General features: G+C 63.9%; 48 protein-coding genes (2 of these 48 cut by a window edge). 34 read left to right on the top strand and 14 right to left on the bottom strand.

Going from position 1 to position 57,671, the window contains the following annotated elements:
• From CSC74_RS12970 to CSC74_RS12950, 5 genes are all read left to right on the top strand, one after another.
• Nucleotides 1-1,642, top strand: partial view of an OmpA family protein gene (locus CSC74_RS12970; RefSeq protein WP_162314901.1) — the 3' portion only. It extends 3,632 nt beyond the left edge of the window; 1,642 of the gene's 5,274 nt are visible here — the last part of the coding sequence; the start codon falls outside the window, past its left edge; its stop codon occupies nucleotides 1,640-1,642.
• 20 nt (nucleotides 1,643-1,662) lie between these two features.
• Complete coding sequence (locus tag CSC74_RS12965) at nucleotides 1,663-5,370, top strand: TonB-dependent receptor (protein ID WP_162314900.1); 3,708 nt, start codon at nucleotides 1,663-1,665, stop codon at nucleotides 5,368-5,370.
• 22 nt (nucleotides 5,371-5,392) lie between these two features.
• Nucleotides 5,393-7,378 carry a DUF11 domain-containing protein gene (locus CSC74_RS12960; protein ID WP_162314899.1) on the top strand — a complete coding sequence of 662 codons (1,986 nt, stop codon included), beginning with the start codon at nucleotides 5,393-5,395 and terminating at the stop codon, nucleotides 7,376-7,378.
• 326 nt (nucleotides 7,379-7,704) lie between these two features.
• On the top strand, nucleotides 7,705-10,029 hold the full coding sequence (locus tag CSC74_RS12955; protein WP_162314898.1) for a ligand-binding sensor domain-containing protein: 2,325 nt from the start codon (nucleotides 7,705-7,707) through the stop codon (nucleotides 10,027-10,029).
• A 44-nt stretch (nucleotides 10,030-10,073) separates the two neighbouring features.
• Complete coding sequence (locus CSC74_RS12950; RefSeq protein WP_162314897.1) at nucleotides 10,074-10,313, top strand: hypothetical protein; 240 nt, start codon at nucleotides 10,074-10,076, stop codon at nucleotides 10,311-10,313.
• A 124-nt stretch (nucleotides 10,314-10,437) separates the two neighbouring features.
• Here the strand turns inward: CSC74_RS12950 and CSC74_RS12945 are convergent, their stop codons facing one another.
• Nucleotides 10,438-12,153: a hybrid sensor histidine kinase/response regulator gene (locus tag CSC74_RS12945; RefSeq protein WP_162314896.1), complete on the bottom strand. Its 1,716-nt coding sequence runs from the start codon at nucleotides 12,151-12,153 to the stop codon at nucleotides 10,438-10,440.
• A 373-nt stretch (nucleotides 12,154-12,526) separates the two neighbouring features.
• Here CSC74_RS12945 and CSC74_RS12940 point away from each other — a divergent pair, with 373 nt between their 5' ends.
• On the top strand, nucleotides 12,527-12,829 hold the full coding sequence (locus CSC74_RS12940; protein WP_162314895.1) for a sensor histidine kinase: 303 nt from the start codon (nucleotides 12,527-12,529) through the stop codon (nucleotides 12,827-12,829).
• Between the two features lie 325 nt (nucleotides 12,830-13,154).
• Here the strand turns inward: CSC74_RS12940 and CSC74_RS12935 are convergent, their stop codons facing one another.
• From CSC74_RS12935 to CSC74_RS12910, 6 genes are all read right to left on the bottom strand, one after another.
• On the bottom strand, nucleotides 13,155-13,910 hold the full coding sequence (locus CSC74_RS12935; RefSeq protein WP_162314894.1) for an AraC family transcriptional regulator: 756 nt from the start codon (nucleotides 13,908-13,910) through the stop codon (nucleotides 13,155-13,157).
• Between the two features lie 2 nt (nucleotides 13,911-13,912).
• Nucleotides 13,913-15,538: an alpha/beta hydrolase fold domain-containing protein gene (locus CSC74_RS12930; RefSeq protein ID WP_162314893.1), complete on the bottom strand. Its 1,626-nt coding sequence runs from the start codon at nucleotides 15,536-15,538 to the stop codon at nucleotides 13,913-13,915.
• Nucleotides 15,539-15,581: 43 nt separating this feature from the next.
• Nucleotides 15,582-17,030, bottom strand: coding sequence for an amidase (locus CSC74_RS12925; RefSeq protein WP_162314892.1), 1,449 nt, complete (start codon nucleotides 17,028-17,030; stop codon nucleotides 15,582-15,584).
• A 46-nt stretch (nucleotides 17,031-17,076) separates the two neighbouring features.
• On the bottom strand, nucleotides 17,077-18,549 hold the full coding sequence (locus CSC74_RS12920; RefSeq protein WP_162314891.1) for an APC family permease: 1,473 nt from the start codon (nucleotides 18,547-18,549) through the stop codon (nucleotides 17,077-17,079).
• Nucleotides 18,550-18,844: 295 nt separating this feature from the next.
• Nucleotides 18,845-19,750 carry an alpha/beta hydrolase gene (locus tag CSC74_RS12915; RefSeq protein WP_162314890.1) on the bottom strand — a complete coding sequence of 302 codons (906 nt, stop codon included), beginning with the start codon at nucleotides 19,748-19,750 and terminating at the stop codon, nucleotides 18,845-18,847.
• A gap of 66 nt (nucleotides 19,751-19,816) precedes the next feature.
• Complete coding sequence (locus tag CSC74_RS12910; protein ID WP_162314889.1) at nucleotides 19,817-20,542, bottom strand: TorF family putative porin; 726 nt, start codon at nucleotides 20,540-20,542, stop codon at nucleotides 19,817-19,819.
• A gap of 232 nt (nucleotides 20,543-20,774) precedes the next feature.
• On the opposite strand from CSC74_RS12910, the gene argE reads away from it, so the two are divergent.
• From argE to CSC74_RS12890, 4 genes are all read left to right on the top strand, one after another.
• Nucleotides 20,775-21,947 carry an acetylornithine deacetylase gene (gene argE, locus CSC74_RS12905; protein WP_211369637.1) on the top strand — a complete coding sequence of 391 codons (1,173 nt, stop codon included), beginning with the start codon at nucleotides 20,775-20,777 and terminating at the stop codon, nucleotides 21,945-21,947.
• Entirely contained in the window at nucleotides 21,944-23,263 is a 1,320-nt protein-coding gene (locus tag CSC74_RS12900) for a spinster family MFS transporter (RefSeq protein ID WP_162314887.1), read from the top strand. The genes argE and CSC74_RS12900 overlap by 4 nt, the downstream gene beginning before the upstream one ends.
• A gap of 402 nt (nucleotides 23,264-23,665) precedes the next feature.
• Entirely contained in the window at nucleotides 23,666-25,714 is a 2,049-nt protein-coding gene (locus tag CSC74_RS12895) for a TonB-dependent siderophore receptor (protein WP_246193225.1), read from the top strand.
• Between the two features lies 1 nt (nucleotide 25,715).
• Nucleotides 25,716-26,291, top strand: coding sequence for a nuclear transport factor 2 family protein (locus CSC74_RS12890; protein ID WP_162314885.1), 576 nt, complete (start codon nucleotides 25,716-25,718; stop codon nucleotides 26,289-26,291).
• A 120-nt stretch (nucleotides 26,292-26,411) separates the two neighbouring features.
• Here CSC74_RS12890 and CSC74_RS12885 read toward each other — a convergent pair whose 3' ends face one another.
• The 3 genes from CSC74_RS12885 to CSC74_RS12875 form a co-directional block, all read right to left on the bottom strand.
• The gene (locus CSC74_RS12885; RefSeq protein ID WP_162314884.1) at nucleotides 26,412-27,077 is read right to left on the bottom strand and encodes a DUF2490 domain-containing protein; all 666 of its coding nucleotides are present in this window, start codon (nucleotides 27,075-27,077) and stop codon (nucleotides 26,412-26,414) included.
• A gap of 326 nt (nucleotides 27,078-27,403) precedes the next feature.
• Nucleotides 27,404-28,735, bottom strand: coding sequence for an alpha/beta hydrolase (locus tag CSC74_RS12880; RefSeq protein WP_162314883.1), 1,332 nt, complete (start codon nucleotides 28,733-28,735; stop codon nucleotides 27,404-27,406).
• 90 nt (nucleotides 28,736-28,825) lie between these two features.
• Nucleotides 28,826-29,926 carry a helix-turn-helix transcriptional regulator gene (locus tag CSC74_RS12875; protein ID WP_162314882.1) on the bottom strand — a complete coding sequence of 367 codons (1,101 nt, stop codon included), beginning with the start codon at nucleotides 29,924-29,926 and terminating at the stop codon, nucleotides 28,826-28,828.
• A 551-nt stretch (nucleotides 29,927-30,477) separates the two neighbouring features.
• Here CSC74_RS12875 and CSC74_RS12870 point away from each other — a divergent pair.
• The 7 genes from CSC74_RS12870 (at nucleotide 30,478) to CSC74_RS12840 (ending at nucleotide 37,748) form a co-directional block, all read left to right on the top strand.
• Nucleotides 30,478-30,969 carry an Lrp/AsnC family transcriptional regulator gene (locus CSC74_RS12870; protein WP_162314881.1) on the top strand — a complete coding sequence of 164 codons (492 nt, stop codon included), beginning with the start codon at nucleotides 30,478-30,480 and terminating at the stop codon, nucleotides 30,967-30,969.
• Nucleotides 30,970-31,144: 175 nt separating this feature from the next.
• Complete coding sequence (locus CSC74_RS12865) at nucleotides 31,145-32,389, top strand: CaiB/BaiF CoA transferase family protein (RefSeq protein ID WP_162314880.1); 1,245 nt, start codon at nucleotides 31,145-31,147, stop codon at nucleotides 32,387-32,389.
• Complete coding sequence (locus CSC74_RS12860) at nucleotides 32,389-33,156, top strand: enoyl-CoA hydratase/isomerase family protein (RefSeq protein WP_162314879.1); 768 nt, start codon at nucleotides 32,389-32,391, stop codon at nucleotides 33,154-33,156. The genes CSC74_RS12865 and CSC74_RS12860 overlap by 1 nt, the downstream gene beginning before the upstream one ends.
• A gap of 24 nt (nucleotides 33,157-33,180) precedes the next feature.
• Nucleotides 33,181-34,467 (top strand): hydroxymethylglutaryl-CoA reductase, degradative, encoded by a 1,287-nt coding sequence (locus CSC74_RS12855; RefSeq protein ID WP_162314878.1) that lies wholly within the window; start codon nucleotides 33,181-33,183, stop codon nucleotides 34,465-34,467.
• A 126-nt stretch (nucleotides 34,468-34,593) separates the two neighbouring features.
• Nucleotides 34,594-35,646 (top strand): YncE family protein, encoded by a 1,053-nt coding sequence (locus CSC74_RS12850; RefSeq protein WP_162314877.1) that lies wholly within the window; start codon nucleotides 34,594-34,596, stop codon nucleotides 35,644-35,646.
• A gap of 61 nt (nucleotides 35,647-35,707) precedes the next feature.
• Entirely contained in the window at nucleotides 35,708-36,187 is a 480-nt protein-coding gene (locus CSC74_RS12845; protein ID WP_211369636.1) for an Lrp/AsnC ligand binding domain-containing protein, read from the top strand.
• Nucleotides 36,188-36,485: 298 nt separating this feature from the next.
• Nucleotides 36,486-37,748 (top strand): putative porin, encoded by a 1,263-nt coding sequence (locus CSC74_RS12840; RefSeq protein WP_162314876.1) that lies wholly within the window; start codon nucleotides 36,486-36,488, stop codon nucleotides 37,746-37,748.
• A 261-nt stretch (nucleotides 37,749-38,009) separates the two neighbouring features.
• Here the strand turns inward: CSC74_RS12840 and CSC74_RS12835 are convergent, their stop codons facing one another.
• Nucleotides 38,010-38,318 (bottom strand): PepSY domain-containing protein, encoded by a 309-nt coding sequence (locus CSC74_RS12835; protein WP_162314875.1) that lies wholly within the window; start codon nucleotides 38,316-38,318, stop codon nucleotides 38,010-38,012.
• 122 nt (nucleotides 38,319-38,440) lie between these two features.
• Between CSC74_RS12835 and CSC74_RS12830 the strand changes: the two genes are divergently transcribed.
• From CSC74_RS12830 to CSC74_RS12820, 3 genes are read left to right on the top strand one after another with little or no spacing between them, the layout of a single operon-like run.
• Nucleotides 38,441-38,779 (top strand): PepSY domain-containing protein, encoded by a 339-nt coding sequence (locus CSC74_RS12830; RefSeq protein ID WP_162314874.1) that lies wholly within the window; start codon nucleotides 38,441-38,443, stop codon nucleotides 38,777-38,779.
• Complete coding sequence (locus tag CSC74_RS12825; RefSeq protein ID WP_162314873.1) at nucleotides 38,779-39,447, top strand: response regulator transcription factor; 669 nt, start codon at nucleotides 38,779-38,781, stop codon at nucleotides 39,445-39,447. The genes CSC74_RS12830 and CSC74_RS12825 overlap by 1 nt, the downstream gene beginning before the upstream one ends.
• Before the next feature lie 6 nt (nucleotides 39,448-39,453).
• Nucleotides 39,454-40,803 (top strand): sensor histidine kinase, encoded by a 1,350-nt coding sequence (locus CSC74_RS12820; RefSeq protein WP_162314872.1) that lies wholly within the window; start codon nucleotides 39,454-39,456, stop codon nucleotides 40,801-40,803.
• A gap of 81 nt (nucleotides 40,804-40,884) precedes the next feature.
• Here CSC74_RS12820 and CSC74_RS12815 read toward each other — a convergent pair whose 3' ends face one another.
• The 3 genes from CSC74_RS12815 to CSC74_RS12805 form a co-directional block, all read right to left on the bottom strand.
• Nucleotides 40,885-41,442 (bottom strand): cytochrome b, encoded by a 558-nt coding sequence (locus tag CSC74_RS12815; RefSeq protein ID WP_162314871.1) that lies wholly within the window; start codon nucleotides 41,440-41,442, stop codon nucleotides 40,885-40,887.
• A gap of 49 nt (nucleotides 41,443-41,491) precedes the next feature.
• On the bottom strand, nucleotides 41,492-42,217 hold the full coding sequence (locus CSC74_RS12810) for a hypothetical protein (RefSeq protein ID WP_162314870.1): 726 nt from the start codon (nucleotides 42,215-42,217) through the stop codon (nucleotides 41,492-41,494).
• Nucleotides 42,218-42,534: 317 nt separating this feature from the next.
• On the bottom strand, nucleotides 42,535-43,011 hold the full coding sequence (locus tag CSC74_RS12805; protein ID WP_162314869.1) for a hypothetical protein: 477 nt from the start codon (nucleotides 43,009-43,011) through the stop codon (nucleotides 42,535-42,537).
• 312 nt (nucleotides 43,012-43,323) lie between these two features.
• On the opposite strand from CSC74_RS12805, the gene CSC74_RS12800 reads away from it, so the two are divergent.
• The 14 genes from CSC74_RS12800 to CSC74_RS12735 all read left to right on the top strand — a co-directional run.
• Complete coding sequence (locus tag CSC74_RS12800; protein ID WP_162314868.1) at nucleotides 43,324-45,354, top strand: TonB-dependent receptor plug domain-containing protein; 2,031 nt, start codon at nucleotides 43,324-43,326, stop codon at nucleotides 45,352-45,354.
• 641 nt (nucleotides 45,355-45,995) lie between these two features.
• The gene (gene dusA / locus CSC74_RS12795; protein WP_162314867.1) at nucleotides 45,996-46,964 is read left to right on the top strand and encodes a tRNA dihydrouridine(20/20a) synthase DusA; all 969 of its coding nucleotides are present in this window, start codon (nucleotides 45,996-45,998) and stop codon (nucleotides 46,962-46,964) included.
• A 90-nt stretch (nucleotides 46,965-47,054) separates the two neighbouring features.
• Complete coding sequence (locus CSC74_RS12790; RefSeq protein WP_162314866.1) at nucleotides 47,055-47,300, top strand: hypothetical protein; 246 nt, start codon at nucleotides 47,055-47,057, stop codon at nucleotides 47,298-47,300.
• A 45-nt stretch (nucleotides 47,301-47,345) separates the two neighbouring features.
• The gene (locus CSC74_RS12785) at nucleotides 47,346-49,034 is read left to right on the top strand and encodes a type IV secretory system conjugative DNA transfer family protein (RefSeq protein ID WP_162314865.1); all 1,689 of its coding nucleotides are present in this window, start codon (nucleotides 47,346-47,348) and stop codon (nucleotides 49,032-49,034) included.
• Nucleotides 49,035-49,983: 949 nt separating this feature from the next.
• Entirely contained in the window at nucleotides 49,984-50,388 is a 405-nt protein-coding gene (locus tag CSC74_RS12780) for a TcpQ domain-containing protein (protein ID WP_162314864.1), read from the top strand.
• 64 nt (nucleotides 50,389-50,452) lie between these two features.
• Nucleotides 50,453-51,397, top strand: a complete 945-nt coding sequence (locus CSC74_RS12775; protein WP_162314863.1) for a VirB8 family type IV secretion system protein — start codon at nucleotides 50,453-50,455, stop codon at nucleotides 51,395-51,397.
• A complete protein-coding gene (locus CSC74_RS12770) occupies nucleotides 51,394-52,149 on the top strand; it encodes a TrbG/VirB9 family P-type conjugative transfer protein (RefSeq protein ID WP_162314862.1) in 756 nt (251 codons plus the stop codon). The genes CSC74_RS12775 and CSC74_RS12770 overlap by 4 nt, the downstream gene beginning before the upstream one ends.
• Nucleotides 52,146-53,423: a TraB/TrbI/VirB10 family type IV secretion system protein gene (locus CSC74_RS12765; RefSeq protein WP_162314861.1), complete on the top strand. Its 1,278-nt coding sequence runs from the start codon at nucleotides 52,146-52,148 to the stop codon at nucleotides 53,421-53,423. Before CSC74_RS12770 ends, CSC74_RS12765 begins: the two co-directional genes overlap by 4 nt.
• 15 nt (nucleotides 53,424-53,438) lie before the next feature.
• A complete protein-coding gene (gene virB11 / locus CSC74_RS12760; protein WP_162314860.1) occupies nucleotides 53,439-54,476 on the top strand; it encodes a P-type DNA transfer ATPase VirB11 in 1,038 nt (345 codons plus the stop codon).
• Entirely contained in the window at nucleotides 54,473-54,670 is a 198-nt protein-coding gene (locus CSC74_RS12755; RefSeq protein ID WP_162314859.1) for a hypothetical protein, read from the top strand. The genes virB11 and CSC74_RS12755 overlap by 4 nt, the downstream gene beginning before the upstream one ends.
• Nucleotides 54,671-54,853: 183 nt before the next feature.
• Entirely contained in the window at nucleotides 54,854-55,600 is a 747-nt protein-coding gene (locus CSC74_RS17755; protein ID WP_211369635.1) for a lytic transglycosylase domain-containing protein, read from the top strand.
• Nucleotides 55,601-55,661: 61 nt separating this feature from the next.
• Nucleotides 55,662-56,021, top strand: coding sequence for a TrbC/VirB2 family protein (locus CSC74_RS12745; protein WP_425501461.1), 360 nt, complete (start codon nucleotides 55,662-55,664; stop codon nucleotides 56,019-56,021).
• Between the two features lie 22 nt (nucleotides 56,022-56,043).
• Nucleotides 56,044-56,349, top strand: a complete 306-nt coding sequence (locus tag CSC74_RS12740) for a VirB3 family type IV secretion system protein (RefSeq protein ID WP_162314858.1) — start codon at nucleotides 56,044-56,046, stop codon at nucleotides 56,347-56,349.
• 109 nt (nucleotides 56,350-56,458) lie between these two features.
• Nucleotides 56,459-57,671 carry the beginning of a VirB4 family type IV secretion/conjugal transfer ATPase gene (locus CSC74_RS12735; protein WP_162314857.1) on the top strand. It continues 1,244 nt past the right edge of the window, so 1,213 of the gene's 2,457 nt are visible here — the first part of the coding sequence; its start codon is at nucleotides 56,459-56,461; the stop codon falls past the right edge of the window.

Below are 57,671 nucleotides of genomic sequence, written 5' to 3'. Positions count from 1 at the left end.
CACGCGCAACCTCGCCAATGGCACGGTGCTCGACACCCCGCCGGCAGGCTTCAGCTACGTCGAAGGCTCGATGTCGGTGGCCGATGGCGACGGCGCCTTCAACCTCGGCGCAAGCCAGTCGCCGTTGCGCGTCGAGGGCCTGGACATCGCCGTGGGCGAACAGGCCACCGTGGTCTACCTGCTGCGCGTGGGCGCCGGCGTGCGTCCGGGCGTCTACATCAACGAAGCGGTGGCGGTCGGCATCGATGGGGAACCGGTGTCCAACGTCGCGACCGCGCAGGTGATCGTCGATTCCGATCCGCTGCTCGACGACAGCCTGGTGTTCGGCACCGTCTTCGACGACCGCGATGGCGACGGCTGGCAGGACAGTGCGGAGCTGGATGGCGTGCGCGTGCAAGGGGGCTTCGCCGCGGACGTATACATCGCCGGTTCGACCACGATCGACCGTGGCCAGGGCCCGGTGCCGCAGGCCGATGCGAGCGCGCCGCTGCTGCACGGCCTCGAGGTCGGCAAGATCGAAGGTCGCGGGTCCATCGCGGACAAGAGCGTCCGCCAGGTGGTGATCCGCCAGCGGCTGCGCGAGCTGACGTTCGACGGCGACTTCGTCCTGACCAGCGCACAGGGGCTCACCCTGCGCATGGACGCCGCCGGCGACACCACGATCGTGCGCAGCGGCGACGCCATCAAGGGGATCGGTGCCGGCGAGCCGACGGTCGAACGTCGTGTGGCGCGCGTCGAAGGCGGCTACGAGGTCAGCTATGCCATCGGCAACGCCGGCATCGACGAACGCGGTATTCCGGGCGTGCGCGTCGCATCGGTGGAAGGCCTGTTGATCGAGACCGACCAGTACGGCCGCTTCCACCTGATCGACGTGCAGGGCGGTGAGGGTGCGCATGGTCGCAACTTCATCCTCAAGGTCGACCCGGCGACACTACCGCCGCAAACCGTGTTCACCACCGAAAATCCGCTGGTGCGCCGGATCACGCCCGGGGTACCGGTACGCTTCGGCTTCGGCGTGAAGCTGCCGGTACAGGAAATCCCGGGTTCGACGCAACGGCTGGAACTGCAACTGGGCGAAGTCATCTTCGCGGCGGACAGCGCGGAGGTCCGGGCCAAGTACATGCCCGCGATCGCGAAGATGGCCGAGCAGGTCGATGCCCATGGCGGCGGCGAGGTGATCATCACCGCCGAAGCCGGCAACGAGGCGCTGGCTTTCGCCCGGGCCGAAGCGGTGCGCGATGCGCTGGTCGCCAAGACCAGCGAGGCCGCGGCCAAGGCATTGAGCGTCGTCCTGCGCACCAAGGTGGACGACCCGCACTCGCTGGTCGCGATGCTGGGCGGCAGCGAAACGCTGTTGGGCACGGTGCTGTTCGATACCGACCGTTCCACGATCAGGCCGGAGTTCGAGGGCCTGCTCGACAGCGTCGCCAAGCGTCTTGAGGAAATGGGGGGAGGCGCGGTCGGGATCGTGGGGCATACCGACGTGCGCGCGTCACACGCATACAACACGGCACTCGGGCTCAGGCGCGCGCAATCGGTCTTCGATGCGCTCGTGAAGCGGCTGAGCCCGGCGGCGCGTGCGCACCTGCGCGTGCAATCCAGCAACGATCCGAACGCCCCCCTCGGGACGGAACAAAAGTGAGGGCCGGCGTGAACATTAAGATGAAACTGCTCGACTACACCCTGATCGGCCTGCTGGCCGGCATGGCGCCCCAGGCCTTGGCCCAGGACGCCGCGGATGCCGCGCAAGAAGAGGCCGCCACTCCGGTGCCCGAGCTGATCGACGAGGCCCAGGCGGCCGGGATCGACTGCGGCGACGACGGCTGCAACACCGACGAAGGGCTGTTGTTCCAACTGCGGACCCGGAGCTACGACGAGCCGGTGACCAGCGGGACCAGCGCAGCGTCCTCGTCCGAGGCCTTGCAGCCGGACCGCCGCGTCAGCATCGGCCTGGAACGCCCAGGCCGCGCCGAAGCGGTCGGCAATTTCCTGGTGCACCTGCCCGGTGGCGGGGTGATCTGGGCGACCGAAGACCCGGCCCTGGGCGAGCCAGAGCTGTCGGTCTCGGCGCCTTCGATGGCCGGCTTCGACGGCAAGGCGATCACCGAACCGGTGCGCTTCTTCGTGCGCGGCAACTACCCGGCCTTCATCGATCGCATGGAGATCGCGGTATTCCGCGCGACCGATGCCGACCTGATCAAGCCGATCGCGCAGCTGCCGATCGACGTCGCCGCCGTGTCCGAGACCGAGTGGAACGGCGAGTTGCCGGCCAACGGGCGGTTCCGCGCCGGCGATGAACTGATCTACGTGCTGCGCGCCTGGGATGCCGAAGGCAACTTCGACGAAACCCAGCCGCGCAAGCTGCAACTGGTGCGCCCGGACGAGGCCGAGCGCGGCACGCTGCAATTGCGCGACAACGTGGAGAAGTCCCTGGGAACCTCGCTCGGGGTCGACCAGGCGCTGGGCCAGAGTCTGGTCGACGATGCCTTCTCCAGCAACGGGCTGCGTCAGCAGAACATCCCGATCTACGGTTCGCGGGTGCGCGTGCAGGGCCGGAACCTGCCGGAAGGACGCGCGCTCCTGATCAACGGCGAGAACTACCCCGTCGACCTGGAACGCAAGTTCGTCGCCGAATACCTGGAACCGATCGGCAAGCACGATTACAAGATCGAACTGGCCGGGCGCGACGACGCGCCGGCGGCCAGCCACATGCTGGAGGTCGAGGTCACCGGCCGCTACTTCTTCGGCGTCGGCATCGCCGACGTGACGGCCTACGAGAACAGCGCCAGCGGCCCCGGCAAGGACCTGGCGAGAGCAGGGCGCGAAGACGACATCCTCAGCGACGGTCGGCTGGCCTTCTATGGCAAGGCCAAGCTCGGCGGCAAGTACCTGGTGACCGCGCAGGCGGATACCCAGGAACGTCCGCTCGAAGACCTGTTCGACGGTTTCACCAAAGCCGATCCGCAGGACATCTTCCGTCGCGTCGATCCGGACCTGTACTACCCGACCTACGGCGACGACTCCAGCACGTTCCGCGACGTCGACACCATGGGCCGCTTCTACGTGCGCATGGACTGGGACAAGAACGAGGCGCTGTGGGGCAACTTCGCCACCGGCATCACCGGCACCGAGTTCGGCCAGTACTCGCGCTCGCTGTATGGCGCGGCGCTGAACTGGCGTTCGCGCGGTGCGAACGCCTGGGGCGCGCCGAACACCGAACTGCGCGCATTCGCGTCCGAGGCGCAGACCGCGCCGGGACACAGCGAGTTCATCGGTACCGGCGGCAGCCTGTACTACCTGCGCCACACCGACGTGCTGCCCGGTTCCGACCATGTGGTGCTCGAGATCCGCGACGCGGCCACCGGCCGGGTCGAACGGCGGGTCGAGATGTTGCGCGGCGCGGATTACGAGATCGACGAGTTGCAGGGCCGGATCCTGCTGACCCGGCCGCTCGCGCAGCTGACCCGCGAGAACATGCCGACGATCACCCGCGACGCGCCGCTCGATGGACTGGAACAGCGCCTGATCGCGGATTACGAATGGGTGCCGACCGACTTCGACGCCGATGAAATCGCCATGGGCGTACGCGCCAAGCACTGGTTCGGCGACCATGTCGGCATCGGCCTGACCCGTGTCGACGAGAACCGCGCCGGCGAGGACTACACCCTGACCGCCGCCGACCTGACCCTGCAGGCCGGCAAGGGCACCTACGTTAAGCTGGAACACGCGCAGACCGAGTCGACCAGCGCACCGGTGTTCTTCTCCGACAACGGTGGCCTGAGCTTCACCCGGCTCAATCCCACTGGCGCGCGCGAAGGCGAGGCCAGCTCGCTCGAGGCAAGGGCCAACTTCCGCGAGCTCGGCTGGACCGAACGCGACATGAGCGCGGGCGCGTGGTGGCGCAAGGTAGGCCACGGTTACTCGATCTCGCGCTACGACACCGGCCAGGACATCGAGGAGTACGGCGCCGAGCTGCTCGGGCAGCTGAGCGACGACCTGGGCATGTACGCGCGCTACAGCCGCGCCGAACGCGGGGGCGAGACGCTGACCCAGGCGCAGGCGACGCTGGAATGGCGGTTCGCCGAGTACAACGCGCTGACCGCCGAAGCCCGCCGTGTGGAGGAGAAGCGGGCGTCCTCGCAATCGGCCGGCATCCTCGGCGCATTGCGCTATACCCATCGCATCGGCACCGCGCTGGATGTCTACGGCACCGCGCAGTTCACGCTGGACGATGATGGCGGCGCCTACGCCGACAACGATGCCTACACGCTGGGCGGGCGCTACAACTTCGCCAACCTGTCGACGGTCGGTGCCGAACTGACGGACGGCGACCGCGGCCACGCGGCGCAGGTGAACGCCGAGTACCGGGTGTCGCCGCAGCACAGCTTCTACGGCAACTACACCTACTCGACCGACACCACCGCGTACGACCCGCTGTTCAACCCCTCCGCGAACAACGGCTGGACCCTGGGCCAGCGCTGGCGGTTGTCCGACCAGGTCAACGTGTTCAATGAAAGCCAGTTCCTGAAGGAGCGCAACGAAACCGGCCTGGCCCACACCTTCGGCATGGATTTCTATCCGGCGGTGGGCTGGAACGCGGGCTTCACCCTCAGCGAAGGCGAACTCGACAACCGCGACGGCGGCCAGGTGGAGCGCCAGGCGATCAGCATCAGCGGCGGGCGCACCTCGCCGACGACCGCCTGGAACAGCAAGCTGGAATGGCGTCGCGACAGCGGTGCCGAACGCAGGACCCAGTGGGTGTCGACGAACCGGCTGACGCACAAGCTCAACGAAAGCTGGCGCATCGCCGCGCGCTTCAACTATGCCGATACCGACGACGAGATCAATCCGGCGGCCGGCGCGAAGTTCATCGAAGGCAATGTCGGTTTCGCGTACCGTCCGTGGAACGGGGACAGGTGGGGCGTGTTCGGTCGTTACAGCTATCTGTACGACCTGGCCACGCTGGGCCAGGTCGGCGGTGCGAGCTACGACCAGAAGACCCAGGTGCTTTCGCTCGAAGGCGTCTACCGCCTCGATCATTCCTGGGAAGTGGCCGGCAAGCTGGCGCGGCGCGAGGGCGAAGTGCGCTACGGACGCGGCAATGGGGCATGGTTCGATTCCACCACCACTTTCGCCGCCGCGCAGCTGCGCTACGACCTGCCGCGGCAGTGGCATGCGCTGGCCGAGTATCGCTGGCTGGATGTCGCCGACGGCGGCACCCGTACCGGCTGGCTGTTGGGGGTCGATCGCGACATCACCAAGAACCTGCGCCTGGGCGTCGGCTACAACTTCACCGAGTTCAGCGACGACCTGACCGACTTCGATTACGACCACCGCGGGTGGTTCATCAACTTCGTTGGAAGCTACTGACATGGGAACGGCACAAGCAAGCATGAAAGCCACGGCGCGATTCGAACCACTCGAGCCATGGGCGGCGACGCGCAGGCGCAAGGGCGCCGGCCTGTTCGCGGCGCGCGCGATCATCGCGCTGGTGTTGTTCGGCTCGGTGCTGCTGGCCGCCTGGCCGGCGCATGCGCAGCGGGCGTTCGAGCCGCGCTTCACGACCAACGCACCGGGCGACATCGCCCTTATCGGTAACGTCACGATGAACTGTGACACCTATGGCCAGACGCCCGGCCTCGCGGCGTGCGGCGACAGCCGGGGGGATACCCGCGTCGGCGGCCTCACCACCCACTCCAACAACCAGTTCACGATGCGCCACATCAAGATCGAGAATGATCCCAACGTGCTTCTCAGCTCCAGCCAGGCCAGGTTGGAACTGCCGCCGGGTGCCACGGTACTGTTCGCGGGCCTGTACTGGAGCGGTTCGCTGGCGGGCAGCACTGGCAGTGACTTCGATGCAAGGCGCGTGAAGTTGCGTCTGCCCGGCGCCGGGAACTACATCGAGCTTGTGGCCGAACAGCTCGACATCATGTCGGCGCCGGGCAGCGGACGCCGACAGTACCAAGCCTTCGAAGAAGTGACCGACATCCTCAGTGCCGACCCCAATGGCGACTATGTCGTGGCGGATGTGGCCAGCCTCAATTTCTCGGCCGATACCTGGGGTGGCTGGAGCCTGGTGGTCGCGTACCGCGACCAGACACAGCCGTTGCGCAACCTGACCGTGTTCGACGGTTGGCAGCGTGCCAACAGTTCGTCCCAACCGCTGGACGTGCAGGTGAGCGGTTTCCAGACGCCACTGTCCGGCCCGGTGGCCTCGCGCCTGGGTGTGCTGGCCTGGGACGGCGACCGCAACGAGGAAGACGGCTTCGTCGGCCTGCAGTTCGGTCCCGACGCCGGTAGCCTGAGCAATGTGTTCAACCCCGCCAACTCGACCAACAACTACTGGAACAGCACCATCAGCCGCGACGGCGCCATGGTCACCGGCGTCACCAGCGGCATGGTTCCCAATTATCTCAATACACTCGGCATGGATCTCGATATCCAGACGCCGAACGTGCCGCTGCCCAACGGCGCGACTTCGGCGCTCGCGCGGCTGCGTGGCACGACCAACGAGACCATCTACATCGGCATGGTCAGCCTGGCCAACGACATCTACGTGCCGGTCCTGGTCGATCGGGTGAAGACGTCCGTGTCGTCCGATCCTTCCGGAGACGTCTATCCGGGGGACGAGCTGACCTACACCGTCGGCGCCCGCAACGATGGCAGCGACAATGCCAGCAACGTCGTGTTCACCGATGCCATTCCCGAGCACACCGAGTATGTACCGGGCAGCCTGGCGATCGTCGCAGGCACCAACGCCGGATCCAAAAGCGATGAGGCCGACGGCGACCAGGCCGAGTTCGACGCGGTCAACAACCAGGTGGTGTTCCGGCTTGGTGTCGGTGCGAATGGGACGCAGGGTGGAGTGCTGGCGCAGAACGAAAGCTTCCAGATCCGCTTCCGGGTGCGGGTGAAGACCGATACACCGGTGGGCACCATCATCAACAACCAGGGGCGCTACGACTATTTCGGTGAACTGCTGGGCGCCGACCTGGAGGACTTCAGCGATGCCGATGCCGGGGTGCCCGGCAACCAGCCCACGGTGGACGAGGTGCTGGGGCGCGACGTGGATCTGGCGATCACCAAGACCGCCTCCTCGCCCACCGTTGTAGACGGCGGTTCGGTGACCTATACCATCGTCGTGTCCAACAACGGCCCCGAGGGGGCGGGTGACGGGGCGGTCGTCAAGGATCCGGCGGTGGCGGGCATCGACTGCGCCAGCGCGACGCTGACCTGCGACGCCGCCGGTGGTGCGGTGTGTCCGGCTTCCCCGACCGTCGCCCAGTTGCAGGCGGCGACGGGTCTGGTCATCCCGACGTTGCCGGTGGATGGCACGGTGACCCTGCGCATGACCTGCACGTTGAGCGTTCCGTAAAGTCGTCGACGACCTGGCGTTACGCCGGGTCGTCGTCCTTGATGGGGCGTCGAGCGGATGGCTGCTGCCGGCTGACGGCATCGGCCACGCCGGTTCGGGAATCCTTCGCAGAGGCTTGTGTTGCGACATATGCCGCATTGTCCCGGCCACGAACCCCGGTGGAGCCACGTGATCGATACGCTGCCTGCGTGACAGGTTTCTTGCGCCAGAGTGTTTTGTGACACGCATCACATCACGCTTCAGGAATGAGTAACCGGTCTTACGTTGATGGACTGCCTCACGTCACAATGACGCAGGGCAGATTTCTGCTGGGGGCAGTCATTTCGATGCGGCTGATTTTCCTGATCGTCGGGCTGCTGGTGGCGTGCGGCCCCGTACTGGCATCGAACACAGTGCAACCCGGCCACACGACGGTGCCGACCGTATTCACCAGCGACGATGGCCTTCCCCAGGCGGGTGTGACTTCCATCCTGCAGACCCGCGACGGGTATCTGTGGGTTGGCACCTTCGGTGGGCTGGCCCGCTTCGACGGGCGGACATTCAGCGCCTTCAGGAATGTCACGGCCACCGATTCGCCTGATCCGAAAGGCGGGCCCTCCAGCGACCGGATCCTGGCTCTCTATGAGGACGACCGCGCGCGGCTATGGATCGGGACGGAAAATGCCGGCTTGAGCGTACTCGAGCAGGGAGTGTTCCGGCACCTCCCGATGTGCGGCGGCACCTGCCAGGTCAGCGGCATATTGCAGGCGGCGGATCGGACGATATGGATCGCAAGCAGCGCGGGCATCCATTACCTGCCGCCTGACGGACAACAGGCGGTCCTGTTCGAACCGCCTGGCCCACTCGGCTACGATTATCTGGCCGAGGGCAGCGATGGCCACGTCTATATCGGGGGGCACGGGGGCTTCCGCGTCGTGGTCGGACGTCAGCTTCGTGCCATTCGCCTCCCCGATGGCGACAAGCTGGTGCGCATCTTGAAGCGCGACGGCAAAATGTTGCTGGTGGGGACCGAACGCAGGTTGTACCGGTACCACCCTGTGGATGGGAAATGGATATCGCTGGATGTGGAGCGGCCCGGCTACGCCACGCGCGATGCGGATGGCCGGTGGTGGGTTTCCGAAGGCACTTGGACGCTCAAGCGTGAGAACGAGGCGGGCGCATGGCACGAGATGCCGGAGTTGTCCGGCATCGGCATCACCAGTCTGTCGTACGACGATGAAGGGAATCTCTGGATCGGCACCGCCAGCAAGGGACTGTTGCGACTGCGCAAATCGCTGTTCGGGCGACTATCGGCACCGCAACTGGGAACGAACGAAGCCGGCCGGGCAGTGATAGCCGACGGTCAGGACGGCTTGTGGTTCGGGTTGTCCTGCGGGGACCTGCGCCATTGGCGAAAAGACGGCAGCGTGCAGACGCTGCCGATCCGGCTGGGGGTGAGAAACGACTGCGTTTCCAGCCTGCTGCTCGACCACGCCGGCGCGCTCTGGATCGGGACGGCGGCGGGCACCCTGGCCCGGATCGAAAACGGCGAGCTCAGCCGTGTCGCTGCCTGGCCCGGCGCGCAATCGGTCAACATCTGGCAGGACGAGGACGGGCGTTATCTCGCCAGCGTGCACCGTTCGACGTATGTGCTGGACATCGATGCCGAAGGGCGCATCGCCCGGCGTCGCCGCATCGAAGCGCTGCAAGGCATGCGCATCAATCGCGTGGTCGCGGCCGCGCGCGGAGGGCATTGGTTCGTCGGCGACCAGGGCGTACTGCGACTGGTCGGCGACAAGGTCGTCGAGCGGTGGACGCAGCGGGAGGGGCTGTCCTCCCGCTTCGCCCGGGCCCTGTACGAGGATGCCGCCACCAATGTGCTCTGGGTGGGAACCTACGGCGGCGGCCTCAATCGCATACAGGACGGGCGGGTGCGGCGCTATACCAGCAGCAATGGCCTGTCGGACGACACGGTGTCGTGCATCCTGCCCGATAACCACGGGCGCTTGTGGCTGGGAGGCAACCAGGGCGTGGCCTTGCTGACGGCACCGGAGGCTGCGGCAGCCGAAATCGAATCCGTGGGGTATGCCGCGAACGATGGATTGGTACCGTCTGAAATCAATGGTGGGACCTCGTCCCCCTGTCACCGCGATGCGCAGGGCCGGTTATGGTTCTCCATGGTGGAAGGTTTTGCCGTCGTCGACCCGGCTGATGTGCCGGACACCCGGCCCGCGCTGCTCCGGCCGTACATCGAACAGGTGGCAGTCGCCGGCAATGCGCAAGAGATCGCCGGATCGGCCCTGACGCTGCAGCCCTTTGCGCGGAACCTGGAGATCCACTACACGGCGATCAACTTGAGCCGGCCCCGGGAAACCCGTTTCCGTTTCCGTCTTTCCGGATTCGATCGCGACTGGGTCGAGGCCGAACAGAACCGCAGCATTCTTTACCCTTCGATTCCCTGGGGAAAGCACCTGTTCGAAGTCCAGGCGCGCACCGCGGGCGGCTCCTGGTCGCCGGTTCCGGCGCAACTGACGATCATCCAGCCGCAGCCGTGGTACCTGCGCCCCTGGATCTGGACGCTGGCGACATTGATGGGCCTGCTGGTGCTGGTCGGGAGCACCCGGCTGGATGAGAAACAGGAGCGGTCGAAGGGAGCGATTGCGTTGCGTTAGGCGTTAGGGATAGTTTCTCATTCATTCATTCATTCGGTTCTGCCATGTCGACCCTGCACAAATACCTTCCTTGCCTTTTCCTTTTTGCTGGCAGCGTCTTTCTGCTCCGCGGGATGAAGTCTTTGGTATCCGACGCTTCGGCTGTGTTGCCGGATACGCTGGGCGCGGCCTATGAGCATGGCTATGCTCTTGGGCAAGCGGTCGCCTCCATTTCTTTCATGGTTTCTGCCGCTGGCTTTTTTCTCCTCGGCTGGCGCAGACTGCTCGCCCAGCGCAACCAGTAGCTTATTGGGCGGGACGCAGATGCCGCCCGACAATTCACTCAAGCCGAATCGATACGCGGATCCGCTTGATTCAGGCGATAGGCCCCGGTAGACGGTCCGGTCAATCCTTCCACGCGCGTCTGGATCATCCTGCGGCGCGCGGCGGATCGCGGTCCGCCTCGGCAGTCCGCAATATCTCCAGGAGTTGCTCGCCCGCGAGCGGATTGCGTAGTCGCTGGATGCGGGGCGGGTCCGGGTCATCACCGGAGGGATGCTCGGAGACCAGCACCAGACGTGCCTTCGGAAGCATCCTGCCCAACTCGCGAAGCAGCCTCGCCGCGTCGGCATCGGCCATGGCGTGGCCTGTGATCGCAACGTCGAAGGCGGCCGATTGAAACGCATGGGAGATGGCTTCATCGGCGTCGGCGGCCTGGACCAGGCGGTAGCCTTGCGCCGCAGTCAGCTGCGCCGCCAATTGTGAAAGCTCCGGATCGCCGCCGACCAGGAGGATCCGCAATGCTGGCATGCCTGTCTCGTGCGGAGCCGCGTCCCGGGTCGCCAACGGCAACCGGATCCGGATGCGTGTTCCTTGGCCAGGCGCGCTGTCCATATCCATTCTGCCGCCGCTGTCGGCGACAAAGCGGTGCACGATGGCCATGCCGATACCGGTTCCTTTTTCCTTCGGTTTGGTCGTGAAGAACGGTTCGAACACGCGGGCCAGCACATCCGGCGCCATGCCGACGCCGGTGTCCTCGATGCTGATCAAGGCGTGGTCGTCGCCGGATTCTATGGACAGGTCGAATCGACCGCCCTTGGGCATCGCGTCGCAGGCATTGCTTACGATGTTCAACAGGCTCAACTCCAGCTCATCGCGGTCGGCCCTGATCAGCGGACCGGGATGGGGAATATCCAGTCGTACCTCGATATCGTGGCCGAACATCGGCAGGATCAGCGTACGCGCTTCGTCGACAGCGGCAGCGAGGTCGAATGTCGACACCTGGCGAACCTGGGTGCGACTGAAACTCAGCAGGCGGCGGGTGATCATCGCGCCGCGCCGCGCCGCCTGGCGGATGCCGGGTAGGATGGTGTCGACAGAGCCACGATGCCTGCTCGACGTGGCAAGGCCCAGGATCACGCTGAGGATGTTGTTGAAATCATGGGCGACGCCGGTCGAAAGCCTGCCGATGGCTTCCATCCTCTGCGTCTGCAGCAGGCGTGCGTAGGCAAGCTCCTTCTGCTCGATCTCGATCTCCAGTTCCACGCTGCGCTGGATCGCGCGCTGCGACGACAGGATCAGGCGGTCCAGAATCACCGCCAGGACAAGGAAGTTCATCGCGGACAAGAACAGGTTGGGAAGAACGGCGGATGCGGCGGCGGCGTTCGTCGCGTGCGCCATGTCGACCCAGGCGCCGATCACCAGCGCGATGGCGTTGGCCAGGGCCGTCCACCAGACCGCGGCCCTTCCCAGCAGCAGTCCGGCGAACAACAGCGGCATCAGGTGCGTCATCTGCAGGCTGGACTGAGCCTGCAAGCCGTAGGTCGCATAGCTGAGCCAGATAAGCGTCATTCCGCCGACGACGGTGAGGCTCGCCGAGAGCCGGAAGTACCCCCGGCGCGACAACAGGACCCCGGACCACGCGAAGACGGCGATCGCCAAGGCGCCCAAAGTTGCGGCGCGGCCCGCCGCTCCTGCCGTGACATGGGACACCAGCGCCATCGACAATGCGGCGGCACCGGCGATGAAGAGCACGGTCTCAAGCATCAACGCATTGCGCTTGTCCTGCGGTGCATCAACGGGTATCCGCCGCATCCAGTCGATGCTGCGTTGCCAGGGCCCGCGTAGCGCTTCATCGGCGATCATGCGCGTGTGCAGCGGTCGCGGCGGCCAGGTGGAGTCCCGACGGCATGGCAGGTATCGAGCCCCGGCCTTGCCTGGGTGCGGCGTGCAGGCAGGCTTGGCGGGACCTGCCGGAGATGTTCCGTCACTTGATATTCCTTCATGTGTTTCCGAAGGTCACCGCGTGGACAATCGCCACCGTGCAGATGCAATTACTGGAACCCGGTACATTCAAAGTTAGCTATCCGTCACCGTTGCGGCCACTCGATATGAGGGGCATCACGTTGGCATATAGTGGCTCGTCACGATAATAATGGTCACACGTTCATTGCATCGAAGGCGCGAACAGAATTTCCGCACCGATATTCTCACGCCTGGTGATCATAAGTGAAAATTGGTGCATCTGTATCCTTCGGCACTGCCGCTGGAACCGGGCGAGCGCCTGCAGGCCGAAATTTCCGAACGCGAACGGATGCAGGAACAGCTGATCCATTCGCAGAAAGTGGAAGCCGTCGTACGCCTGGCCAGTGGCGTGGCCCATGATTTCAACCACCTGCTCGGGTCGGTGCTGGGCTATACCGCGCGCGGCAAGCGCGCCGATACGGACGACGAAGTGCGGAAAGCCCTGACCGGGGTGGAATCGGCGACGCGTCGCGCGATCGCGGTCGCCCAGAAGCTGCTCAGCTTCAGCCGCCAGTGAGGTCACCCGTACCGGGACCTTCGATGTCGGCACCGCGTTGCGCGAAATGCGGATGATGCTGCGCCAGTTGTTCGGCCTCGCCTCTTGCCGGTGGAGCCAGCGCTGTGGAATATCTCGCCTAGGCCTGCTGCTTTCGACCGTGGATTCAACCGAGCGAGGCCACCCGCATGAAGGTCATGCAGGCAGGAGTGTCGCAGATGAGATGCAGGACCAGGGCCTATTGCATGGAAGGCGAGAAGTCCCGGCGATGGGATGGATGGCAGCGGGGCGATCCGCTGTGAAGACCGGCTGTTCCATGGCGAATCCGGCCTGATGTAGCGTTTTCTCAGTCGGGACGGGCGAATCGGCTGGGATGCACGCCCAGCATGCGACGGAAGGTGCGGCTGAAGTTGCCGACGCTGTTGTAGCCGACGTGGTTGGCCGTGCGCGAGACCGGGACGCCGCGAGCCAGGTGTACGGCCGCGGCTTTCACTCTGACCTGCTGCCGCCACGCGGCCAGCCCTTCGCCCAGTTCGCTGCGGCACAGCCGGGTCAGTGTCCGACGGCTCAGGCCGACCGCGCACGCCCAATCGTCTATCTGCCGGTCGTTCGCCGGATCTTCGAGGATGGCCTGGCAGATCCGGCGCAATCGGGGATCGCGCGGCAACCGCGTGATCGTCTGGAAACAGCGCAGGCGTGCGATCTCGTCCAACAGCAGTGCGACGACAGCTTCGTGCCGTCCGTCCTCCGGCGCGCGAGCATCGTCCGCACCCAAGTCCTCCAGCAAGGCCAGTAGCAATGTGGTCGGCTCGACGCCGCGCAGGTCCGCAGACATGCCGGGTGGAGCCGGTTCGAAGCGCAGTTCCCGCAAGACGGTGTTCTTACTGCATTCCAGGCGATAGGCGGCGCCTGCCGGCAGCCAGGCCGCGCGTTGTGGAGAGAGCGCCAACTGGACATCGCCCGTTTCCAGTGCGACCGCGCCTGAAAGCAGGACAAGCAGCCGCGCGCATTCGTCGCCGTGCAGCACCAGCGCCTGTCGTGGGCGCAGGACGAGGCCGCATATTCGAACTGCCGGTGCAGGCAACATGCTCGTGGACAGCACGCTCAGTCGCCTACTGCCGACAGCGTGCGACCAAGATTGAACGTCCGGCGCAGGAAGGCGGCGCCATCCTCCAGCGCTTGCCGGGCAGTGGAAGACACCGCGACCGCCTCGATGAAGCTGTGTGGCGCGCCCGGATAAAGCTTCACTTCGACGCCAACGCCGGAGGCGAGCAGCTTGCCCGCCATCGCCAGATTCTGTTCGGCCAATATGTCGCATTCGCCGACGCCGATGAAGAAGGGGGGCAGTCCTTCCACGTCGGCCAACAGTCCATGGGTGTAGGGATCGTTGCGGTCGGCGGGCCGGGAGATGTACTGGTTCCAGAACGTATCGACTTCGACGGCGGTCAGCATGTCCGCGTCGCTGCCATAGCGGCGGCGCGAATGCGGCGAGCAATCGGGCGAATAACCGGCATAGTAGTTCAGCGCCGCGGCGACGCGGCGACCCTCGCCGGCGTCGCGCAATTTAAGCAGTGCGCCGGTGGTCAGGTTGCCGCCGGCGGAGTCTCCGCCCAGCGCCAGCCGATCCGCATCGAGACCGTGCCGTGCGCCGTTCACCTGCAGCCAGCGCACGACATCGACGACCTGTTCCAATGCGACTGGATAGCGAGCCTCGGGCGACAGTGCATAGTCGATGCCGACCACGGCGACACCGGCGCGTGCGGCCAGTTCGCGCATCACCCGGTCATGGGTGTCCAGGCTGAACATCGCCCAGCCTCCGCCATGCAGGAAGCCGAGCGTCGGCTTCGCCGTGCCGGGCGCGGGATCGTAGATACGCAGGCGTACCGGTCCGTGGCGGGTGTCGGCAAAGATCTCTTCGGTGCGCGCGAGCACTGGGCCCCCCTCGCACCAGGGGCGGCGAACCTGCTCCACGATCTCGCGGCGGGCCGGCCAGTCCAGCGTGCGGCCGGCGGTGATGCGGCGGCCTTCGGCGATCACGCTGTCGATGAACCCGGCGATCTCCGGATCCAGCGGCTTGGCCGTCGGTGTGATCGCGTCGATCGCGCCAGCGCCGCGGCCGCCATCGAAACGACGCATCCATTTGCCCAGCGCATGCTGCCGTGTATTCCAGAGTCCGCGCAGGATGTCGTCGAAGACGTCGTCGCGTTCGTCCTGGCCGAGTTTGAACGTGGCTTTGACGTCGCGGACATGCGCATGGAAGCCGACGATGCCCTTGCGCAAGTTGAAATAGCGTTCGCCCATTTCTTCGGAGCGCCATGGGCCCGGACGTTCGTGTTCCATATCATCGACCAGGTGCTGCAGCAGGCGCTCGGCGTCCTCCTGCGTGTCGCGCAGTTCGATGTCGACTTCGAATACCGCGGTCGCGTAGTTCCAGGTCGGCGCGCGGGTGCGATCGGCGAACCAGGACGGCGAGACGTAGCCGTGCGGGCCAACCAGCAGCACGGTCGCGCGCGGATCTTCGGCGAATGCGCGCCACTGCGGGTTGCTGCGGGCGAAGTGCCCGAGCAGGCGCAGCGGTTCGCCCTCCGCATCGCATTCAAGCTGAACCGGCAGCGGTGTGGACGACAGTGCGCCGGCCGCACCGGAGACGATCCAGGCGAGCGGCTGTTCGGCGACGAGATCGGCAACGTCGCGTGGGGAAAGAGGCTGGAACAAGGAAGGATTGGCCATGGTCTGTTTGCGAGGGGAAGGGGCGGCGTTCAATGGGTAGCGCTCAATGGGCGAGACCGGCCACCGAATGGGCCGGCCAGCGATCGGCCCAGGGGGCCGCCGCTTCGAGTTCGTAGGACAGTGCGAGCAGCGTGTCTTCCTGTCCGCGGTCGGCCGCGAACATGCTGCCGATGGGCAGGCCGCGAGAGTCGCTGGACAGCGGCAGCGAGATCGCTGGCGTACCGGCCATGTTCTGCAGCGGCGTGTAGTCGATCCACTCGAACATCGTCTTCATCAACGCGTCGAACGGAACATCCGGTGCGAAAGTCCCCAGCAACGGAGGCGGCGCACTGATCACCGGGGTCAAGACGACGTCGAGCGTGCCGAAGAATGCCGACAGTTGTCGCGGCAGTTGTGCGATCTGCTGATAGGCCGCCTCCAGAGCATGGGTGGGCAGGTTGCGCGCGCGAGTGGCAAGCCCCAACGTCCATGGCTCCACCGCGTCTTCCAGGCGGCGCCCACCGATCAGCGCGGTGGCGGCGTCGACCGCATCGGCGGCCAGGTGCGACCACAGATCCTCGAATGCGTTGAGGAATCCGTGACCGTTCAGCGGCCACTGGACGCGTTCCACGCGATGTCCAAGTCGCGCGCACAAATCCGCTGTGCGCGCGATGGCATCCCTCACTTCAGGGTGAGGCGCAGCTCCGCGCAGGCCATGCTCGATCACCGCGATCCGCAGGCGCCGGGGAGAGGGTTCCCGGATCATCGCGCGACCCGCTTGCACATGGGTCGCGGCGAAAGCCCAGGCGGTATCGCGCACGCTGCGCGAGTGCAGGCTGTCGGCCACCAGCAGGTCTTCGACCAGATGACGGCCGCGCACGCGCACCGTGCTGTCGCGACCGGGCTTGAGGCCGACCACGCCGCAGCATGAGGAAGGCAAGCGGATCGATCCGCCACCGTCACTGCCGTGCGCGAAGGGAACCAGGCCGGCAGCCACTGCGGCGGCGGCACCTCCGCTGGAGCCTCCCGGCGAATGCGCCAGCGACCAGGGATTGCGGGTCACCGGCCCCTGCAGCGGCTCGGTCGAGGCGAGCAGTCCGAACTCCGGCATCGATGATTTGCCGACCGCGACCAGGCCTTGTGCGATGAGTCGCTCGACATACGGATATCCGCGTTCCACCAGCACGCCGCTGCGACTGCGCGAGCACGACCGCGTCGGCATGCCCGGATAATCCAGCGAGTCTTTCGGCAACCACGGTACGCCTGCCATCGGGCCGGAAGTCGCCGTTCTGGCGTCCGCGCGATCCAGCGCCGCCGCCTCGCGGCGTCCGGATTCGAATGCCTGGTGACTCAACGCCTGCAGTTGTGGATCAAGCGCTTCGATCCGGAGGATGGCTGCCTCGACCAGATCAGCGGCTTGCAGGCTTCCCGAGCGCAACAGCGCGGCCTGGTCATGCGCGTCCAGGCGGCCGATCGCGAAGGCATCCGAGCGCGTAAGCGTGTTGCGGGACATGCAAAGATTCCGTCTTGTGGCGGGAGTGGGTGAGGGAAGGGCGGTGTCAGGCGTTGCGTTGCAAAGCGCGGGCGCGACCATAGAACCGGTACAGCAGGCCCCCGATCACGGCATAGACGGTCAGCAGCACGACCGGGAGCAGGTCGCCGTTACGTGCCTGCCGCACGATGTCCAGCGCCACCGGCAGGGTCATGGCGAAACTCATCAGTATCGCCAGCACCGGGACTACGCCGAACCAGAGGCCGCCGATGCGTACGCCACCCAGCGGAACGCGGAAGCGGCCCAGCCGTTCGGGTTGCGAGCTGCGGATCCGGATCAGGCTGATCGCCACCATCGCGAACATGAGCGCAACGCCGAACGTGACCAGGTCCGCCATCACCGAGATCGGCAGCAGCGCGGCATTGATCGCGGCGAGCGCGGCCAGCAGCAGGTTGGCGATCCAGACGCTGTTGCGGGTCGGATGCAGTCGGCTGAACACGTCGGGCAACAGGCCATCGCGCGACATCGCGTAGCACACGCGCGAATGGCCGAAGGCGTTGGCGAGCAGCACCGAGGCCAGGCCGGCGAGCGCGCCGATCTTGATCACCACCGCGAATTGCGGCCAGCCGATGCGATCGACCGCCACTGCGATCGGATCGGGCACGTCGAGTTCGCGGAACGGAACCAGGCCGGTCAGCACGATCGCCGCCAACACGTAGAGGGTGGCGCAGATCGCCAGCGAGCCGAGGATGCCGATCGGCACATCACGCTGCGGGTTGCGGGTTTCGGCGGCTGCCGTGGACACGGTCTCGAAGCCGAGAAAGGCGAAGAACAGCAGCGAAGCCGCGCGCGCCACGCCCTCCCATCCATAGGTGAAACCACCCTCGTTGGGCGGCAGGAACGGCGACCAGTTGCCGGGATCGACCGCCGTCGCGCCAACCACGATGAAGCTGACCAGCACCAGCACCTTCACCAGGACCAGGATGGTGTTGGCCAACGAGGAGCGGGTCGTCCCCAGGGCAACGATCGCGCCTGCGGCCAGCACCGCAGCTGCGGCCACCAGGTTGGCATTGCCGGTGAAAACCAACGATTTGCCCTGTTCCCCCAGCAGCAACTGGACCGCCGGCGTCGAGATGGCTTTCGGCAGAACGACGCCCAGGTCCGCCATCAGGCTGCCGAAATAGCCGGCAAAACCGACCGCCAGCAGCGAAGCGGCCACGCTGAACTCCAGGAAGAGCAGCCAGCCCAATGCCCAGGCCGGGCCGATCCCCAGCGTGTGCTTGCAGTAGCTGTACGCCGAACCCGATTCGGGCACGCTGGAGGCCAGTTCGGCATAGCACAGACCCACCAGCAGGCAGGCCATGCCGGCGATCAGGAAGGAAATCGTCACCGCGGGACCGGCATACAGGGACGCCGCCGTGCCGATCAGGACATAGACCCCGGCGCCGAGGATGTTGGCCACACCCAGGACCAGCAACGAATGCCAGCCGAGTCGAAGCTGCAGCCCCGGAGCTCCGTCCGGCTGCGAAGGAATCGTCATCGGGAATCCCCATTCTTGGTTGCGGCCCTGGACAACGCATCGTCCGGGTACCGTTGCACGGGCCGGGTGGCGAACGCCGGATACGGCACCGGCTGTTCCGTCCCGCCAGAGCGCGGCGGCAGGGTCGATGCCCGCAGGCTTGCGCACGGGGCGAGGGGATGTGGTCGATCGATCATGGCGGTTTCATGCTGTCCGTGGCGAAGGTTCAATGCTTCGCCATCCCGCCCCCCGACTTTGCCGAACCTGCCTATTGACGGCCGCAGCCATCACCCGGTGCGCGTGGCACCGCCACCCTTCAGCGGATTTCGAACGCGAACCTAAGTACGTCGGTCACCGACCGGGCAGGTACGTTGACGTGCACTTCGTCCGGATAGCGGTGCAGGCGCACGCGCAGTCCGTAGCCGGACAGCCGATCCAGTCGGTCGACGAGCGCGCGCGCCGGTTCCGGGTCATCGTCGGTGTCCTGGTCGCCGACGACCACCATCAGCCGGCTGGTCTTGCCGGTCTTGCCGCTGGTCAGCCGCGCGGTGAACGCGCGTTCGTCATCGAGGATGCCCTGTTCGTTCCACTCCATCGACGGGCTGGCGGCCACGATCGAATGGAAGGCGCCTGGGCGCTCGTAGAGCGCATACAGCGCGAACAGGCCTCCCAGCGAGTGGCCGAACAGCGAATGGCGGTCGGGGTCGGTGCGGTAGCGACGGTTGATCTCGGTCCGCAGCTTGCCGGTCATGAAATCGAGGAATTCCTTGCGCGCGCCGCTCTTGTACTTCGCCAGTTCGCGGAATTGCCGCGGCGGCGGATCGAGCAGCGGCGCCGTGTAATCGTTCAACCGGCGCACGTCCCAGGCCTCATCGGTGGGATAGCCGACGCCGACGACGATCGACTTGCCGACCGGCAGATATTCCTGGACCCACCGCGCCTGCGCGAACGATGCGAAGTATGCGTTGCCGTCCAGCACGTACAGCACGGGATAACCGTCTTCCGGCGGCTCGCCCTCGCTGGGGAAGGATACGAAGATGCGATACGCGTCGCCGTTGTCGGACGCCATGTCCCAGACCTGCGTCGACGGCATCGTGTAACCCTGCGGTGCCGGCGATGCCGGGACAGGCGGGGCCGCCTGCGTGGCCCAGGCCCGCGCGGCAGGCAACAAGGCGCCCACGGTGATTGCGACTATCCAGACCAGCGTCTTGCATGCTCGCATCGTGTTTCTCCCCGGCGGTTCGTCGATCCAAGAATAGCGCCCATGGCCTGGCCGAAGAGCGCCCGCTCAGAACATGACCAGGACTTGCGCCCGCCAGCGCGCGTCGCTCTGGTCGCGTGTCAGCAGGCCCGAGCGTGCGGGATCGATATCGGTGTCGCTGTAGCCGATCGAGTATTCCCAGGATTTCCGTTGTGCGACGAGGCGCAGGTCGATATTGCTGTAGTTGCCGATCGCCCGGTTGCTGAAGTCGTAATGGCCGGCGGCGACCACTGCGGACACCGGCACGCCGTACGGTTTGCCGAGGGGCACGCGCAGGTTGGCGTAGTTGTAGGTTGAATTCCCGTCCTGGAAATAGTCCCAGGAGTAGTAGCTGCCCACACCTGCGCGGGCGACGCCGAAGTCGTACGAGGCGGAAACCGAGACTTCCTGGAAATCGAGCGGGAGCGTGTCGGAGGGACGTTGCCGGTAGAGATAACCGGTGTTGAGGGACACCTTTCCGAACTTTTTCCCCCAGCCGATGAAGTAGTCGAACTCGGCACTCGTGTCGGTCCCCGGCCCCAGATCGAGATTGCCCGCCCATATGCCGGCGTAGGCGCCATTGTCGTGGTTCAGCTTGAGTTCGCCGACGATCGACGGCTTGCCGTCGGTCAGCGACTGGCCGCGCCAGACGTACTCGGTGGACAGGACGGCGCCGTTGCTCCAGTGAAGTGATCCATTCGACTCGGCGGCCGATGCGATGGCGGGCGGACAGGATGCGGCAAGACAGGTGAGGATGAGCAAGGAGGGTTTCATGGCCGCAGCATAACGGCCGCCGATCGGTCGCTCTTGACCAAAGCGTTACGCTGCTTCGCAGGAATGGATGCGTGCACCCGCGGGCCCGTGGACCGAGCGGTTCGCGCCGCCGAGCGCAGGCATCCATGATGCGTACCCGGTGCCGTTTCGGCTAAGCCGCCGTCCTGATCGGCTTGTCCATCATGGCGCCGCGCGGCTAGGCTCGGGGGATTACGCAACGACAGGACAGACCTTGGCGACTATCGACTCCTTCAATCCTGCCAGCGCGCGCGAATGGCTCGCGCGGCTGGTCGCCTTCGACACCACGTCCCGCAATTCCAATCTCGCCCTGATCGAGGCGATCGAGATGTGGCTGGATACCCTTGGCGTGCGCTCGACCCGGATCGTGGGCGCGGAGGGTCGCAAGGCGAACCTGCTGTTTTCCATCGGGCCGGAAGTTGCCGGCGGGGTCGTGCTGTCCGGACACACCGACGTCGTGCCAGTGGATGGACAAGCCTGGAGCAGCGATCCCTGGACGCTGTCCGAACGCGACGGCAGGCTGCACGGCCGCGGCTCGGCGGATATGAAGGGCTTCATCGCCGCCGGCCTGTCGCGGGTGCCGGCGATGCTCGCCGCCGGACTCAAGCGGCCGATCCATTTCGCGCTGTCCTACGACGAGGAAGTCGGTCTGCTGGGGGCGCCAGCGCTGATCGAGACGCTGATGGCGAAGGTGCGCACGCCGAGCCTGGTGGTCGTCGGCGAACCGACCGGGATGCGGGTGGTGGAAAGGCACAAGGGCATCATGGGCTTGCGCACCACCGTGCTTGGCCACGAGGCGCATTCCAGCCAGACCCATCTGGGGGTCAGCGCCAACATCGTCGCGACGCGGCTGATGTCGCGGATCGTGGAGATCGCAGACCGCCTGGCCTCGGCGCCGCCGGCTGCGGCCGGCTTCGAGCCGCCGCATGCCACGGTGACGATCGGTGTTGTCCACGGCGGCACCGCACCGAACATCCTCGCCAGGGAGTGTTCCTTCATCTGGGATATCCGTTCGGCCTCGCCGATCGAGGCGCGGGCGGTGTACGACGAGGTCGAGGCCTATGCCAGGCAACTCGAATCGGGCATCCGCGCGCGTTTCCCCGATTGCGGCATCGCCACCGAGATCCTGTCCGACGTGCCGCCCCTGACCGGCGCCGGCAATGCGCCTGCGCTGGAACTGGTGGCCCGATTGGCCGACACGCCCGACCGCGATGTCGCCTCCTATGTCTCGGAGGCGGGATTGTTCGAACGCGCCGGACTACCGACCGTGATCTGCGGGCCCGGCTGGATCGCCCAGGCCCATCAGCCGGACGAATATGTCGAGACAAGCCAGCTCGCCGCAGGCGAGGCGTTCATGGACCGGTTGATCGAAGCGTCGTGCAAGTGAGCGGCGACCGCGCCAGCGCCGGCGCCTCCAACCGCATCGTCGGCAGCCGCAACTGGATACTCGGCGTCCTGACCTCGATCTATCTGGTGAATTTCATCGATCGCCAGGTCCTGGCGATCCTGCTGCCCCAGGTGAAGGCGGAGTTCGGCCTGTCGGATACTTTCCTGGGACTGCTGGTGGGCCCGACGTTCGCGTTCTTCTACGCGACGATGGGCCTGCCCCTGGCGCTGTTGGCCGACCGCGTCAATCGCCGCCGGCTGATCGCTGTCTCGCTGGCGCTGTTCTCGGCGATGACCATCGCCTGCGGCCTGGTGGTGCAGTTCTGGCAACTGGTCCTGGCCCGCATCCTGACCGGCGTCGGCGAGGCCGGTACCGGTCCTGCTTCGCAGACGATGATCACCGACCTGTATCCGCCGGAACGACGCGGACGGGCGCAGGCCATCTACGCCACTGGCGCAAACCTCGGCGTGCTGGTCGCGTTCGCCGCGGGCGGGGTGATCGCCCAGGCCTGGGGCTGGCGCGTTGCGTTCATCGCCGCCGGCATGCCGGGATTGGTGCTGACCGTGGTGGTGCTGGCGACGGTGCGCGACCCCGAGCGTGGTGCGATCGATTCCGGCGTGTCGCAGGAGCAGGCGCCTGCCTTCGGGATGGTGATGCGGCAGATCTGGCAAAGCCGTGCGTTCCGCTACACCGCGCTCGGCGCCTGTTCGACCTGTTTCACTTCTTATGCGCTGGGAAGCTTCTTCCCGCTGTTCCTCGCCCGTAGCCATGGCCTGTCGACCAGCGAAATAGGCATCACCATGGCGCTGATCATGGGAGTCTGCGGCGGCCTGGCGACCTACGCGGCGGGTCACTTCGCCGACCGCTTCGGACGCAACGACCAGCGCTGGTATTCCTACGTGCCCGCGATCGCGGCACTGGCGCCGTTGCCCCTGGCGCCGATCTGTTTCCTCGCGCAGGACACCGGCATCGCGCTGGCGGCCGCGATCATCCCGCTGTCGCTGACCGCCGCGTTCATCGGCCCGACGATCACCATCATCCAGCGGTTGGTGCCGGTGCGCAGCCGCGCGACCGCGGTCGCGACCCTGATCCTGGTCGACAACATCATCGGCCTGGGCCTAGGTCCGCAGTTCGTCGGCATCGCCAGCGATCTATGGAAACCGGCGTTGGGCGAGGATTCCCTGCGCTACGCCATGCTCGCGGCTATGGCCGGTTCCGCCGTGTCGGTGTTCGGCTTCGTCATGGCGGCGCGGCATCTTCGCGGCGACATCGCCATGCGCGAGGCGGCCGCCGTGATGCCTGCATCGAATGGCTAAGCGCCTGCTCTGATCCGCCAAGCAGCCAGCGGCCGGCTGCGTCAAGTTCAACGTAAGGGGGCAGGCGCGCCACTGCCGCCAGACGCAATTACCGGAGGAGAGCGGCCCGCATGACGCATTCTGCCGATTGCATGTGACAGTTGCGATCTTCCCCGCTTCTTCGGTGGGCCCCATGTTCGCGCAGATCGCGAGCGACGCCTTCCAGCAATCACGCTCCAGTATTCCCCGCTTCGACATTTCCCGCACCGTCCGCCCGATAGACCGCCAGGAATTCCAATGACCACATCTTGTCAACGCTCTCCAGGTTTCCCCGCCCTCTCCTTGCTGACGGTGGGCCTGCTGGCCGCCGTGAACGCGCATGCGCAGACCGCCCAAACGTCGGACTCCCAACAAGCCACGGACTTGGACAGGATCCTGGTGGTTGGCCAGCGCGCCAGCCGCGTCAGTAACGGCGCGACCAACCTGGACCTGGACATCAAGGAGACCCCGCAGTCGATCAGCGTGGTTTCGAAGGAACAGATGGAACAGTTCGGCGCCGACAGTCTCAACGATGCGCTGGACCTGGCCACGGGCATACAGGTCGAGCAGGTGTCGACCAACCTCACCCAGTTCCTTTCCCGCGGTTTCGAAATAAAGAACACCCAGATCGACGGCGTCGGCCTGCCCAATGGCTGGGGTCTGGTCACCAACGCGATGGATTCCTTCGGCTTCGAGAAGCTGGAAGTGATCCGCGGCGCGAACGGCCTGCTGACCGGCGTGGGCAATGCCGCCGGCACCATCAACTACGTGCGCAAGCGTCCGACCAACGAGGAGCAGGGGCAGGTCGGGATCACGTTCGGTTCGGAAAACCGACGCCGCCTGGAAGCCGATTACTCCACGCCATTCAACGACAGCGGAACCTGGGCCGGCCGCGTGGTGGCGGCGCGTGAGGACAGCGACTCCTACCTGCGCGATTTCGAAAGCGACCGCAGCTATTTCTACGGCGTGGTGGACGGCCAGGTCGGAGAGAACGGCACGCTGGCTTTCGGCTATTCCTGGCAGAAGGCCGACACCAACAACAACATGTGGGGGGCGCTGAGCTACATCGACACCGACGGCAACCAGATCGAGTGGGACCGCAGTGCGTCGCCCACCCAGGACTGGACCTACTGGAACTCGACCACCCAGGCCGGTTTCATCGATTACACGCACCAGATCGGCGATACCTGGCAGTTGAAAGCTTCGTACAACTATCGCACCTACGAACACGACTCCAAGATTTTCATGGCCTATTCCTTTGCCGGACTGGATCCGGTCACCCACGAGGGCCTGTACGGCTGGGCCTACAAGAGCCCCTATGAGACCAAGGCGCATATCGGCGATGTGACCCTCAACGGTCGCTTCGACCTGTTCGGGCATGAGCAGGAAGCGATGTTCGGCGCGAGCGTGGGACGCAGCGAAAGCATCGACTGGTACAACCCGACCGACACCACCGGCCCGCAGTTCGGACCGCTTCCGGGCTTTCCGTTCGGGGGCGACGCGGTCGAAGAACCGGTGTGGGGCGAGCGCGCCGTCTATACCACCCTGGACCAGCGGGTGACCCGTGTGTTCGGTGCGACGCGGCTGACTTTCACGGACCGCTTCAAGACCATCCTCGGTTTCAACTGGGCCGAGTACCACCGCGACGGTGTCGACAATGATCCCGGGACCCTGGACACGCCCAGGACCGATCGCAATTTCGCGCCGTATGCGGGCGTGACCTTCGACTTCACCGATCGCATCACCGGTTATGCCAACTACTCCTACATCTTCCAGCCGCAGGATGCGGTCGACTACGACCGGGCCTACATCGAACCGAGCAAGGGCACCAACTACGAGGTCGGGGTCAAGGCCGAATGGCTGGACAAGCGCCTGCTGACGACGCTGGCCTGGTTCAGCGCCAAGCAGGAGGGACTTGCCACCTACGTCGCCACGCGCTTCATGGAGGGCTATGCGTATGGCTACTCCAGGCCCGACGATGTCGAATCCCGGGGCTTCGAATTCGAGGCTACCGGCAGGTTGAGCGAGTACACGGACCTGCTGTTCGGTTATACGCAGCTGACGATGGATGGGGGCCCGCCAACCGAACTGGACGATCCCGCACCAGGTCCGACCTACAGCTGGGTGCCGCGCCGCACCGCGAACCTGATGCTCAGCAAGCGTCTGGCCGGCAACCCGGCGGTGTCGTTCGGTATCGGCGGCCGCTGGCAGAGCGATATCTCCAACAAGGAGGATTACGTCAAGTACGCCCGGGTACGCCAGGGCAGCTATGCCGTGCTCAACGCCTTCGCGGCCTGGGACATCACGCCCGACCTCACCCTGCGCGCCAACGTCAGCAACCTCACCGACACGAAATACATCCAGAGCCTGTATTCGGTCAGCTACTACGGCCCGCCGCGCCAGTACGCGCTCAGCCTGGACTGGCGTTTCTAGGATGAATCGTGAACTTCGACCCTTGAGCGGCATGATGCAAACCGGCGGGCGGCAACGGCTTCCGGTCCTGCGCCTGCCCCGAACAAAATGCCTCATCGGCCTCTGTGCGCTGGTTCTTTTCTTCGGCACGGGATCGGCGTACGCCGGGGATCGCGAGGATGTGCTCGCCACCATCAACCAGTACATGGAATACGAGAAGAGCGGCAACCTGATCGCGCAAGGCGAGCTCATGCTGGACGAGCGCACCATGGTGTATCCGGGTGGACGCGCCGGGGGCGACAACCGCAAGGGTATGCGGCAACAGCAGGCGGAGCAGGACCAGTTCGCGGCGGAGTTTCCCGGGGTGCGCTATGAATTCGAACTGCGCGACGTCCAGGCCCAGGTCTGGAACGCCGACAGCGCGCTGGTCACGTTCGATTCCTTGCCGACGCGCATCGTTCCGCCGTCATTGCCGGCGGAAAAGACGGCCAAACTGGGTTCGCCTAAGATCCCGCTCATCGTCGCGGTGATGCTGGTCAAGCAGCAGGGAGCGTGGAAGATCGCACACACCACGTTCGTCCCGCTAAGCAAGGACTGAGCCCGTTGCGGCAGGCGGGAAAGCGCAGAAGTGGCGCAGCCGCGCTTGCCTGCATTCGATCGACTGCTACGCCCCGCATCGCGAATATGCCCTCAGCCTGAGCTGGCGTTTCTGATCGCCCTAGAGGTTCAGCATCGCGCTGACTGACAGGGCATGGGTCATCTCGTTGGACGCCCGGTTGCGACCGAAATCGTATTGATTCATGTATCCGGCTTCGACCGACCATCTCCCGCTGGCTCTCCATGTAACACCGGCAAAGTTGCGCATCCGCTGATACCCGGTGCGCTGGCCCCAGTCGGTATCGTTGAGGAGGATGAAGCTTTCATGGCTAGCAACCAGGCTGAAGGGTCCGCCGACCGGCAGGGTCGCCTTGATCTGCGGACGCAAGCGGAAACCGGCATCATCGCCATCCGATCGCTGCCGGTGTTCCAGCCGAACCCGGCCCGACAGTCTGGCCGGACCGATGGTGCCGGAAACGCCGAAATGCGCCCGTAACCTGTCCTCGGTCCGGCTCACGTCGCCATGCAGATAATCGATGCTTCGCACATAGCCGCCGCCGAGGGTGACGCCTTTTGCCACCGCGTACGTGACCATGCCGCCCAGTTCGACTTCGTCGAGGCCGTTCGAATCGTTGCTGAATCGACTTTCGACATCGAAGTCCAGTTTCGTGCGATCGCCCAATCCGACGGAGACCGCACTCTTCAGCCATAGCTGCTGGTCTTCGTCCCGTGCCCATGCGGGTACGGCGACCAGTGCGATGGAGAGGACAAGCGGGGAATAGCGCATCGGGCGAGCACCTTTGGTACCAGTTGTCGCCATCGTAGTCGGGGCGATTCCCGGGACCCGTGCCAATGCGTGCGCCGACTTGTCGGATACTGTCCGTTCTGCGATCGCCTGTTGCAGTGCATTCGTCTATTCCATCGAGTCGGGATAGTGAAGAAGCGTCGAGTCCTTCCCTCCGTAGCGGCAGACATGCGGGTTGCGCAACCATCGGTGCGATGATCTGGATTTCCTGTGCGATCCGCCCGCCTGGTGATCATCCAGCGCCGGTATGCGGACCTGCATGCATCGCGCTGCCTGGCGGCGATCGCATGCAGGCGGACGTGTCCGGTCTACGGGGCCGGATCGATTTCGCCAGCCCAGCGCTTCATGCGCGTCGGCACGTGGCGCCCCAGCGCGGGATGGCGCTTGATCGCGCGATCGATGGCGGCGGCATCGCCATCGCGCACAAAGGTATCGAGGAAGGCGAGGGCCGCGTCCCCTATCGCCGACAGCGCCTCGCCGCCGTCGATTCCGCCCACGCGCTCTTCCCGCCTGGGTCCGTCCAGCAGGGCGACAAGGTCGGTGTATCCCAGGTGGCGACTGCCTTGCAGGCGCACGCGCACCAGCTTGTCGTCCTTGCCCGCGTCCTTCCATGGCTCGTAGGCGAGATCGTTCGGACTGAAATCCTCTTCCCGCGGCTGGCCTTCGAGCAGGCCGTAGCGCGGCCAGTCGCTCAGCATCAGCAGCAAGGGTCGCCCGACGGGTCGATCGAACAGCGCCGGATCGAAATTCTGCCCATCGAGGTTGATCGCCGCCCGGCACGCCTCCAGTAGTCGGCAACTCGTGGCCGAGGTGGCGCCGCCGAAGGACATGCCGGCGAAGGCGAGGCGCTTGCGGTCCGCATTCGCCAATATCTCGTGCAGCGACTGGGGTTCGCCTCGGTCGACGATGGACCGGGCAACGAACAGCGTGTCGTCACGCCACTGGACCAGCGAACGGCCGATGCGCGTCGCCGGAAGCGACTCCGCGTACACGGCCAGCGCCTCGCGTCGCACGGCCAGATCCGCGCCTCCGGCGAGCACTTTCCACGATTCCGCGAATCGCGGGTCGTCCACCGGGCCGGCGAAGCGGGTCGCGATGACGCGGCCGTCCTGCAGGCGTACGTCGGTGGAGTCCCCCGGGTGCGCGATCGACACCACGATGTAACCATGGCTCGCCAATCGCGCGGCAAGCGCGCTGTTCTGCTCCGGGTACAGGAACAGGCCGTGGCTGTACACCACGACCGGGAATCCCTGCGGATGCCGCGCGGGTTCAGCACCCGGTCGTACGGCGAGGCGCGCCTGCGCGACCGGTTCCAGTTCTCCCTCGGCATAGCGGAAATTGCGGGCGATGGCCGGCAAGGTCGTGGCGGCGACCTCGTGCTCCAGATAGGGCGAGCCTTCGGCATCGGCATGCTCGAAATCAGCATGACCGCTCGCCGGGTACCACACGATCGCAGGCAATCGACGTGGTCCGCTGGCAGGATCATCGGCATCGAGCAATCGTGAAGGATCGACGAATTCGGTCCTGGCCACGCCGACGGCATACTCGCCATCCGGTACGGGCAAGGTCGCCGCGGAAGCCGCCTGGATGCCAATCCATGTGGCCATGGCGAGCGCGGCGATCGAATACCTTCTGGTCATGCAAATCCTCGATGTCGTTGGGTGGATCGACGCTCAGATAGTCCGTCTGGCGATGGCCGGGCCGTGCGTGCAGCAGAACCGACATGCAGGCTAGTTCACAAGCGCCCCGTCGGCGAATGGCGACGCAAGGCCTGCGTCTTCGCGCGGCAGTTCCGCGAGCACGCTGCGCATCTGCGCCGTTCGCATCAGGGTGGGGCAGGAACCGAACGCCAGCTTGAACGCGCGGGTGAAACTGCCGGGGCATTCGTAGCCGCATTCGATCGCGATGTCGATCATGGACTTGTCGCTCTTGCTCACCAGCACCATCGCTTTCGACAGCCGGACCTGCTTGTAGACCTGGCCCACGCTGCCGCGATACAGCACCTGGAACCCGTATTGCAGCTTCTTGATGGTCATGCCGACCGCGGCGGCGAGCTCGGACACGCTCAGCGGTTCGTCGAGGTTTTCCTCGATGACCTGCTTGGCGAGTTTGACCTTCTCGACATCGGCCCGTCGCAACACCTGGCCGTCGGCATCGCTGTCCTCCGCATACGACTGGATCACCGCGCAAACGATCTCGATCGCCTTCGCGGTCAGGTAGAGCCGCCGCAGCTCGCCCTGGTAGGGGCATTCGAAGGCCTGGGTCGCCGCGATGCTCGATACGTTGCCCAGCGGCACGTGGCGCAGGCCGGTGGGCGTCCGGTGGAGGATGTAGTCGCGGAAGATCTCCGGCAACGCCTCGGCGTCCAGACCAAGCACGTCCTTGATGCGGTCGCGCCGCAGGAAGATCGAGACCCAGCGCAGGGGGCGGTTCGGTTCGTACACGGTACGCACGGAATCGCCGCTCGGCAGGCCGTAGAACGTGCAGAACCCATGCGCGAGCTCTTCGTCGGCCAGGCCGTTGCCGGCGGAAATCGTGCTTCGCCCCTCGATCCATGCGCAGAACACCAGGTGGTCGTCGTGGCGGTGCAATCGCGAGATATGGTGCGCCGCGCGGAAATCGACGATGGCCATCGACAAGGCATCGTTGAGCTGGTGGAACACCCAGCCGCCGTCGCCCACCGATTCATCGTAACGATGCCGGAAACCATGCCCGGAAACGAGCGGTTCGCGCCGGCCTTCATGTACCGCCGCGCTGCGCCAGCGGGCCGCTTCCGCCGACTGTCCCGCGCAACCCAGCATTTCTTCGATGGTGCGATCGTCGAGAATCATTGAACAGGGCCTCCCCCCAAGGTTGCCCGACGCATGGGCATCGTGCCTGCGCCGAAGCGGGGCTGCTTGCGTCCTGCGGCAGCGAACTTCTTGAACCGGAGCCGGCCCAGGTCTTGGACAATCATGCTCGGCGCGTACGCAAACCAGCGCAAACGCGCATCCCGGGATGTTTCGGTTAAGTCGTCGGCCTGTTCGGCAATTCTGCTTCGAGGCGCCGACGCTAACCTCAGGACACTTTCCCCCGGCATCCTGGAAATTGGCGATCACTACTCCGCTCCGTCCCCCGCATGAAATGCCAGAGCCCGCCTGTAGTCCAGTGCCGGCCCGGACTTGGCGGTGCGGGCTATGTGCCTGTTTTTCAAGAAAAACAATCGCCGGCGACGCAACAATGCGGCGTATGCGCGACTGCAAACGCGCCGGCAGGGCGTTTCCACGCGTGAATACGCCATGCGCCTGTTCCAGCGCTTCCTTGTCCCCTGCGAGGCGTGGACTGTTGTCGCATGGCCACGCAGGGGCGACACTTCAGGCACTTGTTGCGTCCGGTGCACCCCATGTCCCACAAGGATTCGCTCGATCGAATCGACCTGAAGATCCTCCAGGCGTTGCAGGAGGATGCCCAGATCAAGAATCGGGTGCTCGCCGACCAGGTGGCGCTGTCGCCCAGTGCCTGCCTGCGCCGGATCCGCGATCTGGAGGAGAGGGGCTACATCACCGGCTACCGCGCCAGCGTCAAGATCGACCGGATCCGCACGGTGACCATCGTGATCGCGCAGGTGTCCTTCGAGCGGCATTCGGTCGGCAGGTTCATGGATTTCGACGAATGGGCCACCCGGACGCCGGAGATCGTGGAATCGCTGCGCATCAGCGGACACTACGATTACCTGCTCAGGGTCGTGGTCAGCGATATCCACGACTGGAAGCGCATCATGCGGGACATGACGGATGGGAATTTCGGCGTGGAGAAGATCGTCTCCAACTTCATGATGGAAGACATGAAGTCGTTCGAAGGTTATCCGCTGACACAGAACAGCAATCCCCGCTGATTTTTTCGGCCCGGCCGCACGGGACCGGATCCGCTCGCCAGGCGAGTGGAAAAGCCGTCGTCATGTCGCCTTTGGCGCCGACACGCATGGACGGGATGCCCCGGGAATGGGCGTGTCCGGCGATCCGTGGGCACGCATCCGTGGCAGTCGAGTCCGTCCCTGGGAGGGGAGCACGATGAAAATACTTGAATCCGCAGGAGCGCCTGCGGCCGCGCCGCGCCGCGGCCCGCTGCACGGGCTCGTGGTGCTGGACATAACACGGGTCGTGGCGGGTCCTTATTGCTCGATGATCCTGGCCGACCTCGGCGCGCGCGTGATCAAGATCGAGCATCCCGAAGATCCGGACTACGTCCGCGATTTCCCGCCCTTCGTCGGCGAGGGCGACGAGCGTTTCAGCGCTTTCTTCGCCCAGTACAACCGGCACAAGGAAGGCATCACCCTGAACCTCAAGCACGAGGACGGCCGTGCGCTGCTCAAGCGGCTGGCGGCCCGCGCCGATGTGCTGGTGGAGAATTTCCGGCCCGGCACGATGCAGCGTTTCGGCGTGGGTTACGAGACCTTGCGCGCCGAGAATCCGAAGCTGGTGTACGCGGCGATCAGCGGATTCGGGCAGACCGGCCCGAACGCGCTGCGGCCGGGATTCGACAACAGCGGCCAGGCCACCGGCGGCTTGTGGTCGATGAACGGGTTTCCCGATCGCCCGCCGGTGCGCGTGGGCACGATCGTCGGCGACGTATCCGCCACGCTGTTCGCCACGATCGGGGTGCTCGCTGCGATCCGTGAAGTGGAACGGACCGGGCAGGGGCAGATGGTCGATGTATCCCAGCAGGATTCCGTGCTGGCGCTGACCGAGAACGCGGTCGTCAAGTACACCGTCGACGGCGAGATCGCTGGACCGCTCGGCAACGATCATCCTTTCGTGCGGCCCTACGGACAGTTCCCCTGCAAGGACGGCCATGTGTTCTTCGGCGGTTACAACGACAAGTTGTGGGGGTTGTCGTGCCGGAAGTTCGGCACGCCGGAGCTGATCGTCGATCCGGAGATCGACACCATGGCCAAGCGTTTCGATCCGGAGGTGTATGCGCGCCGGATCAAGCCGGTAGTGGAGGCGTGGTTCCAGGAGCGGAGCAAGGCCGAGTTGGAGGCCTTGGCGGGAGACGATATTCCCCTGTGCGCGGTGAAGAACATCAAGGAGGTCGTCGAGGATCCGCACATCGCGGCCAGGGACATGATCGTGGACGTCGATTATCCGCAAGGCCGTGTCGGCATGTTCGGCACGCCGATCAAGTTGTCCGGAACGCCGGCGGACGCGCGCGGCACCGCGCCGCGGCTGGGCCAGCACAACGCCGAAGTCTATGCGGATCTGCTGGGCATCGATTCGGATGAACTGCAGAGACTGAAAACATCGGGAGCGGTGTGATGGGGGGAATCGCGTACGAAGTTTCCGACGGCATCGCGATGATCCGTTTCGACCGGCCCGACAAGCTCAACGCGTTGACGCTTGCGATGTACCGGGAACTCGGGGATGCGTTCATCTCGGCGCGTGACGACGAACGCGTCCGCGTGGTGATCCTGACCGCCAGCGGGCAGCGCGCATTCTGCGTGGGCGCGGATCTCGGCGAGTCGATTCCCGCGCTGATGGACGACCGGTTCGACATCTCCCAGTGGGACGACGCGCACCTGAAGAACCTGCGCCTGTACAAGCCGGTCCTGTGCGCGATCAACGGCCTGTGCCTGGGCGGTGGTTTCGAGATCATGCTCGGTACCGACATCCGCATCGCCTCCGAGACCGCGAAGTTCGCGCTGCCGGAACCATCGCTCGGCATCGTGCCCGCGGGCGGAACGCTGGTGCGCCTGGTCAGGCAGATTCCCTATGCGCATGCGATGGAGCTGCTGCTCACGGCCAACGGCTTCACTGCGCACGAACTGCTGGCCAAGGGGCTGATCAACCGCGTGGTGCCGCCGGCGGAGTTGATGCCGCAAACGCTGGCGCTGGCCGAGCGGATAAAGGCGCTCAGCCCCAGCGCCATCGCCGTGATCAAGGAGTCGGTGCATCGCCTCATCGACCTGCCCGAAGCCGAGGCGTTCGCCGAGGAGGCGCGGCTTGGCCAGCGTGCCTTCACCAGCGACGACGCACGCAAGGGCCTGGCTGCTTTCGCACGCAAGCAGACCCCGATTTTCGATTGACAACTTTTTCTCTTCAGGATCGCCATGAACGCTAGCAGTCGTATCCCGGGTTTCTACAAACTCGATCCGGAAAGCCGTTTCCTCAAACTCCTCGAGTTCAGCGGATTGCCGGCCGAACAGTTGCGGCCGTTGCAGGGAACGGATGTCCGCATGGCATCCATCGCCGACCGGATGATCGAGAACGCGGTCGGGACCTTCTCGATCCCCTTGGGCGTGGCCGCCAACTTCCTGGTCAATGGGATCGATTACCTGGTGCCGATGGCCACCGAGGAGCCGTCGGTGGTCGCCGCCGCGAGCAACGCGGCGCTCATCGCCCGCGAAAAAGGCGGTTTCCATACATCCGGCACCGACCCGGTGATGATCGCGCAGGTGCAGATCCTCGACGTGGCCGATCCCCATGGCGCCCGCCTGCGCCTGCTGGAGGCCCGCGACGAACTCCTCGCGCTCGCGAATGCACAGGACCCGCTGCTGGTCCAGCTCGGTGGTGGCGCCCGCGGCATCGAGGTGCGCTTGCTGGAATCGGGCGACTTCCGCTCGGTCGTCCTGCATCTGCAGGTCGATGTCCGCGATGCGATGGGTGCGAATGCGGTCAACACCATGGCCGAAGCGCTGGCGCCCAGGATCGCCGCAATCGCGCGCGGACGCAGCCTGCTGCGGATCCTGTCCAACAAGGCCGACCTGCGCCTGGTCCGCGCGCGCGCGGTGTTCGACGCGGAAAAACTCGGCGGGCCCGAGGTCGTCGATGGCATCGTCGATGCCTCCCGATTCGCTGCCGCCGATCCTTATCGTGCCGCAACCCACAACAAGGGCATCATGAACGGCATCTCCGCCGTGGTCCTGGCGACCGGGAACGACACCCGCGCGATCGAGGCGGGGGCGCACTGCCATGCCTGCCGCGAGGGGCGCTACACCCCGCTGTCGTATTTCGAGAAGGACGCCGACGGCAACCTGGTAGGCACGATCGAGCTTCCGCTGGCGCTGGGTCTGGTCGGCGGGGCAACGAAGACCCATCCGGCGGCGCAGGCGGCAGTGAAGCTGCTCGCGGTCAAGAGCGCCGTGCAGCTGGCCGAAGTCACTGCGGCGGTCGGCCTGGCGCAGAACATGGCCGCGCTGCGTGCGTTGGCGACGGAGGGCATCCAGCGCGGCCACATGTCGCTGCACGCCCGCAACGTGGCCGCCGCCGCGGGTGCCGCCGAAAGCGAAATCGGGGCGTTGGTCCAGCGCCTGGTCGCCGACGGGCACGTGCGGCTGGATCGGGCGCAACAGCTCCTTGCCGAGATCAGGGCGGAGTCGAAATCCTCTCCGAAGTGAAGGTCGGACTGGCGCATTTCGCGCCATCCGGATGACCCGCCAATTCCCCGCCGATTCTTTCCAGTCCATGCGAACACGGCATGAAGCGCGTGCGGGGCGAGCAACGTTGAGATCGAGGGTATCAAGATGAAATTGCTTCCGCTTTTACTGTCCGTATTCTCGGCTGCGTGTTGTGCGACGGCTGCCGGGCCGGCCACGGCAGGGGAGCTGCTGTACACGCTCGACAGCGCCACGACGCTGCCCAGCACCGATACCGGTTACGACTACATCAAGATGCAGCCAGGCACCAGCCGCCTGTTCATGGCGCGCCTTGCCGATGGCCTGACCGTATTCGATGTGGATACCAACAAGGTAATCGCAACCGTGGGAAATTCGGTGGGCGCCAATGGCCCGCTGCTGCTGCCCGAATACAACCGCGGCTATGTGGCGATGCACGACGGTTCGCTGCTGAGTTTCGATCTGGAAACCCTCAAGCCGATTGAACGCAAGCCGCTGGCGGAGGATGGCGGTCTCAACAGCGCCATCTACGATCCCTACACCAGGCAGGTCCATGCCATCGTCGGCACCCGTCCCCAGCAATCCACCTGGTTCACCCTGGATGCGGCGACAGGCGAATTGCTGAAGACCACGGTATTCCCGTTCCGGAAGATGGACGACCCTGCCAGCGACGGCAAGGGCCGCTTGTTCGCGCCGGCACGCAAGGACAGCATCGTCCTGGTCCTGGATGCCAGGACCTTGAAAGAGAAAGCGCGCTGGCCGGTGGGATGCACCGCATCCAAGGTCCGCTACCAGGCGGCAACCAACCGTGTGCTGGGCGCGTGCAGCGGCAGCAAGCCGATGTTCTTCGCACTGGACGCAGACACCGGCCGCGTGATCGAAACATTCCCCATCGGCGTCGACCTGGACGGCTTCGCGATCGATACACGACGCCATCGCATCGTCACTTCCAACGATGAAGGGACGTTGAGCGTGATCGGGCAGGACGGTGCGGACGATTTCAAATTGCTGGGCACGGTCGCAACGCACAGGGGTGCGCGGATGATGGCCATGGACGAGCGCGATGGCCGCCTGTACGTGGTCAATGCCGCTTTCACCGGCACTGCGCCCGACGACAAGGGCGAAGTTTCAAGAAGCTACCATCCCGACAGTTTCGTGGTGCTGGCCTACAGGCCGCAGTGAAATGGAGAGGCGACTGCCATGACCGTCGCCCAGGACGATCGAGAGTGGAGGGTTACCGCATATGAGCGGGGGTTTGATGGCGCTGGACCGGACCGATCGCAGGATCCTCGCCCTGCTTCAGCAGGACGGGCGCATCACCAACGTCAAGCTGGCCGAAGCGGTGCACCTGTCGCAGACCGCAACCCTGGAACGGGTGCGCCGGCTGACCACCGAGAACTACATCCTCGGCTACCGCGCACGGCTCGATCCGCAAAAGCTCGGCGCGGGCATGCTGGTGTTCGTGGAGGTGCTGCTCGACCGGACGACGCCCAACATCCTTGAAGAGTTCAAGGGGGCGGTGAAGGAGCGGCCGGAAGTGCTGGAATGCCACCTGGTGGCCGGCGGCTTCGATTACCTGATCAAGCTGCGCGTCGCCGACATGTCCGGCTACCACGACATCGCCAGGCGCATGCTTTGGCAACTGCCGGGAGTGCGTGAAACCAGGACCTATGCCGTGATGGAGGAAGTAAAGAGCAGTGGCGACATCCATTTTTCCGTATGAGCCAGCAGGCAACCGCAGGCTTCCGATGCGGATCGAATCGCAACGCGACGAGCCGATCACCTGTCGTCAGCAAGTTATCAGCCAGAACGTGGCAGCTTGCATGCTGCAATACGAAAACCGCCAGATCCGCCGGCACCGGCATCACGCGCCGGGCGCCTCTTAATTTCATTATTGCAACCAATTTCTTGCGATCAGATCCGGAAACAAGTCCATGCCGATCAGGAACACAGATCCAGGTGCCGGGCGCGAGCACGACTCCGCCTCAGGCCCAAAGCGCATTCGCTCACGCCTCTCTTCCTTGTGCCTCGCCCTGGCGGGTTGCGGCATCGCGCCGGCATTCGCGCAGGCGGCAGATGCCGATCTGGTCAAGCAGATCGAGGCTCTGAGGGCGCAGCAGGCGCAGATCGCGCAGATGCAGCAGCAGACCGAAGCGAGCATCCGCGCGCTGGAGGCGAAACTCGGCGTTGCCAGTCCCGCCGCGCAGGATGCGCCTGCCGCCGTTGCTCCCGTGGCCGCGGCGCCGGCCGCGCAACCGCAAGAACCGAAACTCAAAATCTCGGGCGACCTGCGGCTGCGTGCCCAGGGCGACTACTCCGACAACGATGGCGCCAATCGCACCAGCACCCAGTTGCGCGCGCGCCTGGGCGCGACCTATGCGCTCAACGACCGGGTGACCATCGGCGGCCGCGTGGTCACCGGCGACGGGGATGACCCCAACAGCAGCGACGTGCAACTGTCGAACTGGGACGACGATCTGCAGATCAGTCTCGATCTTGCCTATGCGCAACTGAATTTCGGAAACCTGAAGGTTTACGGCGGAAAAATCCCCAATCCCTTCACCCGCACCGACCTGGTCTGGGATGGAGACGTCAATCCGCAGGGCGTCGGCGCGGCCTACAAACTGCCGCTCGCCGGCGGCGGGGCCTTCCGCGCCAATGGGCTGTTCTTCTCGGTCGATGAACAGGTCGCCGGTCCGGACAGCACCATGGGCGGCGTGCAGTTCGGCTTCGATTCCCCCAGTTACGGCGGTTTCAAGTACGACCTTTCCGGCGGCTACTACCGGTACAGCCCGGGAAGCCTGACCGGAGCGGATTCGGGCGACTGGCGCAGCAATCGCCGCAATCCGGACGGCGGCCTGGCGTCCGACTACGAACTCGTGGACGTAGTGGCCGGCCTGGGTTGGCAAGGCGCGAACGAGAAATGGCCGGTGCGAGTCGTCGGCGACTACGTCAAGAACCTGGGCGCCATCGACAATCAGGATACGGGCTTCGGTGTCGATGTAAGCCTGGGCCGTGCCAGCAAGCAGGGCGACTGGCGCTTCACCTACGGTTATTCCCGGACCGACGTGGACGCCGTCCTGGCCGCGTTCTCCAACGACAACATCGGCATCGCCACCAACTACAACCTGCATGCGCTGACGCTGGACTACACGCCCATGCCGAAGACGATGATCAGTGCGATCTGGTACCACTACAAGCCGAACGATCCGCTGTATGCGGGGACCAACCAACCCGACGACTGGCTGGACAGAGTCCGGGTCTTCTTCCTGATGAATTTCTGAGTGGCGGGCATCGCCCGCGTCTTTTCATCATGCTCCGAGAGATGGAGTCGGCGTGTTCTGCGTTCCTCGATGCCCGCAACGCCAAGAAGTCCGGCGGACGCACATCGGCACGCAGCTGCGGCTGGACCCATCGCAAGCACGGTTCGAGCCTCGCTTTGCGAAGCCAGGGGGCTTTCTTCGTTCCGGCACGGGTGCGCCGGATGAATCCCCGCCTGCCTGGCGCCGCACGCGTTGGCGCCAGGCAGGCGGGGCGGGAGGCGGTCAATCGAAAATATTGCGCTGCCTGGTCTTGCGCTGCAGGACTTCGCCGGTCTTGCGGTCGATGACCAATTCGACCTTGCGTTGCTGCGCGTCGCGGCCCTCGACCTCGGCAAGGCGGTTTTCCATTTCGATCTCGGTGACCACGATGCCTTCCGAAGCCGCGCGTCGCTCGACTTCGGCCATGTTCAACAGACCCGGAGCGGATGCGCGTGCGGCCTGTGCGACAGCCTGATCCGGGGCGGAAACCAGGCCGATGGTTGCGGCTGCCAGTACCAATGCGGTCGAGTAGAGAAAGGTGCGGTTGTCCATGCCGGACTCCTGACGAAGGCGCGATTGCCTGTTGCGGGATTGCATTTCTACGCGCCCTTCCCTGATACGCGACTCACTTGCCCCGTCAGTCCCATGTCAGCGAACCCATGCCAGCATGCCCCATGGACATTATTCGGACCCTTGCGGGCATCGCCTTGGCCGTGCAGCTGCTGGTTGCCCCGATGGCGGCCAGCGTCGGTGATCGGGATGGGAAACGGGATGAGAAGGCGCTCAAGAAGCAGGCCCAGGAAGAGGCCATTCTCGCCATGCGCCGCGGCGAAATACTCCCGCTTACCAGGATCCTGCAGATCGCCAACCGCCATGTCGTCGGCGACATCATCGAAGTCGAATACAAAGGCGGCCCGAAGTACGAGATCAAGATCCTGACCGCCTCCGGGCGCGTGCGCGAAGTCAAGTTGGACGCGCGCACCGGCGCCTTGCTGGAGATCGAGGACGACTGATGCGCGCCCTTCTGGTGGAAGACGATCCGGATGTCGGATCCGATGTGGAACAGGCATTGCGTGCGGGCGGTTTCGTGGTGGACCGGGCACGCGATGGAGAGAGCGCCTGGTTCATGGGCGATACCGAAGACTACGATCTCAGCGTGCTGGACCTCGGGTTGCCCAGGCTGGATGGACTGTCGGTGCTGAAGCGCTGGCGCGCCGCCGACCGGTGCTTCCCGGTGCTGATCCTGTCCGCCCGCGGCGACTGGACGGAGAAAGTGGAGGGCATCGAATCCGGTGCGGACGACTATCTGGCCAAGCCGTTCCAGTCGGCCGAACTGTTGGCCCGCGTCCGCTCGCTGGTCCGGCGCGCGGCCGGCAGGAGTTCGGCGCTGCTGGACTGCGGCAGGTTGGTCCTGGACACGCGGCGCATGTCCGCGACCCTCGACGACAAGCCCGTGCAGCTCTCCCCACTGGAGTTCCGCTTCTTCGATTACCTGGCCCACCAGCAGGATCGCGCCGTCTCGTCCGGCGAATTGGCCGACCATCTCTACGGATCGGACGAAACCAGCGATACGAACGCGATCGAGGCCTTGGTGCTGCGCCTGAGGAGGAAGCTGGGTGCGGACATCCTGCTCACCCGACGCGGCTTCGGCTACGAATTCGGCAGCCGATCGCGGAGCTGACTGTCCATGAATTCCGGATCCTTGCGCTGGCGTTTGCTGCTGGCTGCAGCCATCGCGATCCTGATCGCGATGACGGTTTCCTGGGCGCTCATGGGCTTGCTGTTCTCCCGGCATGCGCAGCGTGGCGTGGTGACGGAACTGACCCGCGAGGCGCTGGAGCTGGTGGCCGGCCTTCATCTCAACGCTGTCGGGGTTCCGCAGCTCGAGGGACAGGCTTCCGATCCGCGGTTCGATCGACCCAGCAGCGGGAGGTACTGGCAGGCCAGTACTTCGCTGGGCGCGGCGCGATCGCTTTCCCTATGGGATGAAACGCTTCCCGTTCCCGGCGCGCTCGATGCCCGCCAATGGCGGACGCGCGAAAGCAACGGCCCGTTCGGGCAAAGACTGATCATCGTGGAGCGCGTGGTCCGTCTCGATCCCGAGGGAACGCCAGTGACCGTGCAGGTCGCGCAGAACCTGTCCGATCTGGAAGCCGCCGCCCGCGCTTTTCGCCGCGAACTGGGATTGTTCCTCGGCATCCTCTGGGTCGCGCTGGTTGCCGCGGCCTGGCTGCAGGTCACGCTGGGCCTGGCTCCCCTGGCCAGTGTCAGCACCGCCCTGTATTCCCTGCAGAAGAACCCGGCGGCACGCCTGACGGCGCCCCATCCGAACGAAGTATCCCCGCTGGTGTCGGCGATCAATACGCTGGCCGACGCGAGAGAAAAAGACCTGGTCCGCGCCAAGCGGCGCGGTGCCGACCTTGCGCATTCCCTGAAGACGCCATTGTCGGCGCTGCGGGCGATCAGCCATCGCGCGCGGGAATCAGGCGAAACCACCACCGCGGACGATCTGGACCGGGTGATCGACACGGCAGGCGCGGCGCTCGAGGCGGAACTGGCCCGCTCCCGGGCCGCGGCGATCCGGGACAACCGGGCCAGTACGCAGTGCTCGCCGTTCGACGTGGTCGAGCGGATCGTCGGAGTCCTGGAGAAGACCGATTTCGGCGGCGACCTGGTTTACAGCGTCGACATAGCGCCCCAGTTGAAGCTGCCCCTGACCGAAGAGGACCTGATGGAGGCGCTGGGCGCGCTGGTCGAAAATGCATCGAGGTTCGCCAGACGTCAGGTCGCCGTTTCCGCCATGCGCGCCGAGGGGCATTTCAGGATGCTAGTCGAGGACGATGGGCCCGGGCTTGAAATAAGTACCGAGGCCGCGTTCATGCGCGGTGGCCGGCTCGACGAGTTGGGCCGGGGAAACCACGGTCTTGGCTTGTCCATCGCCAAGGAGATCGTGGAGGCGGCCGGCGGAACGCTCGACCTGCAGCGCTCCGTGCCCGGCGGCCTGCAGGTGGCCCTGTCCTGGCCGGCTACTAAGTGAGCGCGACCGGCCGGTATCCATGCGGTGCCCCAGCCCGATCAACGGCGCCACTGCTGAACGCTGACGCGAGTCGGAGACTCTTCAGCCACTGCGCCTACCCGATGGAAGCATGCGCCGCAGGGTGTTGTCCTTCCAGAAATAGTGATGCGCGAGCGCAGCCAGGGCATGCAGCCCGATCAGCCAGTAGCCGAAACTTCCGACGGTTTCGTGCAGTTCCACCACCTGCGACGCCAGCGCCTTGTCCTGCCCGACCAGCGGCGGCAATTCCAGGCCGAAGAACGGAACCGGCTTGCCGGCGGCGCTGAGCACCACCCAGCCAGCCAGCGGCATGCCGATCATGAACGCGTACAGCAGCCCCTGGACGACGCCGGACGCCAGTCTCTGCCAGGCAGCCGGGGCAGGAACGATCGGCGGCTTGTGCGTTACCGCCCGAAGGAAAAGGCGTACCCATACCAGTGCGAATATCAGCAGACCGCACATGAAGTGGAAACTCTTCATGGTTTCGCGCGGCACGCTCCCTTTATCGAAAAGCACGCGCAATTCGATGAACGCATAGACAAGGACGAACAATCCCAGCATCGCCCAGTGCAGCGTTATCGACCAGCGGTTGTAGGTCGTATTTCCATTCATTGTGCTCATCGCTTCATTTCTTCCTCATGGTTGCTCTTGGACCGGCCATTCGAACGCATCATTGGAAAACGTACTCGATCCCCAGACGCATCGATGCCTGCGTGCCGTTCCCGCCGTGCCGCCAGCTCCTGCCATAGCCACCAAACAGCATCCATGTCCCCTGCGACTGCCAGCGGAACCCGAGACTGCCGCGCTGGAGCACCTGTCCGTCGCCGCCCAGCGCGGCATCATGCAAGGCTTCCGCTCCCAGCCACAGGTTCGGGGCTACTTCGTATTCGTACAGCGCTCCCGCACTCCATGCCGACTCGCCGGCCTGCGATGCGTGCAGCCAAGCCACCTGCGCGGTCAAGCGTCCGCGTCCTGACGACCGGCTCGCCCGCAGCGGCAACGCCAGCAGCGTGTCGTCCCCGCCCATTCCGGCACCTCGATCGCCCGTGGGCAAGGTCAGCTCCGGCTCCAGCGCCACGCCGAGGGAAGTGCCCGACTCTTGCCGTAGCCTCCACTTCAACGCCAGCCGCAGATCGTGGCTGCCGTGACGGCGCTGTTCATCGTGGAATTCCGTAATACCGTAGCCGCTGCCCACGGCCAGCTCGAAATGGTCGGCGAATCCCCAACCCGCTTCCAGCGCCGGCCGCGTCCACGTCACATCATCCCCGCTGCGCGAGCGCCCGGACTCCGCCTTCAGCTTAAAGCCACTGCCGACATCCGTATCGCCCACCTCGAACGCGCTCGCATCGGAGTGATCGGGGAAGATCGAGCCCGTCAGGATCGCCGCGATCGCCATCGCATTGCTCCGCGAACGGCGCATGCGAGGCCGCCGACGGAACTGGATCGACCATTCCCCCATCACCACGGCCGCAGTGGGGCAAGATGATCGGGGAACACGGCTTCCACCATTTCGGACTTCTCCATCTGCACGGGATGAGAGTCAGCTTAGCCAGGCGAGCTGACATGCAACTGACGTCGCGCCGCAGGCATGAAACCAGGCGGTCCGACCAATGCGGCGAATCGCGACGCTTACGACTGCCATACGGTCTGGAGAGAGCGCTCGCCCGATCCGGCATTCGCTCGGCCTGACCCGCAAACGATCGGCGGGATCGCTCATTTCCGGGCCTGCACCTCGGCGCGCTGGCGATCCAGCTCCTTGAGCCACTCCGTCGCCGTGGTCGGTCCCGACACTTCGAAATGGGTGTGATCGGCGATATGGTTGCGCACATCCAGGAAAAAGAGCGCGCCGCTGGGCAGGCCCAGCTCCCTGGTCTTCGCCTTCATGGCCGCCAACTGCTCCGGCGTCGTCTTGGGACGCGAGGGCTTGTACAGCATCACGTCCCAGCCTTCGCCGCCCGCATGCAGGAACACTTGCGATGGCTGTTGGCCGCCGGCGATGCTGACCTTTTCCCACTCCGCGATGCTGCGGAGGAAAGCTTCGGTATGGCCGGGCGCCAGGCGGAACATCTCGAACGTTCCCGTGGTCATCTCGACCTTGGCGGATGCCGGGTTCGACGCATCGGCCGGTTTGTCCTGCGCCAGCACCGATCCGGGAACGACGAGCATCGCGAGCAACAGCATTTTGAACATCGGTCGGGCGCTCCTGTCCTGGTCGCCGAATTATCGTCCGCGAGGATTGCGATAAAAGACAAATTCGGGCCAAAGATCGACGCTGGCGGGCAACGATGCGCAGGTAACCCTGAGGATGCCGCGCGCCGGATGATGCACCGACAAATCTGCATATCCAATGGTGATGCAGGTTCGCAATCGAATACAGACCGTTTTTGTCTGTCCGTGTATCGCCCAGCTGACACCACGCTGACGCGACGCGTAAGCCACCTGTGGGTGGCCTCTTGTAAAGGTGAAGAGGAGTCCACTAGACCAGGGAAAAAGATGCACGGCATGAAGTACACGGCAATCGGCGCGGCGATCCTGGGGGCATTGATGCTGAGCGGGGTACCCCGTGCCTATGCGCAAACCGAGATGCGGATGGGAGTGACCGGATTCGAAACCGGCTACTTTTCGCGATCGCAACCCGCAACCGCCTATGACATGGTCATCCTGCTGCCCGGCCTTCGCCCCATCGAGGGCGACGCGGACTTGCGCGGATATGCTGGCACCGGGGGAAACATCCTGATCGACGGCCAGCGTCCTGCCAGCAAGGGACAGACACTAGAAGAGATCCTCAAGCGCATACCCGCTTCGGCAGTCGAACGCGTGGAGCTCGTCCGCAGCGGGGCGGCGGGGGTGGACATGCAGGGCTACGCGGTGATGGCGAACGTCGTCAGGATCCAGGGAGGCAAGCGCAGGGGCAGGATCGAGGTGGAAGATGCCTTCCTCCAGCATGGCTTCTCGTCGCCGAGAGCCGCAGCGGAATTCTCCAGCGACAATGAGGGCCGAACCCTGGATGTCGCTGTCGCCATTTACCGGGAAATAGACGACGAACACGGATTCGGTATCCGTAACCGGTATGCCGAGGATGGAACGCTGTTGCGCCAGGCCGATTACGAGCAACCGGAAGGGGAAACGGTCAAGGAGCTTTCCGGCGGCTATCGATTTCCCCTGGCTGGCGGGTCGCTCAAGGTGAATGCGCTTCTCAAGGACGAGCGCATGTTCGCCGACATCAAGAACGATATCAGCTACCCGCTACCCCAACTCTCCACCGGAACAGAACGCGTAACGACAAAAACAAAAGAAGTGGCGGCGCGCTTCGAGCGTCCTCTTTCGCCCCGTGCGGAGCTCGAGTTGCTTGCAAGCATCAGCGATGTCGGGGAAAGCGGAAACGACACATCGCGAAGCGAAGGAAGCTCCGATGAATCTCGCGAAGTCGTGGACGCCAGGGAGACCATACTGCGTGGCGTCTATCGTCATAAGGGCGATGTTGTTTCATTCGAGTCGGGTGCAGAAGGTGCGCTCAATGTGCTCGATAGCCATACGGCCCTCAGGGAGAACGGGATCGACATCCTGCTTCCCTTTGCCAATGTGCGGGTGGAAGAACAGAGGGTCGAAATATTCTCGACCGCGACCTGGTTGCCGTCACCCGCCGTTACCATCGAGGTCGGGGCGCGCTATGAGTTCTCGAAACTTGCCCAGACCGGCGACAGCACGCTGTCGAAATCCCTTTCCTTCCTCAAGCCGCGCCTGCTGGCGACATGGGCCATCTCGCCAGCGGATGGACTCAGGGGCTTGATCGAGCGCGAGGTCGGCCAGCTGGATTTCGCCAACTTCGCCGGCTCGGCTTCCCTCACCAGCGGTACGGTTACCGCGGGCAACCAGGACCTCGAACCCGACCGCCTGTGGCGGATCGAGGCAGCCTGGGAACACCGGTTCGTAGCGGGTTCGCTGGTCGTGGCCGCGCGGCATGAAAAGATAAGCGATGTCGTGGACAGGATCCCGACCTTCACCGACCTGGGCGTTTTCGATTCGGTCGGCAATATCGGCGATGGGAAACGGCAGGAACTGGAAGCGAATCTGAATCTTCCCTTTGATCGGATCGGATTGAATGGAGTGAATTTGCAGGCCAACGCGCTCTGGCGCCGCAGTCGAGTCACCGACCCCGCCACTGGCGAATCCAGGCGGATATCGGGCGACCTGCCTTTGGAGGCGGGCCTGACGCTCAGTCACGACATCCCCGCCCGCAAGCTCCGCTGGGGAGTCGACTATGCGGTGGAAGCGGAAGAGACCGAGTTCAAGGTGGACGAAATCCAGACCGACGTCATTTCCAACAGGGTCGACCTGTTCGTGGAGTACAAGCCGACCGACAAGTGGTCGTATCGTCTGTTCGCCAAGAACCTGACCGACGGCCCGGCCACGCGTACCAGGTACATCTACGACGGCCTGCGCGGCGCGTCTCCATTGAATCATGTCGAGAAGCGGGTATTGAAGAGCGGTCCGTATGTTGGATTCGCCGTGCAACGGAGCTTTGGCGGTTAGCGCGAAGGACGAGCGGGACTCCCGAACAGGACGCCGCGCAGGAACAAGTTCGATCGGGCCGCTGCCACTGTCCGCGATCTCGACCAGGCTGGTTGTTGAGAATCCGAGGGTGCAAGGTCATCGCGTACATGCCCATGGACGCGATGGGATCTCCTTTCTCGACCTTCAGGTAGGTCGTCCCGGAAAGCCTGGCACACTCGACCATCATTTCCGCGGCCAGGCTGCGCTTGCGCCGGGGTCCTCGAGGTCTTGCCCAGCTTGGCAAGAGAGCGCCGGACCGGGGGTAGGGTGTCTATTGCTGCTGGGATCGCACGGAAAGGTCGTATTAAATAGCCCTTAAGGGCCTTAAGGGATAGATTATTAATCCTTATCCGCCTGCTTGGCAGGCAAGCCTAAGGTGCTGGGTAGGGCCAGGTCCGGGCGTCCTCATGGCTCAGGAAGGTCTTGCTGGCATAGGATTGTTTGCGCCGGACCTGTACCCGCGAGTGGCCCGATTTGAGCTTGGCAATGTCGCCATTTCGTATGCGCTATGCGTGCATCGAGGGTCGTAGAGGCGCAATCGGGCGAATTGGAGTGCACGAGAGCGCACGCGGCCTATCCATGCTTTTTATTTGCAGGTTAAATAATTGAATTACAAAGAAATGAAGTTATCGGTGGCGCCGATGATGGACTGGACCGACAGCCACTGCCGGGTGTTTCACCGCCTGCTGGCGCCGGGTGCGCGGCTGTACACGGAAATGGTCCACGCCAATGCGGTGCTGCAGGGCGACCGCGGACGCTTGCTGGCGCGCGATCCGGTCGAGAATCCGGTGGCGTTGCAGTTGGGCGGCAGCGATCCGACGTTGCTGGCACAGGCGACGCGGGTCGGGCAGGAGCGTGGTTTCGACGAAGTGAACCTCAACGTCGGTTGTCCTTCCGACCGCGTCCAGGCCGGCCGCTTCGGTGCCTGCCTGATGAAGGAGCCGGCGCTGGTCGCCGACTGCGTGGCGGCGATGATCGCAGCCACGGACATCCCGGTCACGGTGAAATGTCGCCTGGGCGTGGACGAAGAACACGATTACGATCGCTTCGCCGCCTTCATCGACACGGTTGCAGAAGCGGGTTGCCGGATCTTCTTCGTGCACGCGCGCAATGCGTGGTTGCAGGGCCTGTCACCGAAGGAGAACCGCGAGGTGCCGCCACTGCGTTACGACTGGGCCTACCGGCTCAAGCGCGAGCGTCCGGCGTTGACCATCGCGGTCAATGGCGGCATCGCCACGGTCGAGGATTCGCTGGAACACCTGCGGCATGTCGATGGCGTGATGTTGGGCCGCGCGGCCTATCACGACCCGTACGTGTTGCACCGCCTGGACGCGGCGCTGTCCGGTACCGAAGTGCAGCCGCGCGCGCAGCTACTGCGCGCACTGCGACCCTACGTGGAAGACCGGCTCGCCCACGGCATCGCACTCAAGCACATCACCCGCCACCTGCTCGGCCTGTTCCACGGCCAACCGGGCGGCCGCGCTTTCCGCCAGGTGCTGAGCGAAGGCGCGCACAAGCCGGGTGCGGATTGGGCGTTGGTGGAGAAGGCGATCGCAATGACCGAATCGCGACTGGAGTCCGCTGCCTGATCGATGCGGTTGTTCGATCGGTGCGCCCGGACTTCAATTCGGCGCTGATTACGTAATATGATCGGGCCACACGCCAAGGAGGAAGTGACTGTGACGGAATACACACATCCGATATTGATCAAGGGAAACTACCAGGTCGTAGCCGTGACCCAGGATGAGCAATACGATCCTGGCGACATCACCGGTTACGCAGTGCTGACCATGGCAGGCGCCCGGCTGCGCCAGGACATGACCCTGGAAGACGCAAGGATCTGGATGGACAAGCTGGTAGAGGAAGAAAACCTCCAGCGCGCCGAAGCGCCTGTCCGCGCCAAACCCATGCGGCAGCGACGCTGAGCCTGCCAGGCACCACGGAAGGATGCGGGTAACAAGGAGGTGCAGGTGAACAGGAACAAGACGATTTTCGTGGTGGCGGCCGGGCTGGCTGTGCTGTTGGCCGGGTTCTACCTGTCCGGTTATCTGGCCCTGATTTTCCTCAAGCTCGACACGGGCTTGTTGAAGTGGAACACCTACCCGGCCTATCTCAAGGCGCTGGACCTGCCGCAAGTCCAGCCCTATGTCGGCAAGCTCAAGGTCGCGGGCTACGTGGGCTTCGGCCTGCCGCTACTCGCATACCTGGCGTTGCTGGTGCTGGTGTTGAAACCGGCGAAGAAAGCCATGCACGGCGATGCCCGTTTCGCCAACGCCGGCGACCTGGCCCGGCAGGGCATGTTCAAGTCCTCGAACAACGGCATCGTGGTCGGCAAGTTCAACGGCAAGCTGGTGCGCCTGGGTGGACAGCAGTTCGTGATCCTTGCCGCACCCACGCGCTCGGGCAAGGGCGTGGGCATCGTCATTCCCAACCTGCTCGACTACCAGGAATCGATGGTGGTCCTGGACATCAAGCAGGAGAACTTCGACCTGACCAGCGGCTGGCGCGCCAGCCAGGGCCAGGAAATCTACCTGTTCAACCCTTTCGCCGAGGACCGACGCACGCACCGCTGGAATCCGCTCAGCTACGTGTCGGAAGACCCGGCTTTCCGCATCTCCGACCTGCAAAGCATCGCCGCGATGCTTTACCCGGATGGATCGGACGACCAGAAATTCTGGGTCAGCCAGGCGCGTAACGCATTCACCGCGTTCGCGCTGTTCCTGTTCGAGAATTTCGACGACCAGTGGAAGCAGGGATTCCCGAAGGAATTCCTGGCCTTCCCGACCCTCGGAAGCATCTACCGCCTGTCGTCCGGCGACGGCAGCGACCTCAAGGCATACCTGCAGGCGCTTTCGAAGAAACCCTTCCTCAGCAGCCACGCAAAAACCGCCTTCGCCAACATGCTGTCCCAGGCCGAGGAAACCTTCGCCTCGATCCTGGGCACGTTCAAGGAACCGCTCAACGCTTTCATCAATCCGGTGCTGGATGCGGCCACCAGCGGCAACGATTTCCTGCTCACCGACGTGCGCAAGCGCAGGATGACCATCTACATCGGCATCCAGCCCAACAAGCTGGCGGAAAGCCGGCTGATCGTGAACCTGTTCTTCAACCAGATCATCAACCTCAACACCAAGGAGTTGCCGCAGAGCAATCCGGAACTGAAGCACCAGTGCCTGTTGCTGATGGACGAATTCACCGCCATCGGCAAGGTCGAGATCATCGCTTCCGCCGTCTCCTACATGGCCGGCTACAACATCCGCCTGCTGCCGATCATCCAGAGCATGTCGCAGCTGGACGCCACCTACGGCAAGGACGTCTCCCGCACCATCATCACCAACCACGCCCTGCAGATCATCTACGCCCCGCGCGAACAACAGGACGCCAATGATTACTCGGACATGCTCGGCTATACCACCGTGCTCAAGCGCAACCGCAGCCAGTCGCACGGCCAGCAGGGCAGCGTGACCTTCAGCGAAGTGGAAGAACGCCGCGCCCTGATGCTGCCGCAAGAGCTCAAGGCCATGGGTTTCGACAAGGAAGTGTTCCTGTATGAAGGCATCGCGCACCCGGTGATGTGCGAGAAGATCAAGTACTACCAGGACCGGTATTTCACTTCGCGGCTGTTGCCGAAGGTGGAGGTGCCGAAGCTTGGTCTCTAGCGTTCCGCCTGACCCGCAGTAACTTGGGCGGACAGGGCGCATGGATCCTGAGGGGGGCAGGATCGGGGGTCATCGGCACTTGCTGCCATGAGGGAACGAATACCGGACTCCAGGGAAAGGCGTACGCCAACAGGGGTGGCAGGTGACCGAAAGGATGCATGGTCTGTCGCTGCCGGGTAAAGCAGTCCGGATACAGGAATTTGCAGCTTGCGCGTCACCGGAAGTCCCGGTGGATCGAGGAGGCCGGTGCAAAAAAAGAGGGAGCCGCAAGGCGAACGACAGCCCGCATGGTGCGACTTTGAAGATCTATCCGGTTACCTGATTCGCTGCAAGGGACGGATTGTTTCAGGATGATTTCACTCGCAAGCTTTGTCGCATCGCGCTATGAACAGGGAAGAGAAGAGCAGGCAATGGAGTTGTTTCTTGTGCAAGCGCGGAACTATTCGTGCGCTGACGCACAACTCTCCACCGATTGCTTGACTATTCTCATGCGATCAAGCTAAATCCAGTCGGGGCTGTAATCGTCGTAGAGCAGGTCCGGTAATCGGTGCCCAGCGGGTGGTCGATGAACCGACCGCAGCCCGGGCATGAAGGATTCATGGAGCAAGTCTGCAAGGAGGCGGGGAAATCGATGTCCAGTCTGTACCGGGTAATTCCCGAATCTTTTCAAGTCCGATTGCCAATAGGCAGTCCTGGCCGCGGCTTCGCGCCTGGCTCATCCTCGGCTTCTGGTTCCGTAGCCTTGCAGGCTATCCGGTCTTCTTGCAGCAGCAAGCGCGATTCCAGCCGTAATCGTGCGACTCGTCGCCGTAATCATGTGGCATTGATCCCTGCGAAAATTCGTCGCGGCGTGCGTCATGTGCTTGTCAAATTCCCCAATGCCATTCACCGGTGAAGCGTGAAATACCAAATTCCTGCTAGCAGTTTCCTTTGGGTAGTGATTCCGCTGATGTTCGTGCTGGCAAGCTGCGCCACGCGCCCGGCCCCGGATTTCGGCGGACGCTGGAAGCCGGCGAACCGCTATGCCGCCACCGCGGAAGAAATTCCCCTGTACCAGTCCTATGTGTTCACGGCGTCGCCCATGGACGGCACGCTGAAGAACATGCTGACCCGCTGGGCGAAGGACTCGAAGATGACCCTTTCGTACCTGCACCCCTCCGATTTCAGCCTGTACCAGCCGGTGGCGCAGATCCATACCAATGACCTGCAGCAGGCCGTTTCGCAACTGACCTCGGCCTACGCGGGGCAAAGGGTCTCGGTGACCGCCAGCAACAACCAGATCGTGGTGCGTGCGGCGCAGGTGGCCGAAGCCGCGCCTGCGACGGATGCCGACCCAGCACCGGCAAGTCCATAAGTCCGCGGACATGTTCGCGCGCGGACCCGATTGCCACGACACCGCTCCACATGGATCGACCTAGATGTTCCGGAAGAAAGAATCCACCCCGCAGATCGACAAAGCCGTCGCCAAGTCGGTCAGCTTCGAGCTGACCATCGCCGACATCGCGCGACAAAGCGAACGCCGTGCCTGGTTCGTGGCGTTCGGCGCCATCCTCCTGTCGCTGATCCTGGCCGCGGGCTATTTCTACATGCTGCCATTGAAGGAAAAGGTGCCCTACCTGGTCATGGCCGATGCCTATACAGGGACCAGCACCGTCGCCAGGCTCAACGAGAACTTCGACAACCGCAGCATCACCACCAGCGAAGCCATCAACCGCAGCAACGTCGCTCATTTCCTCATGGCGCGCGAGTCCTACGACGTGGCGCTGATGCTGCTGCGGGACTGGACCACGGTGTACACGATGTCCTCCCCGCAAGTGGCATCGGGCTACACGACCCTGCATGCGCGCAACAACATGAGCAGCCCCTACAACACCTACGGCAAGGAACGGGCGATCCGGGTGAATATCCTGAGCACCGTACTGATAGGCGGCGAAGACGGCGGTCCACCCAAAGGCGCGACAGTACGGTTCCAGCGCAGTCTCTACGACAAGAAGACCGGGTCCTCGCAGCCGCTGGACAGCAAGATCGCGACGCTCGAGTTTTCCTACAAGCCCAATCTGAAGATGGACGAGAAGGATCGTATCGAGAATCCGCTTGGATTCCAGGTGACCAGCTATCGGGTGGACAACGACTACGCCGCTTCGCCTCCCGTCCAGACCGTGCTTCCGCAAGCGCCCGTAGCGGCGATGCAGGAAAGCGGGATTCCCGGTGCGCAAGTCCCGGCGGGAGCGCCGGCTTCCGGAACACTTGCGCCCGAGTCCGATAGCGCGGCACCTGCCCAGGCCGCTCCGCCGGAGGGCGCTGCAGCACCCGTCACCGCACCTGCACCCACGAACAGCGTCAATGGAGCCAGCAACCGATGAACCGCTTTAGCAAACATTGCCTGGTTGCCGCGCTGTACCTGGCAGTCTTCTGGGCGGCACAGCCCGCCAGCGCGCAGGTGGTGCAGGACTACGAATACGAACCGGACCGGATCTATGAAGTGCGGACGGGGCTGGGGATCACCACCCAGATCGAATTGAGCCCCAACGAGAAAATCCTCGACTTCAGTACCGGGTTCAGTGCCGGCTGGGAGTTGACCCGGCGCGACAACGTGTTCTATCTCAAGCCGAAGAACGTGGATGTCGACACCAATATGATGATCCGCACGGCCACCCACTCCTACATCTTCGAATTGAAGGTGGTGGCCACGGACTGGACCGCGCTCAACCAGGCCAAGCAGGCCGGCGTGCAATACAAGATCACCTTCACCTATCCCAACGACACCGATTTCATCGCCGAAGCGGACGATACCCCGCAATTGAGCACCGGACTCGACAAGGACAGGCGTTACAACTTCAACTACGACTACTCGACGCGCACCAAGCAGGCCTGGTTGATTCCGACCAACGTCTACGATGACGGGCAGTTCACCTACGTGAAAATGAGCGACCTCAAGGCCTTTCCTACCGGCAATTTTCCTGCGGTGTTCGCCAGGGAACGCGAAGGTAGCGAAGACTTCGTGGTCAACACCACGGTCGAGAACAACACGTTGGTCGTCCATGGCACCTATCCCTACTTGGTGATTCGTCACGGCAAGAACGTCGTCGGCCTGCGCAGGAACAAAACCCAGTGAACCAGAACCTACCTCCCAACCAGACCGGCCGGCCCCACGACGATGAAGAGTCGGATTCCCAACGAGATCCCCGACGGGATTCCTATCGCGATTCGGGCCAGGACGACCGGGGCGAAAATCCCTACTACGCCAATCAGCGCAATGCGCCGCCGCCGGACCTCGACGCCAATGCCCCTACGCTGAAGTCCAACGAACTCCAGCGCCTGAATCGCAAGGCGCTGGTGTTCCTGGCGGGCATCGTGGCCCTGCTGATCGTGGCGGCGTTCTGGATGTTCAAGAGCGCAACTTCGGGCAAGGGCGAAACGACCAAGCCGCGCGAAGAGGCAGTGGTGATTCCGGAGCTGCCAAGAGCGCCAGAAGGAGAGGTGCCGGTCCAGGAAGTGGCACCGATCGAACTCGCTCAGAGCAGCCAGGTCGAGATGCCTCCGCTGCCGCAGCAGCCTGCCATGCAGCCGGCTTACCCGCCGGATTATGGGCAGGTGCCTACGGGACCGCGCGAGCCGACCTTGATGGAGCGCAGGATGGCGAACGCGGACGGCAGTGATGCCGGGGGCGGATCCCAGGGCAAACAGCCAGACCCCTATGTACAGGCCATGCTCGCGACTTTGCCCGGGAACCAGCAAAACCCCGCTGACCAGAAACTCCAGCCGGCCGAAGCCACCAGCGCCCAGTACATCAACAAGCCGGATGCATTGCTGGTGCGGGGCACCTATATCCGTTGCGTGCTCGAGACCAGGATCATCACCGACATTCCCGGCTTCACCTCATGTCTGGTGACCGAGCCGGTCTATTCGATCAACGGCCGCCGCCTGCTGTTGCCGAAGGGGTCGAAGATGCTGGGCAGCTACGACGTGCAGGATCCTAAGTTTCCGCGCGTCTCGGTGATATGGGACAGGATCACGACCCCCAACGGTATCGATGTGAGCATGGCCAGCCCGGGCATCGACAACCTGGGTAGCGCCGGCCATCCGGGAAAATTGAATTCCCACTGGGGTAGCAAGATCAGCGCCGCCCTGTTCATCAGTCTGCTCAGCGATGCCTTCAAGTATGCGGGCGAGAAGAACGGTCCCACCACCACCACGGTTACCAGTGGTGGGCATGTGATCGAGCAGCCTTTCCAGAGCAATACCGCCCGCACCGTCGAGCGCCTGGCGAATCAGGCGGTGGATCGTTATGCGAGCCGACCGGCTACGGTCACGATCAACCAGGGAACCGTCGTCAACATCTATGTGGCCAAGGACGTCGATTTTTCCGGCGTGCTGGCACGCAACTGATGCGGGTGGACCGGCATGGATATCGATAATTCGCCGGTCGCCCGGGTTTCGAACGAGTTCCTGAACTACCAGTACGACGTGCTGGGCATCCTCGATTACATGAGTTCCCCGGATGTCACGGAAATCTGCATCAACAAGCCTGGCGAGGTCTATCTGGAAACCAGGGAAGGCTGGCAGTGCGTCGAGGTGCCAGGCCTCAATTACGAGCGCGCGCGCCAGTTCTGCACAGCTGTGGTGAATGAAAGCAACACCGGCCAGCGCATCACCGATACCGACCCGGTGGTCTCGTTGACCTTCCCGACCGGGCAACGCGCGCAGTTCGTGATCCCACCGGCCTGCGATGCGGGCAAGGTGTCCATCACCATCCGTCTGCCGTCGAAACATACCAAGACCCTGCTGCAATACCAGGAAGACGGGTTTTTCGACCAGATCCTGGAGCAGGGCCACACCCTGAGCGACCATGACCGCGAATTGCTTGAATTGAAGTATTCGCGCAACTACGCCGAGTTCTTCAAGAAGGCGGTGCTGTACAAGAAGAACATCGTGGTTTCCGGCGCCACCGGCAGCGGCAAGACCACTTTCATGAAATCGCTGGTCAACCATATTCCCGAGAGCGAACGGCTGGTGACCATCGAGGATGCCAGGGAATTGTTCATCAGCCAGCCCAATGCCGTGCATCTGCTTTATTCGAAGGGCGGCCAGAGCACCAGCAACGTCACCGCCAAGAGCTGCATGGAGGCATGCCTGCGCATGAAGCCCGACCGGATCATCCTGGCCGAGTTGCGCGGCGATGAGTCTTTCTACTTCATCCGCAATTGCGCGTCCGGGCACCCGGGTTCGATCACCAGCTGCCACGCCGGCAGCACCATCCAGACCTGGGACCAGCTCGCCCTGATGGTCAAGGCATCGACGGAAGGAGCAGGGTTGGAGTTCGCGATCATCAAGCGCCTGCTGCTGATGACCATCGATATCCTGGTCCACATCAAGGCGCATGCAGGACAGCGCTATATCACCGGCATTGATTTCAATCCCGAACGGAATTTCGTGGAATGAACATGCCGCGGCAATGGATGGCCATGACCGGCCCGGCAGTACCTCTCGGGAAGTTCCTGTTCGCCGATCTGGTTGCTCATGCAACAAAAATGTTGGGTAACCTGGTTACTTCTGTTGGCGTATTGGGTGCTGATGCGTCCTGCAACGTAATCGAGTCAGCCCATCGTTTGAAATTTGTGATGCGGTTTGCGTAATGAAACGGATCGTCGGCAAAGAGTGAGCCTCGTCAGACATTTCATTGGCCCATTGACATCTCAATGGGGCTAATGAAATATGAAAACACAAGGATAGTGCGAGTTTCAGTTCATCGGTCTGATGGCTGACTGGTCGTCGGATGTTGGAAAGCGTGTATAGGGAGGTGCGCGGTGATACTTGGCATGGAGCTGATGAATTGTCCTGATCTGGCGGTCCCGCTTGATGTCATGCACCATGTCGTGCGCGTCGAGTCTTCCCGCAATCAGTTTGCGATCGGGGTAGTCGGCGGGCATCTGGTCCGGCAGCCGCAGAACCTTCCGGAAGCGCTGTCGACCGTGCGCATGCTCGAGAGCCGTGGCTACAACTTCTCGATCGGTCTGGCCCAGGTGAATCGTTACAACCTGGGCAAGTACGGACTCGATTCCTACGAAAAGGCATTCCAGGTCTGTCCCAACCTGCAGGCGGGTTCACGCATCCTGGCCGATTGCTACAGTCGCTCCGGTGGGGACTGGGGTAAATCCTTCAGCTGCTACTACTCCGGTAATTTCGTTACCGGCTACCGGCACGGTTACGTGCAGAAGATCTACGCATCGATGCGCGGCGTGGCGCCTGCGACGATCGATGCGGCAGGGCCTATTCCGGTAGTGAGCCGGCCATCGCGTCGCTCGGTAGGCATTACCCGTTATCCGGTTTATGCCGCGCCTGTACAGCCGGGCATGCAACGCGTGATCGCCACCACCGAACCCCCGAAGCCCATGCAGGATCCTGCGCCCGCCGGGCCTGTGATCCTGGAATCCGTACCTGCACAGGCCCCTGTCGCTGCAGGCGCAGTAGCGTTGGCTCAGCAACCAGCGCAAAGGCCAGTCGCCGTGGACGAAGCCGCAACCGATGCCGGCATGCCATCCACCGATACCGCATTCGTCTTCTAGAGCAAGTCATCCCCCGGAAACGCCCCTGTTCCACAACACACAATCCACAAGGAGATCCACCATGAAACCAGTCATGTCCAAGGCAATCGAGCATCAGGTCAAGAGCGTTTTCTCCGCATTCTTCATGGCCGTCCTGTTCGTAGGTGCCCTGATCGTTCCCGAAATGGTGATGGCGGCACCTGCTGATTTCGGAGGCGCCGATACCAAGGTGTGTGGCTTCTTCGAGAATATCAAAGGCCTGCTCAACATCGCTTCCATCGCGGTAGTGACCATCGCCATCATTTTCGCCGGGTACCAGATCGCTTTCGCGCACAAGCGCATCGCCGACGTGGCGCCGATCCTCATTGGCGGTCTGTTGATTGGCGCCGCTGGCCAATTGGCCAGGATGCTGATGGGTGCCGATGGCGGTGCCTGCGTCTAACTGGCTACCTTGCTGACCTTAAATGCAAAAGAACGTACTTTTCCGCGGCTGCACCCGTCCGGCCATGTTCTTGGGCGTTCCCTACATGCCCTTCTTCATGGTGGCCGGCGGGTGCCTGCTGTTTGCGATGTACTTCAATCTGCTGTTCCTGTTGATGTTGCCCGTGGTCATGTTCGTGATGCGGCAGATGGCACGACGCGACGAAATGATCTTTCGTCTGATCGGTCTACGTTGGCAATTCAAGTTCAGGGCCCGGAACAAACAGCATCATTCGGGTATGTGGGTGTTCTCACCCAACAGCTATCGGCAGAAGCCGGCGGGCAAGTAGCAAACCGGGCGGCCAACATGGCCGCCCGGTCGGGGAGTGCCCTGCAAGTCGAGCTCCATGCAGGGTGTGATCGGAATAAACAGGAAACCAACGGCAGTACACAAAGCGCATGTTCAACCCAGATGCCTCCATCAGCGAGTTCATACCGTTCTCGACCCATGTATCGCCATCGGTACTGAAGACCACGGGTGGCGATTACCTGCTGGTTTGGCACTTGGGTGGGCTGCCGTTCGTGGGCCGGGAAGAGTGGGAGATAGAACACCGCCACAATACGTTCAACCGCATGCTGCAAACCCTGCGCGCACCGGATTTCGTGAACGTGGCTTTCTGGGTGCACGACGTGCGCCGCAAGCGCCGGATCAAGGACAGCAGTCTGTTCGAGCAGTCCTTCAACCAGCAGATGTCGGATGCCTATTTCGAGGCCCTGTCCTCGCAGAAGATCATGCAGAACGAGCTTTACCTCACCATGATCTATAGGCCTGTGGTGACGGGGAAGCGCTTCGTCGAGAAATCGACGAATACCGCCCAGTTGCAGTCCGAACAGGACCAGGCGATCGGCAAGATCCAGGAACTCGCAGGCAATGTCGAAGCGGTGCTCAAGGATTATTCTCCCTATCGACTGGGGATGTACGAAGCCAGCAACGGAATCGTGTTCTCTGAAGCGCTGGAATTCTTCGGTTACCTGCTCAATCGCATCGATGAGCCGGTGCCCGTGTTGCAATCGCCGGTGCACAGCTATTTGCCGGTAAGTCGCCATATGTTCTCGGACAAGACCGGCGACTTCATCATCAACACCCCCAATGGCGTCAATCACTTCGGCGCCATCCTCAACATCAAGGAATATACGGACGGAACCTACCCGGGCATCCTCAATGGGCTCAAATACCTGGATTTCGATTACGTAATCACCCACTCCTTCAGCCCGATGGGCAGGCAGGACGCACTCAAGGTGCTTGATCGCACCAAGGGCATGATGATCTCCTCCGGCGACAAGGCGGTAAGCCAGATCGTGGAGCTGGACCATGCGATGGATCAGCTGGCTTCGGGAAATTTCGTTCTTGGTGAGTACCATTTCACCCTGGGCGTCTACGCCGATAGCCAGGAGAAGCTCTCGCAGAACATCGCCACTGCGCGCGCCGAATTGTCGAATGCTGGTTTTGTCTCGGCCAAGGAAGACCTGGCCGTGGTCTCGTCGTTCTACTCGCAATTGCCAGGAAACTGGAAATTCCGTACCCGAATCGCCAACGTAAGTTCGCTCAATTTCCTGGGTCTCTCGCCGCTGCACAACTTCGCTTCCGGAAAGAAGGACAACAATCCGTGGG

The sequence above is a fragment of the Pseudoxanthomonas yeongjuensis genome, assembly GCF_010093345.1.
In the GTDB taxonomy this organism is placed as follows: Bacteria; Pseudomonadota; Gammaproteobacteria; order Xanthomonadales; family Xanthomonadaceae; genus Pseudoxanthomonas_A; species Pseudoxanthomonas_A yeongjuensis.
Note: the sequence above shows the minus strand (reverse complement) of the source record. Positions and strands in the feature narration are given on the sequence as shown.

Excerpts from the sequence above, each read along its gene's own strand:
- CSC74_RS12965 (WP_162314900.1), top strand. The coding sequence starts at position 1,663 with ATGAAACTGCTCGACTACACCCTGATCGGCCTGCTGGCCGGCATGGCG.
- CSC74_RS12960 (WP_162314899.1), top strand. The coding sequence starts at position 5,393 with ATGAAAGCCACGGCGCGATTCGAACCACTCGAGCCATGGGCGGCGACG.
- CSC74_RS12955 (WP_162314898.1), top strand. The coding sequence starts at position 7,705 with ATGCGGCTGATTTTCCTGATCGTCGGGCTGCTGGTGGCGTGCGGCCCC.
- CSC74_RS12950 (WP_162314897.1), top strand. The coding sequence starts at position 10,074 with ATGTCGACCCTGCACAAATACCTTCCTTGCCTTTTCCTTTTTGCTGGC.
- CSC74_RS12945 (WP_162314896.1), bottom strand. The coding sequence starts at position 12,153 with ATGATCGCCGATGAAGCGCTACGCGGGCCCTGGCAACGCAGCATCGAC.
- CSC74_RS12930 (WP_162314893.1), bottom strand. The coding sequence starts at position 15,538 with ATGGCCAATCCTTCCTTGTTCCAGCCTCTTTCCCCACGCGACGTTGCC.
- CSC74_RS12925 (WP_162314892.1), bottom strand. The coding sequence starts at position 17,030 with ATGTCCCGCAACACGCTTACGCGCTCGGATGCCTTCGCGATCGGCCGC.
- CSC74_RS12920 (WP_162314891.1), bottom strand. The coding sequence starts at position 18,549 with ATGACGATTCCTTCGCAGCCGGACGGAGCTCCGGGGCTGCAGCTTCGA.
- CSC74_RS12915 (WP_162314890.1), bottom strand. The coding sequence starts at position 19,750 with ATGCGAGCATGCAAGACGCTGGTCTGGATAGTCGCAATCACCGTGGGC.
- CSC74_RS12910 (WP_162314889.1), bottom strand. The coding sequence starts at position 20,542 with ATGAAACCCTCCTTGCTCATCCTCACCTGTCTTGCCGCATCCTGTCCG.
- CSC74_RS12890 (WP_162314885.1), top strand. The coding sequence starts at position 25,716 with ATGAATCGTGAACTTCGACCCTTGAGCGGCATGATGCAAACCGGCGGG.
- CSC74_RS12885 (WP_162314884.1), bottom strand. The coding sequence starts at position 27,077 with ATGCGCTATTCCCCGCTTGTCCTCTCCATCGCACTGGTCGCCGTACCC.
- CSC74_RS12880 (WP_162314883.1), bottom strand. The coding sequence starts at position 28,735 with ATGACCAGAAGGTATTCGATCGCCGCGCTCGCCATGGCCACATGGATT.
- CSC74_RS12875 (WP_162314882.1), bottom strand. The coding sequence starts at position 29,926 with ATGATTCTCGACGATCGCACCATCGAAGAAATGCTGGGTTGCGCGGGA.
- CSC74_RS12870 (WP_162314881.1), top strand. The coding sequence starts at position 30,478 with ATGTCCCACAAGGATTCGCTCGATCGAATCGACCTGAAGATCCTCCAG.
- CSC74_RS12865 (WP_162314880.1), top strand. The coding sequence starts at position 31,145 with ATGAAAATACTTGAATCCGCAGGAGCGCCTGCGGCCGCGCCGCGCCGC.
- CSC74_RS12860 (WP_162314879.1), top strand. The coding sequence starts at position 32,389 with ATGGGGGGAATCGCGTACGAAGTTTCCGACGGCATCGCGATGATCCGT.
- CSC74_RS12855 (WP_162314878.1), top strand. The coding sequence starts at position 33,181 with ATGAACGCTAGCAGTCGTATCCCGGGTTTCTACAAACTCGATCCGGAA.
- CSC74_RS12850 (WP_162314877.1), top strand. The coding sequence starts at position 34,594 with ATGAAATTGCTTCCGCTTTTACTGTCCGTATTCTCGGCTGCGTGTTGT.
- CSC74_RS12845 (WP_211369636.1), top strand. The coding sequence starts at position 35,708 with ATGAGCGGGGGTTTGATGGCGCTGGACCGGACCGATCGCAGGATCCTC.
- CSC74_RS12835 (WP_162314875.1), bottom strand. The coding sequence starts at position 38,318 with ATGGACAACCGCACCTTTCTCTACTCGACCGCATTGGTACTGGCAGCC.
- CSC74_RS12830 (WP_162314874.1), top strand. The coding sequence starts at position 38,441 with ATGGACATTATTCGGACCCTTGCGGGCATCGCCTTGGCCGTGCAGCTG.
- CSC74_RS12825 (WP_162314873.1), top strand. The coding sequence starts at position 38,779 with ATGCGCGCCCTTCTGGTGGAAGACGATCCGGATGTCGGATCCGATGTG.
- CSC74_RS12820 (WP_162314872.1), top strand. The coding sequence starts at position 39,454 with ATGAATTCCGGATCCTTGCGCTGGCGTTTGCTGCTGGCTGCAGCCATC.
- CSC74_RS12815 (WP_162314871.1), bottom strand. The coding sequence starts at position 41,442 with ATGAGCACAATGAATGGAAATACGACCTACAACCGCTGGTCGATAACG.
- CSC74_RS12810 (WP_162314870.1), bottom strand. The coding sequence starts at position 42,217 with ATGGCGATCGCGGCGATCCTGACGGGCTCGATCTTCCCCGATCACTCC.
- CSC74_RS12805 (WP_162314869.1), bottom strand. The coding sequence starts at position 43,011 with ATGTTCAAAATGCTGTTGCTCGCGATGCTCGTCGTTCCCGGATCGGTG.
- CSC74_RS12800 (WP_162314868.1), top strand. The coding sequence starts at position 43,324 with ATGAAGTACACGGCAATCGGCGCGGCGATCCTGGGGGCATTGATGCTG.
- dusA (WP_162314867.1), top strand. The coding sequence starts at position 45,996 with ATGAAGTTATCGGTGGCGCCGATGATGGACTGGACCGACAGCCACTGC.
- CSC74_RS12780 (WP_162314864.1), top strand. The coding sequence starts at position 49,984 with ATGTTCGTGCTGGCAAGCTGCGCCACGCGCCCGGCCCCGGATTTCGGC.
- CSC74_RS12775 (WP_162314863.1), top strand. The coding sequence starts at position 50,453 with ATGTTCCGGAAGAAAGAATCCACCCCGCAGATCGACAAAGCCGTCGCC.
- CSC74_RS12770 (WP_162314862.1), top strand. The coding sequence starts at position 51,394 with ATGAACCGCTTTAGCAAACATTGCCTGGTTGCCGCGCTGTACCTGGCA.
- virB11 (WP_162314860.1), top strand. The coding sequence starts at position 53,439 with ATGGATATCGATAATTCGCCGGTCGCCCGGGTTTCGAACGAGTTCCTG.
- CSC74_RS12755 (WP_162314859.1), top strand. The coding sequence starts at position 54,473 with ATGAACATGCCGCGGCAATGGATGGCCATGACCGGCCCGGCAGTACCT.
- CSC74_RS17755 (WP_211369635.1), top strand. The coding sequence starts at position 54,854 with ATGGAGCTGATGAATTGTCCTGATCTGGCGGTCCCGCTTGATGTCATG.
- CSC74_RS12745 (WP_425501461.1), top strand. The coding sequence starts at position 55,662 with ATGAAACCAGTCATGTCCAAGGCAATCGAGCATCAGGTCAAGAGCGTT.
- CSC74_RS12740 (WP_162314858.1), top strand. The coding sequence starts at position 56,044 with ATGCAAAAGAACGTACTTTTCCGCGGCTGCACCCGTCCGGCCATGTTC.